At 64.9% G+C, this 43535-nt stretch carries 44 protein-coding genes and 1 tRNA gene; 12 read left to right on the forward strand and 33 right to left on the reverse strand.

All coding sequences use genetic code 11. From position 1 onward, the window contains the following. Positions 1–60: 60 nt before the first annotated feature. The 5 genes from AP428_RS37135 to AP428_RS08730 all read left to right on the forward strand — a co-directional run bounded on the left by AP428_RS37135 (position 61) and on the right by AP428_RS08730 (position 4240). Positions 61–267 carry a hypothetical protein gene (locus AP428_RS37135; protein ID WP_197285590.1) on the forward strand — a complete coding sequence of 69 codons (207 nt, stop codon included), beginning with the start codon at positions 61–63 and terminating at the stop codon, positions 265–267. Between the two features lie 161 nt (positions 268–428). Next, entirely contained in the window at positions 429–1646 is a 1218-nt protein-coding gene (locus AP428_RS08715) for a DUF2863 family protein (protein WP_012328889.1), read from the forward strand. 210 nt (positions 1647–1856) lie between these two features. Continuing rightward, positions 1857–2693 carry a response regulator transcription factor gene (locus AP428_RS08720; protein ID WP_054928003.1) on the forward strand — a complete coding sequence of 279 codons (837 nt, stop codon included), beginning with the start codon at positions 1857–1859 and terminating at the stop codon, positions 2691–2693. A gap of 76 nt (positions 2694–2769) precedes the next feature. Continuing rightward, entirely contained in the window at positions 2770–3444 is a 675-nt protein-coding gene (locus AP428_RS08725; RefSeq protein WP_011545801.1) for an energy-coupling factor ABC transporter permease, read from the forward strand. 139 nt (positions 3445–3583) lie between these two features. Then, a complete protein-coding gene (locus AP428_RS08730) occupies positions 3584–4240 on the forward strand; it encodes a BspC domain-containing protein (RefSeq protein ID WP_011545802.1) in 657 nt (218 codons plus the stop codon). Between the two features lie 83 nt (positions 4241–4323). Here the strand turns inward: AP428_RS08730 and AP428_RS08735 are convergent, their stop codons facing one another. Together AP428_RS08735 and yaaA are read right to left on the reverse strand one after the other, a co-directional pair. Then, positions 4324–5478, reverse strand: a complete 1155-nt coding sequence (locus AP428_RS08735) for a M14-type cytosolic carboxypeptidase (protein WP_011545803.1) — start codon at positions 5476–5478, stop codon at positions 4324–4326. 134 nt (positions 5479–5612) lie between these two features. Then, entirely contained in the window at positions 5613–6395 is a 783-nt protein-coding gene (yaaA, locus tag AP428_RS08740; protein WP_054928004.1) for a peroxide stress protein YaaA, read from the reverse strand. Between the two features lie 57 nt (positions 6396–6452). Here yaaA and AP428_RS08745 point away from each other — a divergent pair, with 57 nt between their 5' ends. Then, positions 6453–6950: a putative toxin-antitoxin system toxin component, PIN family gene (locus AP428_RS08745; RefSeq protein WP_054928005.1), complete on the forward strand. Its 498-nt coding sequence runs from the start codon at positions 6453–6455 to the stop codon at positions 6948–6950. A gap of 27 nt (positions 6951–6977) precedes the next feature. Continuing rightward, complete coding sequence (locus AP428_RS08750) at positions 6978–8150, forward strand: pyridoxal phosphate-dependent aminotransferase (protein WP_054928006.1); 1173 nt, start codon at positions 6978–6980, stop codon at positions 8148–8150. A 42-nt stretch (positions 8151–8192) separates the two neighbouring features. Here AP428_RS08750 and AP428_RS08755 read toward each other — a convergent pair whose 3' ends face one another. After that, the gene (locus AP428_RS08755; RefSeq protein WP_054928007.1) at positions 8193–8849 is read right to left on the reverse strand and encodes a glutathione S-transferase; all 657 of its coding nucleotides are present in this window, start codon (positions 8847–8849) and stop codon (positions 8193–8195) included. 202 nt (positions 8850–9051) lie between these two features. On the opposite strand from AP428_RS08755, the gene AP428_RS08760 reads away from it, so the two are divergent. Continuing rightward, the gene (locus tag AP428_RS08760; protein ID WP_012328896.1) at positions 9052–9843 is read left to right on the forward strand and encodes an oxepin-CoA hydrolase, alternative type; all 792 of its coding nucleotides are present in this window, start codon (positions 9052–9054) and stop codon (positions 9841–9843) included. Positions 9844–10062: 219 nt separating this feature from the next. Continuing rightward, positions 10063–10755: a glutathione binding-like protein gene (locus tag AP428_RS08765; RefSeq protein WP_054928012.1), complete on the forward strand. Its 693-nt coding sequence runs from the start codon at positions 10063–10065 to the stop codon at positions 10753–10755. A gap of 47 nt (positions 10756–10802) precedes the next feature. Here the strand turns inward: AP428_RS08765 and AP428_RS08770 are convergent, their stop codons facing one another. The 28 genes from AP428_RS08770 to AP428_RS08905 all read right to left on the reverse strand — a co-directional run bounded on the left by AP428_RS08770 (position 10803) and on the right by AP428_RS08905 (position 37500). Further along, positions 10803–11279 carry a MaoC family dehydratase gene (locus AP428_RS08770; RefSeq protein ID WP_006496999.1) on the reverse strand — a complete coding sequence of 159 codons (477 nt, stop codon included), beginning with the start codon at positions 11277–11279 and terminating at the stop codon, positions 10803–10805. Further along, a complete protein-coding gene (locus AP428_RS08775) occupies positions 11276–11737 on the reverse strand; it encodes a MaoC family dehydratase (protein ID WP_012328898.1) in 462 nt (153 codons plus the stop codon). Before AP428_RS08775 ends, AP428_RS08770 begins: the two co-directional genes overlap by 4 nt. 38 nt (positions 11738–11775) lie before the next feature. Beyond that, on the reverse strand, positions 11776–12909 hold the full coding sequence (locus tag AP428_RS08780; RefSeq protein ID WP_011545810.1) for an acyl-CoA dehydrogenase family protein: 1134 nt from the start codon (positions 12907–12909) through the stop codon (positions 11776–11778). Positions 12910–12928: 19 nt separating this feature from the next. Next, positions 12929–14125 carry an acyl-CoA dehydrogenase family protein gene (locus AP428_RS08785; RefSeq protein WP_011545811.1) on the reverse strand — a complete coding sequence of 399 codons (1197 nt, stop codon included), beginning with the start codon at positions 14123–14125 and terminating at the stop codon, positions 12929–12931. 54 nt (positions 14126–14179) lie between these two features. Then, entirely contained in the window at positions 14180–14602 is a 423-nt protein-coding gene (locus AP428_RS08790) for a DUF1178 family protein (protein ID WP_006478278.1), read from the reverse strand. 136 nt (positions 14603–14738) lie between these two features. Next, complete coding sequence (locus AP428_RS08795) at positions 14739–15329, reverse strand: NUDIX domain-containing protein (protein ID WP_006478277.1); 591 nt, start codon at positions 15327–15329, stop codon at positions 14739–14741. A 39-nt stretch (positions 15330–15368) separates the two neighbouring features. Continuing rightward, entirely contained in the window at positions 15369–15665 is a 297-nt protein-coding gene (locus tag AP428_RS08800) for a DUF2818 family protein (protein WP_006478276.1), read from the reverse strand. Then, complete coding sequence (gene nuoN / locus AP428_RS08805; RefSeq protein WP_023476907.1) at positions 15665–17119, reverse strand: NADH-quinone oxidoreductase subunit NuoN; 1455 nt, start codon at positions 17117–17119, stop codon at positions 15665–15667. The genes AP428_RS08800 and nuoN overlap by 1 nt, the downstream gene beginning before the upstream one ends. A 36-nt stretch (positions 17120–17155) precedes the next feature. Then, positions 17156–18646, reverse strand: coding sequence for an NADH-quinone oxidoreductase subunit M (locus tag AP428_RS08810; RefSeq protein ID WP_006484881.1), 1491 nt, complete (start codon positions 18644–18646; stop codon positions 17156–17158). 18 nt (positions 18647–18664) lie between these two features. Then, the gene (nuoL, locus tag AP428_RS08815; RefSeq protein WP_054928008.1) at positions 18665–20713 is read right to left on the reverse strand and encodes an NADH-quinone oxidoreductase subunit L; all 2049 of its coding nucleotides are present in this window, start codon (positions 20711–20713) and stop codon (positions 18665–18667) included. A 17-nt stretch (positions 20714–20730) separates the two neighbouring features. Next, the gene (nuoK, locus tag AP428_RS08820) at positions 20731–21036 is read right to left on the reverse strand and encodes an NADH-quinone oxidoreductase subunit NuoK (protein WP_006478272.1); all 306 of its coding nucleotides are present in this window, start codon (positions 21034–21036) and stop codon (positions 20731–20733) included. Between the two features lie 18 nt (positions 21037–21054). Further along, positions 21055–21705, reverse strand: coding sequence for an NADH-quinone oxidoreductase subunit J (locus tag AP428_RS08825; RefSeq protein ID WP_011545812.1), 651 nt, complete (start codon positions 21703–21705; stop codon positions 21055–21057). Positions 21706–21817: 112 nt separating this feature from the next. Then, positions 21818–22306 carry an NADH-quinone oxidoreductase subunit NuoI gene (gene nuoI, locus AP428_RS08830; RefSeq protein WP_006478270.1) on the reverse strand — a complete coding sequence of 163 codons (489 nt, stop codon included), beginning with the start codon at positions 22304–22306 and terminating at the stop codon, positions 21818–21820. A gap of 10 nt (positions 22307–22316) precedes the next feature. Next, on the reverse strand, positions 22317–23384 hold the full coding sequence (gene nuoH / locus AP428_RS08835; RefSeq protein WP_006478269.1) for an NADH-quinone oxidoreductase subunit NuoH: 1068 nt from the start codon (positions 23382–23384) through the stop codon (positions 22317–22319). Continuing rightward, on the reverse strand, positions 23385–25715 hold the full coding sequence (gene nuoG / locus AP428_RS08840) for an NADH-quinone oxidoreductase subunit NuoG (RefSeq protein WP_054928009.1): 2331 nt from the start codon (positions 25713–25715) through the stop codon (positions 23385–23387). An 82-nt stretch (positions 25716–25797) separates the two neighbouring features. Then, complete coding sequence (nuoF, locus tag AP428_RS08845) at positions 25798–27108, reverse strand: NADH-quinone oxidoreductase subunit NuoF (RefSeq protein ID WP_006478267.1); 1311 nt, start codon at positions 27106–27108, stop codon at positions 25798–25800. Beyond that, entirely contained in the window at positions 27105–27590 is a 486-nt protein-coding gene (nuoE, locus tag AP428_RS08850) for an NADH-quinone oxidoreductase subunit NuoE (protein ID WP_006478266.1), read from the reverse strand. The genes nuoF and nuoE overlap by 4 nt, the downstream gene beginning before the upstream one ends. 184 nt (positions 27591–27774) lie before the next feature. Further along, positions 27775–29028 carry an NADH-quinone oxidoreductase subunit D gene (locus AP428_RS08855; protein WP_006478265.1) on the reverse strand — a complete coding sequence of 418 codons (1254 nt, stop codon included), beginning with the start codon at positions 29026–29028 and terminating at the stop codon, positions 27775–27777. 9 nt (positions 29029–29037) lie between these two features. Beyond that, on the reverse strand, positions 29038–29640 hold the full coding sequence (locus AP428_RS08860) for an NADH-quinone oxidoreductase subunit C (RefSeq protein WP_006478264.1): 603 nt from the start codon (positions 29638–29640) through the stop codon (positions 29038–29040). Positions 29641–29661: 21 nt separating this feature from the next. After that, entirely contained in the window at positions 29662–30141 is a 480-nt protein-coding gene (locus AP428_RS08865) for an NADH-quinone oxidoreductase subunit B family protein (RefSeq protein WP_006398799.1), read from the reverse strand. 62 nt (positions 30142–30203) lie between these two features. Beyond that, complete coding sequence (locus AP428_RS08870) at positions 30204–30563, reverse strand: NADH-quinone oxidoreductase subunit A (RefSeq protein WP_006398798.1); 360 nt, start codon at positions 30561–30563, stop codon at positions 30204–30206. 153 nt (positions 30564–30716) lie between these two features. Next, positions 30717–30801: transfer RNA gene (locus AP428_RS08875), tRNA-Leu, on the reverse strand. A gap of 110 nt (positions 30802–30911) precedes the next feature. Then, positions 30912–31289, reverse strand: a complete 378-nt coding sequence (gene secG, locus AP428_RS08880) for a preprotein translocase subunit SecG (protein ID WP_034201508.1) — start codon at positions 31287–31289, stop codon at positions 30912–30914. A 72-nt stretch (positions 31290–31361) separates the two neighbouring features. Next, entirely contained in the window at positions 31362–32117 is a 756-nt protein-coding gene (gene tpiA, locus AP428_RS08885) for a triose-phosphate isomerase (RefSeq protein WP_006478261.1), read from the reverse strand. A gap of 140 nt (positions 32118–32257) precedes the next feature. Then, entirely contained in the window at positions 32258–33277 is a 1020-nt protein-coding gene (locus tag AP428_RS08890) for an NAD(P)H-quinone oxidoreductase (RefSeq protein WP_054928010.1), read from the reverse strand. Positions 33278–33425: 148 nt separating this feature from the next. Then, positions 33426–35573, reverse strand: a complete 2148-nt coding sequence (gene pnp / locus AP428_RS08895; RefSeq protein ID WP_011545817.1) for a polyribonucleotide nucleotidyltransferase — start codon at positions 35571–35573, stop codon at positions 33426–33428. Between the two features lie 290 nt (positions 35574–35863). Further along, complete coding sequence (gene rpsO, locus AP428_RS08900) at positions 35864–36133, reverse strand: 30S ribosomal protein S15 (RefSeq protein ID WP_006398792.1); 270 nt, start codon at positions 36131–36133, stop codon at positions 35864–35866. A 107-nt stretch (positions 36134–36240) separates the two neighbouring features. Continuing rightward, positions 36241–37500, reverse strand: a complete 1260-nt coding sequence (locus tag AP428_RS08905) for a branched-chain amino acid ABC transporter substrate-binding protein (RefSeq protein ID WP_011694333.1) — start codon at positions 37498–37500, stop codon at positions 36241–36243. A gap of 166 nt (positions 37501–37666) precedes the next feature. Between AP428_RS08905 and AP428_RS08910 the strand changes: the two genes are divergently transcribed. From AP428_RS08910 to AP428_RS08920, 3 genes are all read left to right on the forward strand, one after another. Then, positions 37667–38179, forward strand: coding sequence for a hypothetical protein (locus AP428_RS08910; RefSeq protein WP_006478258.1), 513 nt, complete (start codon positions 37667–37669; stop codon positions 38177–38179). Between the two features lie 383 nt (positions 38180–38562). Further along, on the forward strand, positions 38563–39207 hold the full coding sequence (locus AP428_RS08915; RefSeq protein WP_011545819.1) for a carbonic anhydrase: 645 nt from the start codon (positions 38563–38565) through the stop codon (positions 39205–39207). Between the two features lie 41 nt (positions 39208–39248). Continuing rightward, entirely contained in the window at positions 39249–40799 is a 1551-nt protein-coding gene (locus AP428_RS08920) for a SulP family inorganic anion transporter (protein ID WP_011545820.1), read from the forward strand. Between the two features lie 72 nt (positions 40800–40871). Here AP428_RS08920 and AP428_RS08925 read toward each other — a convergent pair whose 3' ends face one another. Further along, positions 40872–42416 (reverse strand): 2-isopropylmalate synthase, encoded by a 1545-nt coding sequence (locus tag AP428_RS08925; protein WP_011545821.1) that lies wholly within the window; start codon positions 42414–42416, stop codon positions 40872–40874. Positions 42417–42758: 342 nt separating this feature from the next. Then, positions 42759–43535 (reverse strand): CDP-diacylglycerol--serine O-phosphatidyltransferase (gene pssA, locus AP428_RS08930; RefSeq protein ID WP_054928011.1); only part of this gene is annotated, 777 nt, incomplete at its 5' end.

The raw sequence follows: 43535 nt of genomic DNA on the forward strand, positions 1-43535 counted from the left end.
GCCATCAAGCGCCCACACTTATCGGCTGTTAATTTTTAAAGAGCATTTCTGCGAGGAATCTTGAACCCCTCAGCAGCGCTGCGTTTTCAGCAGCAGAGAAACGAGATTATGAGCCGTGTTTCGCAGCTCGTCAACAACTTTCTGAACGACTTCGTTGCGACTGCGGGGCTCAACTTCCGTACCGCCGAGGCTCGCTACCGCCGAACCTCAACAGCACTGCTTCCCTTCCTTCCGCGCTGCGTTTCCGTTAGCGCGAAAGAGGCGTGATTCTACGCATCCCCCGGCAATCGCGCAAGGGGTTTGACGCAACTTTTTCACAAACGCCGCAATTCGGCCGTCCGGCCATGCCTGAGGCACGAGACCGCTTATGGTGCAAAGAACGGACTAGAATGTGAGGTTCTTCGCCTCTTTCTATATACGTCTTTAATATGCGCCAGCGAATCGCCAAACGCCTCCCCCCCGATGCCGACAAACTGGTCGGTCTGTCGCTTGCGCTCTTCGCGTCGGGCAGCCGCATCGAGGATCGCTTCTGGGAAGCGAAGCTCGATGCGCTGCTCGCCAAGATTGTCCGCAACGGCAATCAGACCACGCTCGACGCCGCGCTCGACCATCTCCAGCAGAATCATCCCGACGCCTACGGCGCGCTCGCCGACATGGCCGAGACGCACAGCGAGTCGATGGTGATCGAGCACGACGGCCAACCGTACGATGCGCTGCTGGTCGCCGTCCCGGTTCTCGCCTGGACGCGTTACATGATTCCGTCCGGTCCGCTCAAGGGCGACGTGGCCGACGCGCTGCGAACACATCTGCAGGCGCACGTCCTGGCGAACGGCACGCTCGTCGGGCTCGCCCCGTTCCTCTACAGCATCGACCAGTTGCCGCGGCACCACGTGGAAACCTACCGGCTGGCGCAGCAACTCGCCCATGCGGCAATCGGTCAGCACACCCCGAAGCTGAGCTTCGGCGATCTGCCGGAAACCTCGCCGATCCTGGCCGATCCGCGCTTCCTGCTGGCGGTCGTCGCCGCGCCGGCCGGCGCACCGCTGTTCCGCTGGCAGGAAGAAGAAAACGGCAGCCGCATCGAGCGCGGCCAGTGCCTTGAACAGTGGACGGCACAAGGCGGCCCGAACCTGTCGATCGCGCTGCCCGGATGCGAATTCGAATGCCTGCTTCCGGACGCGTACTACTCGGCCTGTCGCGATGCGGACGAACGTGTGCGTCCGCACACCGTCCGAACGGCCATTCGTTATCTATTCGACACACTTGGTGCGGCGCCGCAAGAGTTGCGGGCGGTGGTCGCCGGCTTCGGCGAGCGTCGTATCGATGAGTATCGCGTGGGCTTCACGCGGCGTGCCAGCAACGACGTGATCTACGGTGTCGTGTGGCCGCTCTACGGCCGTGAAAACGGCGACGTATCGACCGACAGCGCGACGCTCGAAGGCGAAGCGCCGATCGAAGGGCCGCTCGAAGAAATCGTGAGCCTGCTGAAGGAATGCGGCGTAACCGACGTCCGCAGGCACGCGGGCCGTTTCGAACCCGAATACTGCGACGACTGCGGCGTGCCGCTCTACGCAGATCCGCTCGGCGAAATCGTCCATGCGGAAATGCCGGAAGACGCGTCGCCCGCCCAGCCGCACTTCCACTGACAGTCCCCGCAGGCCCATCGGCCTGCCCCGCCAAAAGCCGCTTCCGGTGCCTGCCGAAGCGGCTTTTTTTCTTGTCCGATGCTCTGTCGCCGAAAATTTCGAACTTTTCCTAAGCCTTTCAGCCAAGCAGACATCGTGTAAGGTCTTTGTCATTATCGGGACCAGCTTATACCCGATAGCAGTCGATGACTCACCTTACGGAGATTGAATATGCGGTTCTTGGTGCTTAACTCAGACGCCGAACGGCGTGACGGACTGAAGGCCCTGCTGCGGCAGATCGACCGGCACGCCAGCATCAACGATGCGCCCGACAGTTTCCTGGCGCGCCGGCTACTGCGCACCCAGCGTTTCGACCTCGTCGCGATCGACTGGCTCGACGTGGGCCGGCTCAGCGAGCTCCAGGCACTCGGCAACGCGTGCTCGCCGACGCCGATCGCCGTCCTGGTCGACGAAGTCTCGCCCGAAGCCATCCAGCGCTTCTTCAACTACGGCGTCGCGGGCGTGATCCCGCATTCCACGCGGCCGCACCTGATCGTACGTGCGCTCGAGATCGTGCTGCTGGGCGGGCACTACATTCCGCCGATCGCCCTCAGCCTGCTGCCCACCCCGACGACGGCACGCCAGGATGCCCATTTCCAGACGCTCGCCGGCTCGCTGCCCCGCCGCCCGCCGAGCGGCCTCCTGTCGCCGCGGCAAGCGCAGATCATGCGGTTCGTCCACATGGGCAGCACGAACAAGATGATCGCGCGTACGCTCGGCATCAGCGAAGGCACCGTGAAGATCCACCTCGCGAGCATCTTCCAGCAGCTCGGCGCAGCAAACCGCGCCGCCGCCGTCGCGATCTACAACGGCTGGCTGTCGCCCCATCTCGAGGTGCTGCTGGCGAACCGCAACCGCACCCGCAAACCGGCCATCGGCGAACACGGCCCGGTTCCGCTGCGTACACAACGGCATGACCGTCCGTACCCGTTGCCTACCGCCCATGCCGGCACGCAGGACCTGCCGCTCGCCGCCGAACCGCGGCCACGGTTCCGGCGCGGACGCTAGGCAAACAGTCTCGATATTGCGACGATCGGGCATGTGCAGATTCCCACCTTTGATGCTCAACGAGTAATATGGACGCATGGGTTTTCTTTTCACACCGCTTCCGCTCTGGGTTGGCATCGGTGGCTGGATCGCCGCCGTGGCCCTGCTCGCGCTCGCGATCTGGAATCGCCCGTTCGTACGTCTGCAAGACGCCACGCTTCAGCACGTGTGGCTCGCGCTCGTCACCGCGATCACGGTCCTGTGGGCCTCGAACGCATGGCTCGAGGATGGCATCGTCATGCATCTGCTTGGCGCCACCCTGCTCGTCACGCTGTTCGACTGGACACTCGCGCTGGTCGCGATGGGCGCCGTCACGGCGATTGCCGCGGTCATCTTTGACGCGCCGTGGCAAGGCATCGGCCTGACCTATCTGATCTACGGTGCGCTGCCTGTCGGCGTGTCGGCGTTGCTGCAACGCGCCGCGCTCGCCTGGCTACCGCATAACCTCGCCTCGTTCATCACCGGGCAGGGCTTCCTGTCGCCGGCCATCGCGATCGTCGCGGTCGCCGCCGCGGCGGCAGGTGTCCAGCTCGCACTCGCCGACGGCGTGCCCGTCGTGATTCCGGCCGGCTATCTGCTGAACACCGCACTGCTGGCGCTCGGCGAAGCATGGTTCACCGGCATGGCAACGGCACTCATCGCCGTCTATCGCCCCGCGTGGGTCACGACCTTCGACGTCCGGCGCTACCGCCTCGGCGGCCCGCGCGCCTGAAAATCCCCCTGATCGGCTCGGCGCACACGCGTACCGGCGGTACTTCCGCGGCGCGCGCCGAATACGCCACCTACTGCTGCACAACTTTTTTACGCTAAGATTGAACTCCTGTTCTTCATCGGGCATCTATACGTGCCCGATGTCTCCTTCGCTCCTCACCAATAACCAGATGGACAGCTCTCCTGCCTCGCTCCGGATTTTCCGGGCGCTCGGCAAGCTGGCAGCCTGTATCGCGGGCCTGTCGCTTGCGCTTCCCGCACCGGTATTCGCCGATCTGCTCGACCAGCGCTCCGAACTGATCAACAAATTCGTCAACGAGATGCATGCCGATCCGCTCGCCGCCGATTGTGCGGCGCACGGCAGCTTCATCGCCAGCACGTCGACGGCGTTCGACCGCGTCGACTTCGCGCCGAACGCATTCGACAGCGGCAACGCGACGATCACGCCGTGGAACGACTCGTTCGACCAGGGCAAGCAGCGCGTGAAGGTCGACAACATCGTCACCGTCGACGGGCTCGGCATCCACAGCAACGGCAGCGATCCGACGCCGCTGAAATTCCGTTGCGGCTACGTCGGCCAGCAAATGCTCGCGTTCAGCTGGAACGACCCGGTTCCGCCGCTGAAGCCACGCGTCGAGCGCTCGTCGTCTTCGACGAAGAAGTTCAAGGGCAAGTCGCATCGCGGCAAGGCCAAGGCGAAGGCATCGGGTCGCACCGGCAGCAAGAAGGCCGTCGCGACGAAGAAATCAAGTGGCCAGAAGAAAGCCGTGAAGAAAAAAACCGCGAAGAAGTCCTGATACGACGGAGCGGCAACGACAGCAGCAAAAAAGCCGACGCATCGCAAGATGCGTCGGCTTTTTTCATGCGACGACGGCCGTGCTTAACCGAACGTGTCGATGTGCACCAGGATCGCGGCGAGCATCGCCGCGCCGAGCGCCGCGCTGCGCTCGCCGTTCCAGCCGACGCGCTCGTCGGGCAGGTTCGCGTTGTCCTTGAACGGCATTTCGAGCGTCAACGACAGACAGCCGAACTGGTGGCCGATGTACTTCGACGCGAGCTTCAGCGCATCTTCCTTGTACTTGCTCGCCGCGTAGCCATGCTCGGTCTGGAAGTCGGGGCTTGCGACCTTGAACGCGTCGATGAACGCAGCCTGCTCCTTGCCCTGCTGCTCGGTAAAGCTCGGCAGCATCTCCGAGCCGGCGACGAACACGTACGGCAGATCCTCGTCGCCGTGAATGTCGAAGAACATGTCGCAACCGATCGCGTGGATCGCATCGCGCACGGCCAGCACTTCGGGGCTGCGCTCGGCATCGGGTGCCATCCACTCGCGGTTCAGGTTCGCGCCGGCCGCATTGGTGCGCAGGTTACCGTGCACGCTGCCGTCCGGGTTCATGTTCGGGACGATGTAGAACGTCGCGCGATCGTAGAGCTTGCGCGCAACCGGATCGCCAGCCCAGTCGCCCCATCCGGCCAGCCGCTTGACCAGGCCTTCGACGAACCACTCGGCCATCGATTCGCCCGGATGCTGACGCGCGATGATCCACACCTTCTTCTTCGGCGCACCATCGGTTTCCGGCGTGCCGAGCGTCAGCAGCGACATCGGACGGCCTTCGACCGTACGGCCGAGCTCGACGACGCTCGCCTGCGGCAACTGCTGGACCGCACCGAGAAACGCCGCGTGACGCTCTTCCGAGTACGGTTCGAAATACGCGTAGTAGATGCTGTCGAACTCCGGCGTATGGTCGATGGTCATCGTCTTGCCGTCGAACGTCGTCGGCACGCGGAACCAGTCGACCCGGTCGTAGCTCGCCACCGCGTGGTAGTTGCGCCAGCCCGACGGATACGCGCATTCGGCTGCGTTCTCGAACGTCATCACGCATCGCTCGCCGCGCGCACCCGTCAAGCGGTAGTAAAACCATTGCGCGAACTCCGAACGATTGTCGCCGCGCACGCGCAGCCGGATCGCGTCGGGGCTGTCGCACGACACGACGTCGATTGCGCCTGCGTCGAAATTACTGGTGATCGAAAGGGCCATCTATCTCTCCTTTGTCGACCGGAGTTAGCGCTTTGGCGCTTACACCAGTCCCATGCAAAGCTCGCGACCGAAGCAGACGGTGTACCGCCTGTCCGGCCTCATAAGCGCCGGCCGTCTCGTGAACGCCGGCAGGGTTACTCGCCGACGCGCCGGCGATATACGTAAGTCGAATCGTTCGACGCAGCCGCATCGAACGCATAACCATCCGTCGCGAATTCCTTCAGCGCCTTCGGGTCGGTAATACGGTTCTCGACGACGAAACGCGCCATCAGGCCACGCGCGCGTTTCGCATGGAAGCTGATGATCTTGTAGCGTCCGCCCTTCCAGTCCTCGAATACCGGCGTGATGACCGGTGCGGCCAGCAGCTTCGGCTTGACCGACTTGAAGTATTCGGTCGACGCGCAGTTGACGAGCACGCGCGCCGCACCGCTGCGCGTCTCGAGCTGCTCGTTCAGTGCCCGCGTGATGCGGTCGCCCCAGAACGCATACAGATCCTTGCCGCGCGCGTTCGCGAACCGCGTGCCCATCTCGAGCCGATACGGCTGCAGCAGATCGAGCGGGCGCAGCAGCCCGTACAGGCCCGACAGCACGCGCACGTGCTGCTGCGCATAGTCGAGATCGGTGGACGACAGCGATTTCGCGTCGAACCCCTCGTAGACGTCGCCGTTGAACGCCAGCACGGCCTGCTTCGCGTTGGCCGGCGTGAAGGTCGGCGACCAGTCGGCGTAGCGCTGGAAGTTCAGGCGCGCGAGCGGATCGGAGATATCCATCAGCGTGGCGATGTCCTGCGGCGACAGCTTGCGCAGGCCGTCGATCAGCTCCGACGCGTCGTCGACGAATGCAGGCTTCGTGTAAGACTCGACATGCGCGGGCGTCTCGTAGTCGAGGGATTTGGCGGGAGAGAGAACGATTATCATAGAGGCTCGCTGGCACGCCGTGCCTTGCGGTCAGACGAAAACCACCGATTGTAACGAATGACCCGCTCTCTCGCCCCGCATGCCGCACACCGCGTCGTGCTCGACTCGAACGTCTGGATCGACATTCTCGTATTCGACGACCCCGCCACGCGCCCGATCCGTGCCGCGCTGGAGCACGGCACGCTGGCCGCCGTGATCGACGGCCGCTGCCTGACCGAACTCGAATACGTGCTCGACTATCCGCAGTTCCAGTCGCGCGCGATCGACAAGGCGGCCGCGCTCGCAACGGTCGCCCGGCTCGCGAGCCTCGTCGAACCGCCGCCCATCGACGCCGACGCGCCGCCGCTGCCGAAGTGCAAGGACCGCGACGATCAGAAATTTCTCGAACTCGCCCGCGCCGCGCAGGCCGATTGGCTCGTGTCGAAAGACCGCGCGCTGCTGAAGCTCGCGAAACGCACCGCACGCGACTTCGGTTTCCGAATCGCGCAACCCGCGCCGTTTGCCGAAGCCTGCGCACTCGATGCCGCGCCGCCCGCCACGGCGACGCCGGCCTGACGCCCCAATCCGAATTCGACCGTATCGATGAACGCTCCTTCAGATATGCCAACGACTCCCGTTTTCCCCTCGCGCCTGCCGAACGTCGGCACGACGATCTTCACGATCATGAGCGCGCTTGCCGCCGAAAAAGGTGCGGTGAACCTCGGCCAGGGCTTTCCGGATTTCGATTGCGATCCGCGCATCGTCGATGCAGTCGCCGCCGCGATGCGCAACGGGCACAACCAGTACCCGCCGATGGCCGGCGTCGCGCCGCTGCGCGACGCGATCGCCGACAAGATCGCGCAGGTGTACGGCCGGCGCTACGATCCGGCCACCGAAATCACCGTGACGGCCGGCGCGACCCAGGCGCTGCTGACGGCGATCCTGTGCGCGGTGCATCCGGGCGACGAAGTGATCGTGGTCGAGCCAACCTACGACAGCTATCTGCCGTCGATCGAACTCGCCGGCGGCAAGCCCGTGTTCGTCACGCTGGAGGCGCCCGACTACGCGATCCCGTTCGACCGTCTCGCGGCCGCGATCACGCCGAAAACGCGGATGATCCTGATCAACACGCCGCACAACCCGACGGGCACCGTGTGGCGCGAGGCGGACATGCGCAAGCTCGAGGACATCGTGCGCGGCACCAACGTGCTGATCCTGTCCGACGAGGTCTACGAGCACATGGTCTACGACGGCGCGCGCCACGAGAGCGTCGCGCGCTATCCGGAACTCGCCGCGCGCAGCTTCATCGTGTCGAGCTTCGGCAAGACCTATCACGTGACGGGCTGGAAGGTCGGTTACGTCGCGGCGCCTGCCGCGCTGACCGCGGAATTCCGCAAGGTCCACCAGTTCAACGTGTTCACGGTGAACACGCCGATGCAGATCGGGCTCGCCGACTACCTGCGGGACCCGGCGCCGTACCTGTCGCTCGCGGGCTTCTATCAGCGCAAGCGCGACTTCTTCCGGGCCGGCCTCGAGCGCACGCGCTTCAAGCTGCTGCCGTGCACGGGCACGTACTTCCAGTGCGTCGATTACTCGGCGATCAGCGACCTGCCCGAAGCGGAATTCTCGAAGTGGCTCACGTCGGAGATCGGCGTGGCCGCCATTCCGGTGTCGGCGTTCTATCACGAGCCGCACGAATCGGGCGTCATGCGCTTCTGCTTCGCGAAGCAGGAAAGCACGCTCGCGTCCGCGCTCGAACGGCTGGCCCGCCTGTAAGCCCCGCACGGGCGGCCGCACGCCGCCCTTCGAGAACCGCGGTTACGAACGCGCGACGTTCGCCGCTTCGACATACGCCTTGCGCTCGGCGGCCACGCGCTGCGCGGCAGGGCGTTCACTCACCATCTTGGCGTGCCCCTTCCAGTCGATGCCTGCATCGAGCAGGAAATCGCGCCCGTATATGGCCTTCGTCGCCATGCCGATGACCGGCAGATGGACCCACGCGGCGATGTCGGCGAGGCCGAACGAGTCGCCGAGCACATACGGCGAAAACCGTGTCATCTGCTTGAATGCATCGATCGCGCGGGGCAGGCGCTTCTCGACGTGCGCCTTCATCCCGTCGCTCACCTTGCCGCCGAAAAACGCTTCCGTGTACACCTCGCGCGCCATCCATTCGAGATACAGCTCGAGCGTCTCGACCAGTTCGCGCACCTTCGCCGCCGCGAACGGGCTCGTGGGGAAAATGCCTTTCTCGGGATAGCGCGCCGCCAGGTATTCGATGATCGCCTGCGACTCGAACAGCGCCCCCTCTTCGGTCTTCAGGAACGGAATCTTGCCGAGCGGCGAATCGGCAAGCTGCGCCGGATCGCTGATCGGCAAACCGCACACCGCTTCCTCGAACGGAATGTCGTGCTCGAGCAGGACGAACTTCACCTTGTTGTAGTAGTTGGACAACGGAATACCGCACAGCTGTAACATCGAAGTCTCCTTCCTTGCTCAGGGGCGGCCGCATCGACGCCAGCCGCATCGGGATTCATCACGCCGAAAAGCACGTTCGTGCTAGTCTAAAGCAAGTTTTGCGTTCGTCACGACAACATTACATCCACTGCGGCGTCGGCTCTGGCCGTCCGCACGACACACGCGGCGTCGTCGCCGCGCCACCCGATGGAGACACGCTCGCATGAGTGCTGAACTGCTGGCCTCGCGTCCGCCCGAGAGCGAATCGACGCTCGTCCTCACGCTGTCCAATCCTGGCGCGCGCAACGCGCTGCATCCCGACATGTACGCGGCGGGCATCGAAGCGCTCGCCACCGCCGAGCGCGATCCGGCGATTCGCGCCGTCGTGCTGACGGGCGCCGATCGCTTCTTCTGCGCCGGCGGCAACCTGAACCGGCTGCTCGAGAATCGCTCGAAGGATCCGTCCTTCCAGGCCGACAGCATCGATCAGCTCGCGGCATGGGTCACGGCGATCCGCGCATCGACGAAACCGGTGATCGCGGCCGTCGAAGGCGCCGCGGCCGGCGCGGGCTTCTCGCTCGCGCTCGCGTGCGACCTGATCGTCGCCGCACACGATGCGAAATTCGTGATGTCGTATGCGCGCGTCGGCCTGACGCCCGACGGCGGCGGCTCGTGGTTTCTCGCCCGCGCGCTGCCGCGTGCGATCGCGGCCGAAATCCTGTTCGAAGGCAAACCGGTCGCCGCCGAACGCCTGCATGCGCTCGGCGTCGTCAACCGGCTCGCCGCGCCAGGCACCGCATTGAGCGACGCACTGGCCTGGGCCGACGCACTCGCCGGCATCTCGCCGAATGCGCTCACGCGCATCAAGTCGCTGCTCGACGACGCGACCGCGCAACCGCTGGACGCGCACCTCGGCACCGAGCGCGATCATTTCGTCGCGTCGCTGCATCATGCGGACGGGCTCGAAGGCATCACCGCTTTTCTCGAGAAGCGTCAGCCGCGCTACAAGCGCTGATCCACCGCGTCGGACTTCGAACCGACGCCACGCCGCCGGGTCCATCCGATGCGGCCCGCCGACGCGTACGCCATGTCGGCGATGCTCTCCGGCCCCGCCGGGCCTGCCCGTCGGCACGCGCGTCTGCGTCGTCAGCAGCCCGTGTCGATCCATGCTCTAATGACCGCCTGTCGCGGCGCCGCCGGCGCCGTTTTCGCGCATGCCACACAGGAGTTGACGATGATCGACGTCTATAGCTGGGCGACCCCGAACGGCCACAAGGTACACATCATGCTCGAGGAAACCGGCCTCGCGTATCGTGCGCATCCGGTCGATATCGGTGCGGGCGACCAGTTCGAGCCCGAGTTCCTGAAGATCAGCCCGAACAACAAGATCCCGGCAATCGTGGATCCGGAGGGCCCCGGCGGCCAATCGATCTCGCTGTTCGAATCGGGCGCGATCCTGATTTACCTCGCGGAGAAGACCGGCAAGTTCCTGCCGACCGATCCGGCCGCGCGCTATGCGACGCTCGAGTGGCTGATGTTCCAGATGGGCGGTGTCGGCCCGATGCTCGGGCAGGCGCATCACTTCCGCCTCTATGCGCCGGAGAAGATCGAGTATGCGGTCAACCGCTATACGAACGAAGCGAAGCGCCTGTACAACGTGATGGAAAAGCGCCTCGGCGAATCCGAGTATCTGGCGGGCGACACGTACACGATCGCGGACATTGCGACGTTCCCGTGGACACGCTCATGGCAGAACCAGGGCATCGTGCTCGACGCGTTGCCGAACGTGAAGCGCTGGCACGAGACGATCGCCGCGCGACCGGCCGTGCAGCGCGGCGTCGAAGTGCTTGCGTCGATGCGCAAGGCGCTGCAGGACGACAAGGCACGCGAGGTGCTGTTCGGCGCAACGCAATACGCGAAGCGCTGACACGCACGTGGCGGTCGGAGCGGCATCCGTGCATGCCGCTCCGTGCGTCAGAAATAATGCAGCGTGATGAACTCCGCCGCGCACACCGGCAACGGCGCGTCGGGGCGCTCGACCTGCACCGATACCGACCACGTCACCTGAATGCCGCCGCGCGCGGCGTCGGCGGTTTCCTTCACCGCGAACAATGCACGCACGCGTGCCCCCACCGGCACCGGCTTCAAAAACCGCACGCGGTTCAAGCCGTAGTTCACGCCCATCTTCTGCTCGAAGCGCATTGCGTCGGTCATCAACGCAGGAATCAGCGACAGCGTCAGGAATCCGTGCGCGATCGGGCCGCCGAACGGCGACTCGCGCCGCGCGCGTTCGGGGTCGACGTGAATCCATTGATGATCGCCGGTCGCGTCGGCGAAACCGTCGACGCGCGGCTGGTCGATCTCGATCCAGCCGCTCGCGAGCGGCTCCGCGCCGACCCGCGCCTGCAGCGCCTGGGCCGAGGCGATCAGCGGCAAGGTCACGTCGGTCATGGGTTCGCGCCTCCCGGATGGCGCAGCCCGAAAATCACCTTGGTGTGCACGCTGATCACCGTCTCGCCGGCTTCGTTCACGCCGACCCATTCGGTCGACACGATGCCGCGATCGGGCTTGCTCTCCGACACGCGCTTGTCGTGCACCTTCTGGTACATCGTGATCGTGTCGCCGGCGCGCACCGGCTTCAGCCAGCGGATCGAATCGATGCCCGGCGAGCCCATGCTGGTCGAATCCGGCCCGAGCTTCTGAACCAGCAGGCTCATGAACACCGAGCACGTATGCCAGCCGCTCGCGACGAGCCCGCCGAAATGCGAGGCCTTCCCCGCTGCCTCGTCGACATGGAACGGCTGCGGATCGTAGCGCTTCGCGAACGTCTTGATGTCGTCCGGCTCGAACGTGTAGCGGCCCACTTCGGTGGTACTGCCGACCACCAGATCTTCGTAACTGATGCCCACTGATAAGTCTCCTTGTCTGACGCGCTCGCGCGTCACCGTCATGCTACGTCGGTCTGCGCGAAATCGGGCAGCGCCGTGATGCGGGCGAGGTGATGATCGGTATCGCCAAGCGTCGTCTCGATGATCGACAGCCGTTTGAACAGGTGCGCGGCGGCCACCTCGTTGGTCACGCCCATGCCGCCGTGCAATTGGACCGCCTGCTGGCCGACGAAGCGCGCGGCCGCCCCGACCCGGGCCTTCGCGGCCGACACGGCCTTGCGCCGTGCATCGGCATCGCCGTTCGCGTAGCGCACTGCCGCGAGATAGGTCAGTGAACGCGCCTGCTCGGCATGGATCAGCATGTCGACCATCCGGTGCTGCAGCGCCTGAAAACGCGCGATCGGCACGCCGAACTGCTCGCGCGTCTTCGTATATTCGACCGTCGCGCGATTCAGCTCGTCGAGCGCGCCAACCGCTTCCGCGCACAGCAGGAAGGTCGCGTAATCGGCGATCTGCTCGAGGGCCACCGCGTCGCGCGCACCGCCCGTCAGCAGTCGGGCCGGCGTGTCGTCGAACGTGATCGTCGCGGCACGCTGGCCGTCGATGGTCCGGTAGTCGACCACCTTCGTGTTCGCTGCATCGCGTTCGACGACGAAGAGGCCGATGCCGCCACCGTCGATTCGCGCAGGCACGATCCACACGTGCGCCTGCGCGCCGTGCTGAACCACCGACTTGGCGCCGGTCAGCCGGTACGTGCCGCCCTGCTCGCGTGCGTGCGTGTCGAGTTCGTATAGATCGTAGCGCGCCCGCGGTTCGTGGAATGCGACCGCCACGCGCTTTTGCCCTTGCGCGACCGCCTCCAGCAGCGCGGCATCGTCGCCTGCGCCGGAGCCGGCGATCCGCAACGCCTCGACGCCGACCGCCGTGGCCCAGTACGGCTCGATCACGAGCGCGCGGCCCAGCTCCTGCATCACGACCAGCATGTCGACCGGGCCGCCGCCGAAGCCGCCCTGTGCGTCCGGCACGGGCAACGCGGTCAAGCCGAGTTCGGTGAATGCGCGCCACTGCGCGTCCGACACACCGGCATCGCTACGCACGATCGCCTGGCGCGCTTCGAAGCCATATTGCTCGCCGAGATACCGGCGCAGCGCGTCGGCGAACTGCTGCTGCTCATCGGTAAAGCTGAAATCCATGGTTGTCTCCGTTCCCTGATCACAGCCCCAGAATCATCTGCGCGATGATGTTCTTCTGGATCTCGTTCGAACCGCCGTAGATCGACGTCTTCCGGTAATTGAAGTAGTACGCGGCGAGCGGCGCCGCATCGTCGTCGCCCGCGATGCTGTGCTCGCGCTCGCCGTCGAGGAACGGCACGTCGAATGGGGCGGCCAGCGGGCCGATCGCTTCGACCATCAGCTCGGTAAGCGCCTGCTGCACCTCGGTGCCCTTGATCTTCAGCATCGACGCCTCGGGGCCGGGCCCCTTGCCGCTCGTCTCGCGGCTGACGACGCGCAGCACCGTCACTTCCAGCGCCATCAACTCGACTTCGAGTGCTGCGACCTTCGCGGCGAACACGGGATCGGCGAGCAACGGCTTGCCGTTCTTGCGCTGATTCGATGCGACGCGCTTCAGGAACGCAAGCTCCCGCTTCGACGCGCCGACGCGCGCGATGCCGGTGCGCTCGTGGCCAAGCAGGTATTTCGCGTAGGTCCAGCCGCGGTTCTCGTCGCCGACGAGATTCTCGACCGGCACCTTCACGTCCTCGAAGAACACCTCGTTGACCTCGTGGTCCTCGTCGAGCATCACGATCGGGCGCACCGTGATGCCGGGCGTCTTCATGTCGATCAGCAGGAACGAGATGCCCTCCTGCTTCTTCGCGGCCGGATCGGTGCGCACGAGGCAGAACATCATGTCGGCGTACTGGCCGAGCGTGGTCCAGGTCTTCTGGCCGTTGACGACGTAGTGATCGCCGTGGCGCTCGGCGCGCGTGCGCAGCGACGCGAGGTCGGACCCGGAACCCGGCTCCGAATAACCCTGGCACCACCAGTCCGAGCCGTCGAGAATACGCGGCAGATAGTGGCGCTTCTGCGCATCGCTGCCGTATTTCATCAGGACCGGCGCGACCATCGACACCCCGAACGGCAGCACGGTCGGCGCACCGATCCGCGCGCACTCCTCGTCCCAGATGTGCCGCTGCGTCGCGTTCCAGCCCGGGCCGCCATATTCGACCGGCCACGCGGGTGCGGACCAGCCGCGCTGGCCCAGAATCCGGTGCCAGCTCGCGAAATCCTCGCGGTCGAGTCGCTTGTGATCGAGTACCTTGGCGCGCAGTGCGTGAGGCAGGTTGGCCTCGAGCCAGGCGCGGACGTCAACGCGGAACGCGTCGTCGGCGGGGGAATAATCCAGATCCATGCGCAGTGTCTCCTGTCCGCGACCGTCCGGGCCGGCCAGGACACACTGCGTACGTCATTGCAGCGGTTCTTTCAGCGCGGCTGGAATCGGCAGCGGCATCACGTCGATGCCTTCTTCGACCAAGGACTGCGCATCCTCTGGCGTCGTGACGCCGCGAATGCTGCGTGCGGGCGCCTCGTTGTAATGGATGCGCCGCGCTTCCTCGGCGAAGCGCTCGCCCACGTTCTCGGTCTTCTCCAGCACCTCGCGCAGCGCGCGCATCACCTGCGCCTGCAGCGCACGCGGATCGGCCGGCTGCGCCTGCGTCGCGCCCGACAGGTTCAGGCGCGGCGCCGACGGCAGACGGTTGACCTCGGTGGTCCCGCACACCGGACATTCGACCAGCTTGCGGGACAACTGCGCTTCGAATTCATCGGCGGAAGCGAACCAGCCTTCGAACCGATGACCGTGCGGGCACTGTAAATCGAGGACCTTCATGCTGAATCAGGGCGTGTGACGAGTGTAGCGCAAAAAGCGGTTTTGTGAACGATCGTGCTAAATCGCGATCACGCGGCGCGAATGCGCCACATCACGGGATTGTAACGCGGTGCCCCGGCCGCCGCTGACGCCGTGCTCAGGGCGTGACGACCGGCCCGAGCGGCCACGTGCCGGACAGCACCTTGTCGAGCCACATCGTGCCAATGATCGTCTTCACGTCGGAGATCTGGCCCGTGCGCACCCATTCCTGCAGATCTGCCAGCGTCGCGGTGAAGGTTTCGAGGAATTCGCCTTCGTCGAGCTTGCGCTCGCCGGCCGTGAGCCCGCGCGCGAGGTACAGGTCGATGAATTCGGTCGAATAGGAAATGATCGGGTGGATGCGGGCCAGGAACACGTACTCGCGCGCCGTGTAGCCGGTTTCCTCGCGCAGTTCGCGCACCGCGCACGCGAGCGCGCCTTCGTTCGGGTCGAGCTTGCCGGCCGGGAATTCGGCCATCACCTTGCCGATCGGATAGCGGAACTGGCTTTCCATCAGCACGCGGCCGTCGTCGAACAGCGGGATCACCATCACCGCACCCGGGTGCTGGACGTATTCGCGCGTGGCCTTCTTGCCGTCCGGCAGACGGACGGTGTCGCGCTTGAGCTTGAGGAACGCGCCTTCGAAGATCGCCTCGCTCTCGAGGCAGGTTTCGGTCAGTGCGGCGTCGTGATTGGGTAGTTCGGCCATCGGCGGCTCCTGAATGAGCACGACGGACGGCCGAAGCCGTCAGCGTCGTTTGACGAGATACTGGAACGTGAAGCCGGGAAACGCGAACACGACGAAGAGACTGAACGTGATCGCGTAAAACTGCCAGCCCTGTTCGAAGCGGTTGCCGGCGCGCGACTCGAGCCAGAAGCCGAGCGCGCCGACGACGAAGTACAGCACGATCAGCTCGCCGATCCGCACCCACGCGTTCTTCTTGGTCGCGCCGAACGGCACGACGGCGAAGAGGCGTTGGTTCAGGAACGGCAGGTTGGCGCAGACGAGCGCCAACAGCACGATGAACCAGCCGGCTGCCGACATTACAGCGGCAGCGTGTGACGGATTGCCTGCAGGCAGGCAGTCAGCAGCGGGCTCGGGATCAGGCCGAGCACGACGACCGCCAGGCCGTTCAGCACGAGAATCGTGCGCTTGCAGAAATCGCCCGAGATCGGCGTCGAATCCTGCGGGGCATCGAAGTACATCAGCTTCACGATGCGCAGGTAGTAGAACGCACCGAACAGCGACGTGATCACGGCCAGCACGGCCAGCCACGTGAGGCCCGCGTTGACGGTCGCCTCGAGCACGGCCAGCTTCGCGTAGAAGCCGACGGTCGGCGGGATGCCGGCCAGCGAGAACATCATGACCATCATCACGAACGCGAACACCGGGCTGCGCTTGTTGAGGCCCTTGAAGTCGTCGATCGTTTCCGCTTCGAAATCGCGGCGCGCGAGCAGCATCACCACGCCGAACGAGCCGAGCGTCGTGATCAGGTAGACGATCGCGTAGAACATCGCCGAGCTGTACGCGTTCGCCGGTGCCGCCGCGTCGCCCTTCACGATGCCCGCGAGCAGGCCGAGCAGCACGAAGCCCATGTTCGAGATCGCCGAGTACGCGAGCATCCGCTTGATGTTGCGCTGGACGATACCGGTGATGTTACCGACGATCAGCGACAGCGCGGCGAGGATCACGAGCGCGGTCTGCCAGTTCTGGGCGAGCGGCAGCAGGCCCATCACCAGGAAGCGCAGGCCCCATGCGAACGCGGCAACCTTCGGGCCGCCGCCGACGAACAGCGTCATCGCGGTCGGTGCGCCCTGGTAGACGTCCGGCACCCACATGTGGAACGGCACGGCGCCGAGCTTGAACGCGATACCGGCGACGATGAAGATCACGCCGAACATCAGCACGGCCGCGTCGGTGTTGCCGCCGACCGCCTTGTACACCTCACCCAGTTCGAGCGAGCCGGTCGCGCCGTAGAGCATCGAGATGCCGTACAGCACGAAGCCCGACGCGAGCGCGCCCAGCACGTAGTACTTCATCGCGGCTTCGCTCGACTGTGCGGCGTCGCGGCGCAGCGCGATGACCGCGTACAGCGACAGCGACATCAGTTCGAGGCCGAGGTACAGCGTCAGGAAGTTGTTGCCCGACACCATGACCAGCTGACCGAGCAGCGAGAACATGCCGAGCAGGAACACGTCGCCGCGGAACATGTCGCGGTCTTCGAGGTACTTGCGCGAATAGACGAGCGAGACCGCGAAACCGAACGACACGACCGCCTTCATCATGCTCGCGAACGAGTCGACGACGATCATCTTCGAGAAGAAGTAGTACGGCTGCGGGTCGAGCGCCTGGACCGCGAACCACACGCCGGCGACCACCGACGAGACGACTGCGATCAGATAGGTCAGGCGGCGACCGGAAGCACCGGCAAAGGTGTCGTTCAGCCATGCGACGACGATGGCGGCCATCACCAGCGCGTCGGGCAACAGGACATTCATAGGAGCGTTCATGATCTTGAGTTCCTCCGCTCGCGATTACTGGGCCAGCGGCAGCTTCGACTGCGCGACGTGGGAGAGGAGGTTTTCGACGGAAACGTGCATCACGTCGGTGAAAGGCTTCGGATACAGGCCCATCAGCAGCGTGAACGCGGCGAGCACGGCCAGCATCAGGAATTCGCGACGGCCGATGTCCTTCAGCTTGGCGACGTGATCGTTCGCCACCGCGCCGAAATACACGCGCTTGTACATCCACAGCGTGTAGGCCGCGCCGAGGATCAGCGTGAATGCCGCGCCGAATGCGATCCAGAAGTTGTACTGGACGGCCGCGAGAATCACCATGAACTCGCCGACGAAACCCGACGTACCCGGCAGGCCGCAGTTGGCCATCGAGAACAGCATCGCGAATGCCGCGAACTTCGGCATCACGTTCACGACGCCGCCGTAGTCGGCGATCTGGCGCGAGTGCACGCGGTCGTACAACACGCCGATGCAGAGGAACATCGCGCCCGACACGAAGCCGTGCGAGATCATCTGGATGATCGCGCCTTCGACGCCGAGCTGGTTGAAGATGAAGAAGCCGAGCGTGACGAAGCCCATGTGCGCGATCGACGAATACGCGACCAGCTTCTTCATGTCGGCCTGCACCATCGCGACGAGGCCGATGTAGATCACCGCGATCAGCGACAGCGTGATCACGACGGGTGCCAGGAAGTGGCTCGCGTCAGGCGTGATCGGCAGCGAGAAGCGCAGGAAACCGTATGCGCCGAGCTTCAGCATAATCGCAGCCAGCACGACCGAGCCGCCTGTCGGCGCTTCCACGTGCGCGTCCGGCAGCCACGTGTGCACCGGCCACATCGGCACCTTCACCGCGAACGCGAGGAAGAAGGCAATGAACAGCAAGATCTGTGGCGTCATCGCGATCTTCGCGTTCTGCCACGTCGCGAGGTCGAACGAATGCGTTTCCGTGTACAGGTAGATCAGCGCGACCAGCATCAGCAGCGAGCCGGCCAGCGTGTACAGGAAGAACTTGAATGCCGCATACACGCGGTTCGGGCCGCCCCACACGCCGATGATGATGTACATCGGGATCAGGGTCGCCTCGAAGAACACGTAGAACAGCAGGCCGTCGGCCGCCGAGAACACGCCGATCATGATCCCGGACAGGATCAGGAATGCCGCGAGGTACTGCGCGACGTTCTCGGTGATCACTTCCCATGCGGCGATCACGACGATCACCGTGATCAGCGCGGTCAGCACGACGAACCACATCGAGATGCCGTCGACGCCGAGGTGATACGCAATGTCGAAGCGTTCGATCCAGGTCGACTTCTCGACGAACTGCAGCGCGGCCGTGCTCGAGTCGAAGCCCGTGATCAACGGGATCGTGACCGCGAGGCCGAGCAGCGCGCCGATCAGCGCAACCCAGCGGGCCGTCCCCGGATTTTTGTCGTTACCTACCGCCAACACGAGGAGGCCGAAAACGATCGGCAGCCAGATCGCGGTACTGAGAATCGGAAAAGCGTGCATTAGTGTTGTCTCCCCGCCTTATTTGCCGCCGAGCGTTACAAACAGGGTCAGGAGCCCCAGCATGCCGATGATCATGGCGAACGCGTAGTGATAGATGTAACCGGATTGGAGGAAGCGGATCACGCCGGCGAACCAGCCGATGAACCGGGCGCTGCCGTTGACGAGGCCATCGATCACCACGACGTCACCCTCCTTCCACAGGCCGCGGCCGATCGCCACCGAACCGCGGGCGAACACCACTTCGTTGATCTTGTCCATGTAGTACTTGTTGTCCAGCAGCGTGTAGATCGGGCCGAACGCGCGGCGGATCGACGCCGGCAGCTCCGGACGCTTCAGGTACAGGAACCACGCGACGACCACACCGGCGAGCGCCAGCCACACCGGCAGGCCCGACACCGAGTGCAGGCCCATGCCCACCCAGCCGTGGAACTCTTCGGCCATCTCGGCGAGTGCCGGATGGTTTTCGCCGATGAAGATCACCTTGTCGAATGCGACGCCGTGCTGGAAGAAATCGCCGAACAGCATCGGGCTGATCGCGATCGCGCCGATGATCACCGACGGGATCGCCAGCAGGACCAGCGGCACCCACACGACCCACGGGGTCTCGTGCGGCTCGTGCGCGTGGTCGTCATGACCGTGGCCGTGATCGCCGTGACCGTGCGCGGCCGCCATGCCCATCGGCGATTCCGGATGCTTCGGCTTGCGGAAGCGCTCCTCGCCGTGGAACACCAGGAAGTACATGCGGAACGAGTACAGCGCCGTGACGAACACGCTCGCGACGACCGCGAAGTACGCGAAGCCCGAACCCGGCAGGTGCGACAGCTTCACCGCGTCGATGATCGAGTCCTTCGAGTAGAAGCCCGAGAAGAACGGCGTGCCAATCAGCGCGAGCGAACCGACGAGCGACGTGATCCACGTGATCGGCATGTACTTGCGCAGGCCGCCCATGTTGCGCATGTCCTGGTCGTGGTGCATGCCCATGATGACCGAGCCGGCGCCGAGGAACAGCAGCGCCTTGAAGAACGCGTGCGTCATCAGGTGGAACACGGCGACCGGGTAAGCGGACACGCCGAGCGCGACGGTCATGTAGCCGAGCTGCGACAGCGTCGAGTACGCGACCACGCGCTTGATGTCGTTCTGGACGATGCCGAGGAAGCCCATGAAGAGCGCCGTGATCGCGCCGATCACCGTGATGAACGACAGCGCGGTATCCGACAGTTCGAACAGCGGCGACATGCGCGACACCATGAAGATGCCGGCCGTCACCATCGTCGCCGCGTGAATCAGCGCCGAGATCGGGGTCGGGCCTTCCATCGAGTCCGGCAGCCACACGTGCAGCGGGAACTGGGCCGACTTACCCATCGCGCCGATGAACAGGCAGATACAGGCAACGGTCAGCAGGCCCCAGTCGGTGCCCGGGAAGTGCAGGCTCGCCAGTTCGGCGCGCTTCGCGAACACTTCGCCGTAGTTCATCGAGCCGGCGAACGCGAGCAGCAGGCCGATGCCGAGCAGGAAGCCGAAGTCGCCCACGCGGTTCACGAGGAACGCCTTCATGTTCGCGTAGATCGCGCTCTCACGCGTGAAGTAGAAGCCGATCAGCAGGTACGACACCAGACCCACCGCTTCCCAGCCGAAGAACAGCTGCAGGAAGTTGTTGCTCATCACGAGCATCAGCATCGAGAACGTGAACAGCGAGATGTACGAGAAGAAGCGCTGGTAGCCGTCTTCCTCCGCCATGTAGCCGATCGTGTACACGTGCACCATCAGCGAGACGAAGGTCACGACGACCATCATCATCGCGGTCAGCGAATCGACGAGGAAGCCGACTTCGAGCTTCAGCGAGCCGACGTTCATCCATTCGTAGACGGTCGCGTTGAAGCTCGCGCCGCCCATCACGTCGAAGAAGACTTTCGCCGACAGGAGGAACGCGATCAATACGCCGAGGATCGTGATCCGGTGTGCGCCCTTGCGCCCGACTGCGTTCCCGAACAGCCCCGCAATCAGCGAGCCGGCCAGCGGAGCGAGCGGAATCGCCAGCAGCAGGTTTTCATTGAGTGTCGTTGACATAACAGCGTAGCCTGAAATTAACCTTTGAGCTGATCGAGATCCTCGACATTGATCGTGTCGAGCTTACGGAACAGGGTCACCAGAATCGCGAGGCCGATCGCGGCTTCCGCGGCGGCGACGGTCAGCACGAAGAACACGAAGATCTGGCCGTGCACGTCGCCGAGGTAATGCGAGAACGCGACGAAGTTGGTGTTCACCGCCAGCAGCATCAGTTCGATCGACATCAGGATGATGATGACGTTGCGGCGGTTCAGGAAAATCCCGACGATCGCGATCGCGAACAGGATCGCGCCGAGCACAAGGTAGTGAGCAAGAGTCAGCATGGTTTTCTTTTCCTCCGCTTAGCCGTTGGTGCCCGAACCGGCTTCGCTCTGCGCCGTTTCCGGCTGCGGCTTGTCCGCTTCCATCTTCACGAGGCGCACGCGGTCGTTGCGGCGCACCTTGACCTGATCCGACACGCGCTGGCGCTTGCTGTCCTTGCCCTTGCGTTCGGTCAGCCCGATCGCGGCAATGATCGCGACCAGCAGCACGAGGCCGGCGATTTCGAACGCGAAGATGTAGTCGGTGTAGATCACCTTGCCGATCAGGCGCGTATTCGACCAGTTGGCCATCTCGCCCGTCGCCATCGCATGCACGGTGTGCGTGTCGCCGTAACCGCGCCACAGGATCAGCGCGGTTTCGATCACGATGATCGCGCCGACCACGGTCGCCATCGGCACGAAGCGCTTGAAGTCGCGGCGCAGGTAGTCGATGTTGATGTCCAGCATCATCACGACGAACAGGAACAGCACCATCACCGCGCCCACGTAGACCAGAACCAGCAGGATCGCGAGGAACTCCGCTTCCAGCAGCATCCAGATCGCGGCGGCGTTGAAGAACGCCAGCACAAGGAAAAGCGCAGACGCCACCGGGTTGCGCGAAGTGATCACCTTCAGCCCTGATACCACCAGGAGCAGCGCGAAGATGTAGAACAGTACGGTCGTGAATTCCATGATTACCGGTTCATCGTTAGGCCATAGTCAGGCGCGGCTTGCGGAACGCCCGCACCCGTCGCGGCGGCTCGGCCCGTGCATCGTTCATGCCGGGCCGGCACTGCAAACACAATCAACGATACGGCGCGTCGGCAGCCTTCGCCGCGGCGATGTCCTTCTCGTAGCGATCGCCCACCGCGAGCAGCATTTCCTTCGTGAAATACAGGTCGCCGCGCTTTTCGCCGTGGTACTCGAGAATCTGCGTCTCGACGATCGAATCGACCGGGCAGCTCTCTTCGCAGAAACCGCAGAAGATGCACTTCGTCAGGTCGATGTCGTAGCGCGTCGTGCGGCGCGTGTTGTCCGCGCGCGTTTCCGATTCGATCGTGATCGCCAGCGCGGGGCACACGGCCTCGCACAGCTTGCACGCGATGCAGCGCTCTTCGCCGTTTTCGTAGCGGCGCAGCGCGTGCAGCCCGCGGAAACGCGGCGAAATCGGGGTCTTCTCTTCCGGGAACTGCACGGTGAACTTGCGCTTGAACGTGTAGCGACCGGTCAGCGCGAGCCCCTTCAGCAGCTCGGTCAGGAAGAAAGTCTTAAAGAAGTGTTGGATAGCCGTCATGATTTCGTCCTTACTTCACCCAGATGTTCAGCGGCGACATCATCCAGAAGCCAACCACGATCACCCAGACCACCGTGACGGGCAGGAACACCTTCCAGCCCAGACGCATGATCTGGTCGTAACGGTAGCGCGGGAACGTCGCGCGCACCCAGATGAACACCGACAGCAGCGCGAAGACCTTCAGCACCAGCCAGAAGATGCCCGGGATGAACGACAGGAATTCGAACGGTGCGTCCCAGCCGCCGAGGAACAGCGTCGCGGCCAGTGCCGAGATCACGATCATGTTGATGTACTCGGCGAGGAAGAACAGCGCGAACGCCATGCCCGAGTAATCGATCATGTGACCCGCGACGATCTCCGACTCCCCTTCCACCACGTCAAACGGGTGACGGTTCGTTTCGGCGATGCCCGAGATGAAGTAGACGACGAACGCCGGCAGCAGCGGCAGCCAGTTCCACGACAGGAAATTCACGCCGTGGCCGGCGAAGAAGCCGTGCTGTTGCGAGCCGACGATTTCCGACAGGTTCAGGCTGCCGGCCGTCATCAGCACGAGCACCAGCGCGAAGCCCATCGAGATTTCGTACGACACCATCTGCGCCGCGGCGCGCATCGCGCCGAGGAACGCGTACTTCGAGTTCGACGCCCAGCCGGCGAGAATCACCGCGTACACGCCGATCGACGAGATCGCCATCGCGTACAGCAGGCCCGCGTTCACGTTCGCGAGCACGGCTTCCGCCTGGAACGGAATCACCGCCCACACCGCGAACGCCGGCACGACCGTCATCACCGGCGCGATCAGGTACAGCCAGCGGCTGGCGGCGCTCGGCTGAATGACTTCCTTCAGCAGCAGCTTCAGCACGTCGGCGATCGGCTGCAGCAGGCCGCCGGGGCCGACGCGGTTCGGGCCGAGACGCACGTGCATCCAGCCGATCAGCTTGCGTTCCCACAGAATCAGGTACGCGACGCACAGCAGGATGACGACGGAGACGACGAGGATGCGCACGACTGCCCACACCGTCGGCCACGCGAAGCCGAGAAGCTCGGCCCCGCCCGCGTTGATCGTATCGAACAAGCTCATTTACGCCTTCTCCACCACCAGTTCACCGGACAGGCTGCCGAGCGCTGCGCCGGCAGGCGTCGCCGCCGACACGCGAACGACCGTCTCCGCAAGATTCGCGTCGCGCACGGCCGGCAACTGCACCGCACGCTCGCCCTGGCGCACGCGCACGGCGTCGCCTTCCTTCAAGCCCAGCTTGTCGAACAGCGCGGCCGGCAGGGCTGCGGCATTCGCCGCCTTCGCGGCGGCCGTCAGGTGCAGCGCACCCGCGCGGCGCACAAGTGCGTCGGCGTGATAGATCGGCACATCGGCCAGGCGCTCGAAACCGCCATTCGCGGCATTCGCCGCGGCACGGGCCGGCGCGACCGACGTCTGGTTCGACAGGCGGCCCGCGACGCCGGCGTCGCCGAGCGCGGCGAGACGCACTTCTTCCGCGGTCTCGTATTCGAAGCTCGGCAGGCCGAGCAGGCTGCCCAGCACGCGCAGGACCTTCCAGGCCGGACGCGTGTCGCCGAGCGGGCGCACGACGCCGTTGAAGCTCTGCACGGTGCCTTCCGCGTTGACGAACGTACCGGCCGTTTCCGTGAACGGCGCGACCGGCAGCAGCACGTCGGCGTAGTCGAGGCCGTGCTTGAACGGCGACATCACGACGACCATTTCAGCCTGGTTCAGCGCGGCAAGCGCCTGTGCCGGATCGGCGGTGTCGAATTCCGGTTCGACGTTCAGCAGCACATAGCCCTTGCGCGGCTGCTCGAACGCTTCGCGTGCGTTCAGGCCGCCTTCGCCCGGCAGTGCGCCGACGACGTGCGCACCGACCGTGTTCGCCGCTTCCGTCAGGAAGCCGAACGTGGCGCCGGTGTTGTCGGCGATCCACTGCGCGACGGCGTGCAGCTTCGCGAATTGCGGATGACGGACCGCGACGTTGCCGAGCAGCACCGCGCGGCGTTCGCCGTTCGCGAGCGACTGCGCGACAGCCTGGGCGGCCGGCGATGCCGTGACGCCCGCGAGCGCGTCGGGCAGCGCGACGCTGCGCAGTTGCGCGACGGCGGCGGCGATGCCGGCCAGCTCGTCGAGCCATGCGGACGGCGCGGCGACGATGCGTTGCGCGGTCGGGATCAGCGAATCGTCACCGGTCGCGTGCAGGAAATGCAGCTTCGCGCCGTTCTTCGCAGCCTGACGCAGGCGCGATGCGAACAGCGGGTGGTCGCGGCGCAGGAACGACCCGACGACGAACGCGGCGTCCACGTTCGACAGATCGGCGATCGGCATGCCGAGCCACGGCGCGCCCTGGACCGGTGCCGAGAAATCCTGCTGACGCAGACGGAAGTCGACGTTCGGCGTCTTCAGTTCGTTGGCGAGCTGCTTCACGAGGAACAGCTCTTCCGCGGTGCTGTGCGCGCTCGCGAGCATCGCCAGCGCGTTCGCGCCGTGATCCGCGGCGATGCCCTTCAGGCCCTTCGCGACGTATTCGAGCGCGGTCTGCCAGTCGGTCTCGATCCACTGGCCGCCCTGCTTCAGCATCGGCTTCGTCAGGCGCTCTTCACTGTTGAGGCCTTCATACGAGAAGCGGTCCTTGTCCGAGATCCAGCATTCGTTGATCGCTTCGTTCTCGAACGGCAGCACGCGCATCACGCGGTTGTTCTTCACCTGCACGACGAGGTTCGCGCCGACGGAATCGTGCGGGCTCACCGACTTGCGGCGCGACAGTTCCCACGTACGGGCGCTGTAGCGGAACGGCTTGCTGGTCAGCGCGCCGACCGGGCACAGGTCGATCATGTTGCCCGACATTTCGGAGTCGACCGTCTTGCCGACGAACGTCGTGATTTCCGAATGCTCGCCGCGGCCCAGCATGCCGAACTCCATCACGCCGGCAATTTCCTGGCCGAAGCGGACGCAGCGCGTGCAGTGGATGCAGCGCGACATTTCTTCCATCGAGATCAGCGGGCCCACGTTCTTGTGGAACACCACGCGCTTTTCTTCCGAGTAGCGCGACGACGACTTGCCGTAGCCGACCGCCAGATCCTGCAACTGGCATTCGCCGCCCTGATCGCAGATCGGGCAATCGAGCGGGTGATTGATGAGGAGGAATTCCATCACCGACTGCTGCGCCTTCACAGCCTTGTCGGACTGCGTGCGGACGATCATGCCGGCCGACACGGGGGTCGCGCAGGCAGGTACGGCCTTCGGCATCTTCTCGACTTCGACGAGACACATCCGGCAGTTGGCCGCGACCGACAGTTTCTTGTGATAGCAGAAGTGAGGAATGTACGTATCCGCCTTGTGCGCAGCCTGGATCACCATGCTGCCTTCGGGCACCTCGACCTTCTTGCCGTCTATTTCAAGTTCAACCATGATGGTGAATGGTCCTTAACCTATTTCCGCCCGTTCGCGCCTTGGCCCGACCGTGCGCTCAAATTCCGCAACCGGGTTCGCTTCAGGCTGCCGCCGCGTGCGCGTGGCCGCCGACCATGCAGTGCTTGTGCTCGACGTGGTACGCGAATTCGTCCCAGTAGTGCTTGAGCATCCCGCGAACCGGCATCGCCGCCGCATCGCCGAGCGCGCAGATCGTGCGGCCCATGATGTTCTCGGCCACCGAGTTCAGCAGGTCCAGATCTTCCTGGCGCCCTTCGCCGTGCTCGATACGGTTCACGACGCGATACAGCCAGCCGGTGCCTTCACGGCACGGCGTGCACTGACCGCACGATTCCTCGTAGTAGAAGTACGACAGGCGCAGCAGCGAACGCACCATGCAGCGCGTCTCGTCCATCACGATCACCGCACCGGAACCGAGCATCGAGCCGGCCTTCGCGATCGAGTCGTAGTCGAGATCCGTCTGCATCATGATGTCGCCCGGGATCACCGGCGCCGACGACCCGCCCGGAATCACGGCCTTGATCTTCTTGCCGCCGCGCATCCCGCCGGCGAGCTCCATCAGCGTCGCGAACGGCGTGCCAAGCGGCACTTCGTAGTTGCCCGGGCGCTCGACGTCGCCCGACACCGAGAAAATCTTCGTGCCGCCGTTGTTCGGCTTGCCGATCTCGAGGTAATTCTGCGGCCCGATGGACAGCAGGAACGGCACCGCGGCAAACGTCTCGGTGTTGTTGATCGTGGTCGGCTTGCCGTACACGCCGAAGCTCGCCGGGAACGGCGGCTTGAAGCGCGGCTGGCCCTTCTTGCCTTCGAGCGACTCGAGCAGCGCCGTTTCCTCGCCGCAGATGTACGCGCCGTAACCGTGGTGCGCGTGCAGCTGGAACGAGAATTCCGAGCCCATGATGTTGTCGCCGAGGAACCCGGCCGCGCGTGCTTCATCGAGCGCGGCTTCGAAGCGTCGATACACTTCGAAGATCTCGCCGTGGATGTAGTTGTAGCCGACGGTGATGCCCATCGCGTATGCGCCGATGGCCATGCCTTCGATCAGCGCGTGCGGGTTCCAGCGCAGGATGTCGCGATCCTTGAACGTGCCCGGCTCGCCTTCGTCCGAGTTGCAGACGAGGTACTTCTGCCCCGGGAACTGACGCGGCATGAAGCTCCACTTCAGGCCGGTCGGGAAGCCCGCGCCGCCGCGGCCGCGCAGGCCCGACGCCTTCACGTCGGCGATCACCTGCTCGGGCGGAATCTTTTCTTCGAGAATGCGGCGCAGCTGCTTGTAGCCGCCGCGCGCAACGTAGTCTTCGAGGTGCCAGTTCTCGCCGTTCAGACCAGCGAGGATCAGCGGTTTGATGTGACGGTCGTGGAGGGACGTCATTTCGAGAGCTCCTCAAGCAGCTGGTCGATCTTCTCGCGGCTCATGAAGCTGCACATTCTGTGATTGTTCACCAGCAGCACCGGCGCATCGCCGCACGAGCCCATGCATTCGCCTTCCTTCAGCGTGAACTTGCCGTCGGGCGTGGTCTCGCCGAAGCCGATGCCCAGCTTCTGTTTCAGGTAGTCGGCAGTCGCTTCCGCGCCGCCGTGCGGGCCGAGCTGGCACGGCAGGTTCGTGCAGAGCGTGATCTTGTGCTTGCCGACCGGTTTGAGCTCGTACATCGTGTAGAACGTCGCGACTTCCTGCACGGCAACGGCCGGCATGCCGAGATAGTCCGCGACGAACTGCATCAGTTCGGGCGACAGCCAGCCGTGCTCTTCTTGAGCGACGGCCAACGCCGACATCACGGCGGACTGTTTCTGATCGGCGGGATACTTCGTCAACGCTCGATCGATTTCCTTCAGGCCTTCAGCTGAGATCATTTTCAGACACGACTCTTTCAATTCCTACCGAACGAACAACCTGCCGCACACTGGGGTGCATGGACGGCAGACCTGGCGCTCACTCTGTTGACAGCTTGCGAAGCCGCGCCGGTTCGGCGCATACCGCTTGTGACTTCGCGTGTGACTGACTGCTCGCCGCCCGCGCTCGCGGGCGGCGCAACCATTAGCGATCGATTTCGCCGAACACGATGTCCTGCGTACCGATGATCGTGACGGCGTCGGCGATCATGTGACCGCGCGCCATTTCGTCGAGCGACGCCAGGTGCGCGAAACCCGGCGCGCGAATCTTGAGGCGATACGGCTTGTTGGCGCCATCGGACACGAGGTAGATGCCGAACTCACCCTTCGGATGCTCGACCGCCGCGTACGCTTCGCCTTCCGGCACATGGAAACCTTCGGTGAAGAGCTTGAAGTGGTGAATCAAGTCTTCCATGTTGGTCTTCATGCCGACGCGCGACGGCGGGGCAACCTTGTGATTGTCCGTCATCACCGGGCCCGGATTCTTGCGGAGCCACTCAATACACTGTTTCGCGATGCGGATCGACTGGCGCATTTCTTCGACGCGCACAAGATAGCGGTCGTAGCAATCGCCGTTCACGCCGACCGGCACGTCGAAATCCATCCGATCGTACACTTCGTAGGGCTGCTTCTTGCGCAGGTCCCACGCGATGCCCGAGCCGCGCAGCATCGGGCCGGTCAGGCCCATCTGCAGCGCACGCTCCGGGCTCACCACGCCGATCCCGACCAGACGCTGTTTCCAGATCCGGTTGTCGGTCAGCAGCGTTTCGTATTCGTCGACGCACTTCGGGAAGCGCGTGAAGAAATCGTCGATGAAGTCGAGCACCGAGCCGCTGCGCGCTTCGTTCATCTTCGCAAGCGCCTTCTCGTTGCGAATCTTCGACGCCTTGTATTGCGGCATTGCGTCAGGCAGATCGCGATAGACGCCGCCCGGACGATAGTAGGCCGCGTGCATCCGGGCGCCGGACACCGCTTCGTACACGTCCATCAGGTCTTCGCGTTCGCGGAAAGCGTACAGGAACACGGCCATCGCGCCGACGTCGAGTGCGTGCGCGCCGATCCACATCAGGTGGTTCAGCACGCGCGTGATTTCGTCGAACAGCACGCGGATGTACTGCGCGCGCTCCGGCACTTCGATGCCGAGCAGCTTTTCGATCGCGAGCACGTAGCCGTGCTCGTTGACCATCATCGACACGTAGTCGAGACGGTCCATGTACGGCACGGACTGGATGAAGGTCTTGGATTCCGCGAGCTTTTCGGTCGCGCGGTGCAGCAGGCCGATGTGCGGATCGGCACGCTGGATGACTTCGCCATCGAGCTCGAGCACGAGGCGCAGCACGCCGTGCGCTGCCGGGTGCTGCGGGCCGAAGTTGAGCGTGTAGTTCTTGATTTCTGCCATGACGCCCCCTTAATGTTTCAGACCGCCATAGCGATCCTCGCGGATCACGCGCGGCGTGATTTCGCGCGGCTCGATCGTCACCGGCTGGTACACGACCCGCTTCTCTTCCGGGTCGTAACGCATTTCGACGTAGCCCGACACCGGGAAGTCCTTGCGGAACGGGTGACCGATGAAGCCGTAGTCGGTGAGGATGCGGCGCAGGTCGGGGTGGCCTTCGAACACGATGCCGTACAGGTCGAACGCTTCGCGCTCGTACCAGTTCGCCGAGGTCCAGATGTCGACCAGCGACGCCACGATCGGCAGATCGTCGTCCGGCGCGAATGCGCGCAGGCGCAGGCGCCAGTTGTTCGTGACCGACAGCAGGTGCGACACGGCCGCGAAGCGCGGGCCGTCGTAGGCGCCGTCACCGAAGGTCTGGTAGTCGACGCCGCAGAGGTCGATCAGTTGCTCGAAACGGAGCTTCGGATCGTCGCGCAGCGTCTTTGCGACTTCGAGGTAATCGCTCGCCTTCACGACGAGCGTCAGTTCACCGATCGCTTCGGTGAGGCTCACCACGCGCGCGCCGAGCGCGGCTTCGAGGTTTGCCTTGAGGGTCTCGATTTTGCTTGCCATATTGAGGGGACGCTCGGGGCTTTATTGACGGGCGATGGTATTGGTGCGGCGGATCTTCGCCTGAAGCTGGATCACGCCGTAGACCAGCGCCTCGGCCGTGGGCGGACAGCCCGGCACATAGACGTCGACCGGCACAATCCGGTCGCAGCCGCGGACCACCGAGTACGAGTAGTGGTAATAACCACCGCCGTTGGCGCACGACCCCATCGAGATCACCCAGCGCGGCTCGGCCATCTGGTCGTACACGCGGCGCAGCGCGGGCGCCATCTTGTTGCACAGCGTGCCGGCGACGATCATCACGTCCGACTGACGCGGGCTCGGGCGAAACACGACGCCGAACCGGTCCAGATCGTAACGGGCCGCGCCCGCATGCATCATCTCGACGGCGCAACACGCGAGCCCGAACGTCATCGGCCACAGCGAGCCGGTACGCGTCCAGTTGATCAGCTTGTCAGCCGTCGTGGTGACAAACCCTTCCTTCAAGACCCCTTCGATACTCATTTGCTTTCCACTCCAGACGAGCGACCGAGCGTGGCCGCTCATGCAAACCGGCGATTAACCCATCACTCCCAGTCGAGCCCGCCTTTCTTCCAGATATAGGCAAAGCCCAGCAGGAATTCGAGCAGAAAAATCATCATTGCGATGAAACCCGGCCAGCCGATGTCCCGGAGCGCGACGCCCCACGGGAACAGGAATGCGGTTTCGAGATCGAAGATGATGAACAGGATGGCGACGAGGTAATACCGGACGTCGAATTTCATCCGGGCGTCTTCAAAGGCTTCGAAGCCGCACTCGTACGGTGCGTTCTTCTCGACGTCCGGCTTGTTGGGACCAAGGAGCTTGCCGATGCTGACCAGCGCTATACCTAAACCAGTGCCCACGAGGAGGAACAACAAGACGGGGTAATAGGCTGCGAGGTTCAAGGCAATCCTCTATCGGTTGGTTCTGAGCGTCCGGAGAATACCACTTCCGGCGGAAGGAATCATTTCGGAGTGCAGGCGATCGCAAGACAACCGCAAGCCCACCCCACAAATGAAAAATGCCAGCCACTGGAAGCGGCTGGCATTGAGTAACTTTGGTGCCGACGGCGAGACTCGAACTCGCACAGCTTTCGCCACTACCCCCTCAAGATAGCGTGTCTACCAATTTCACCACGTCGGCACTGCATGCAACTCGGGTTGTGCTGCTCGTTCCCGCGAATCGCTTCAAGAATTAAATTCTAACCCGAGTTCCGGATTTGTTCAACGCACAACCGCAAAAAAATTAACTTTTTATTTCGGGACATCCTGGCCCGGCGCGCTTGCGGCCGAACCGGCGGCAGCCGACGCCGCGACAGCCGGCGCCGATGCCGCGGGGGCCGATGCCGGCGCGGTCACTGCCGTGCCGAGCACGCCTGCCGACGGCGTCGACTTGTACGAACCGAGGTACGTCAGCGCGAGCGTCGCGACGAAGAAGATCGTCGCGAGAATGCCCGTCGTGCGCGACAGGAAGTTCGCCGAGCCCGTCGCACCGAACAGACTGCCCGACGCGCCGCTGCCGAATGCGGCGCCCATGTCGGCACCCTTGCCGTGCTGCAGCAGCACGAGCCCAATCACACCGAGTGCAGACAGCACCTGCACCACAATAATCAGCGTCTTGAATAACAGCATCACACCCACCCGATTGGATCGGGCGACCGGACCGACCGGCCGCCGTCATGGTTCAATTCGATCTCGGACCGCTCAACGCGCGGCCCGGCAGATCGCCAGGAAATCTTCCGCCTTCAGCGACGCGCCGCCGATCAGGCCGCCGTCGATGTCCGGCTGCGCGAACAGCTCTTCCGCGTTGTCCGGCTTCACGCTGCCGCCGTACAGCACGGACACGTCCGCCGCACCCTTTGCCGCGAGACGCGTCCGCAGGAACGCATGCACGTCCTGCGCCTGCGCCGACGTCGCGCTCTTGCCCGTGCCGATCGCCCAGACCGGCTCGTACGCGACGACGATACGCGCGGCCTCGTCAGCCGTCAGCACGGCCAGCACCGCGTCGAGCTGCGCACCGACGACCTGCTCGGTCGCACCCGACTCGCGCTCGTCGAGCGTCTCGCCGACACACACGACCGGCACGAGGCCGGCCGCGAGCGCGCGCTGCGTCTTCGCCGCGACCGTCTCGTTGCTTTCGCCGTGATACGCGCGACGCTCCGAGTGGCCGACGATCGCATACCGCGCGCCGAACTCCGCCACCATCGCAGCCGCCACCTCACCGGTGAATGCGCCTTGCTCGTGCGCGGACACGTCCTGCGCACCGAACGCGACACGGCCACCGCCAAGCTGCGCCTGAACCTGCGCGAGATACGGGAACGGCACGCACACGCCGATCGACGTTTCAGCCGCCACCGTGCCCGCGCCCTGCACCACTTCGTTCAGCAGCGCCTGGTTGCCGGCCAGCCGGCCGTGCATCTTCCAGTTGCCGATCACTCGCTTTGTTCGTTGTTTCGACATCGTGTCTGTCTCGTCACTATCTTGTCATTAACGTGCCGGAACCCGGCCGTCAGGTTGGATCTGGCGAAGCAAACCCGCGATTTTACTGCGCGCGGCTTGAACCGGTCAAACCGCGCATGTCAAGCCCGCCGCACGGGCCGTCAGGCGTTCGTTCCCCAATCGAGCACGATCTTGCCGGTATGCTCGCTGCTTTCCATCAGCGCATGCGCCTGTGCGGCGTCCGCGGCGGGCAACACGCGATAGATCACCGGCTTGATGCGGCCGTCGGCGAGCAGCGGCCACACGCGCGCCTTCAGCTGCGCGGCGATACGGGCCTTGAATTCGACCGGGCGCGGACGCAGCGTCGAACCGGTCACGGTCAGCCGGCGGCGCAGGATCTCGCTCAGGTTGACCTCGGCCTTCGCGCCGCCGAGCAGCGCGATCAGCACGAGACGGCCGCCGTCCGCGAGCGCGGCCAGCTCGCGCGGCACGTACGAGCCCGCCACCATGTCGAGGATCACGTCGACACCGCGATCGTGCGTCAGCGACTTCACGACTTCGACGAAGTCTTCGGTCTTGTAGTTGATCGCGCGCTCGGCGCCAAGCGCCTCGCACGCACGGCATTTGTCGGCGGTGCCGGCCGTCGCGAACACGCGAAAGCCGAGCGCATGCGCGATCTGGATCGCCGTCACGCCAATGCCGCTCGAGCCGCCCTGCACGAGCAGGGTCTCCTGCTCACCGCCCTCGCCCGCGCCGAGCTGCGCACGGTCGAACACGTTGCTCCACACGGTGAAAAACGTTTCGGGCAGCGAGGCGGCCTCGATATCGGTGAGACCATCCGGCACCGGCAGGCACTGCGGCAGCGGCGCGACCGCATATTCGGCATAGCCGCCGCCCGCGAGCAGCGCGCACACGCGATCGCCCAGTTTCAGCCCGAACGGGTTCAGGGCCGCATCGGACAAATCGCCGCCGACGATCTCGCCCGCGACCTCGAGGCCCGGCAGATCCGACGCACCCGGCGGCGGCGCATAGGCACCCTTGCGCTGGAACACGTCGGGCCGGTTCACGCCGGAAGCCGCCACCTTGATCAGCACCTCGCCGCGCTTCGGTTCGGGGCGCGGACGCTCCGCGAGCTTCAGCACGTCGGGGGCGCCGAATTCGGTGATTTCGATGGCTTTCATGGTGAGAGTCGCTCCAGGATCGGAATCGGATGGCACGCCCGTGCGCACGGCGCGGGCGCCTCGCCGGCGCTGCTGCGCCGCACAACGATGCTACAGAAAAAACGGCCGGCACGCTTTCGCACTGCCGGCCGTTGATCCGCCTGTCCGCTTACTGCTGCGGCGGCGTATCCGACTGCGCTGCCGCCGCTGCTTCATTCAGCAGCGCCTTGGCCGACAGACGCACGCGACCCTTCTCGTCCGTCTGGATCACCTTGACCTTCACCTGCTGACCTTCCTTCAGGTAGTCGTTGATGTCCTTCACGCGCTCGTTGACGATTTCCGAGATGTGCAGCAGGCCATCCTTGCCCGGCAGCAGATTCACGATCGCGCCGAAATCGAGCAGCTTGAGCACCGTGCCTTCATACACCTGACCGACTTCGATCTCGGCCGTGATTTGCTCGATGCGCTTCTTCGCTTCGGCCATGCCTTCGCTGCTCGTGCTGGCGATCGTCACGACGCCGTCATCCGAGATGTCGATGGTCGTGCCCGTTTCTTCCGTCAGCGCGCGGATCACCGAACCGCCCTTGCCGATCACGTCGCGGATCTTTTCCGGGTTGATCTTGACCGTGATCATGCGCGGCGCGAATTCCGACAGTTGCGTGTTCGCACCCGACACCGCCGACGTCATCTTGCCGAGGATGTGCAGGCGGCCTTCCTTCGCCTGCGCGAGCGCGACCTGCATGATTTCCTTCGTGATGCCCTGGATCTTGATGTCCATCTGCAGCGCCGTCACGCCTTGCTCCGTGCCGGCCACCTTGAAGTCCATGTCGCCGAGGTGATCTTCGTCGCCGAGGATGTCGGTCAGCACCGCGAACTTGTTGCCTTCGAGGATCAGGCCCATCGCGATACCCGCGACGTGCGCCTTCATCGGCACGCCGGCGTCCATCAGCGCGAGGCAGCCGCCGCACACCGACGCCATCGACGACGAACCGTTCGACTCGGTGATTTCCGACACGACACGGATCGAGTAGCCGAATTCGTCGGCGCTCGGCAGGCACTTGACCAGCGCGCGCTTGGCCAGACGGCCGTGGCCGATTTCGCGGCGCTTCGGCGAGCCGACGCGGCCCGTTTCGCCGGTCGCGAACGGGGGCATGTTGTAGTGGAGCATGAAGCGCTCGCGGTATTCGCCTTCGAGCGCGTCGATGATCTGCTCGTCACCCTTCGTGCCGAGCGTCGCGACGACCAGCGCCTGCGTTTCGCCGCGCGTGAACAGCGCCGAGCCGTGGGTACGCGGCAGCACGCCGGTGCGGATTTCGATCGGACGCACGGTGCGCGTGTCACGGCCGTCGATGCGCGGCTCGCCGTTCAGGATCTGCGAACGGACGATCTTCGCTTCGATGTCGAACAGCACGTTGCCGACCGTGGCCTTGTCGGCCGCGACCGTACCGGCCGCCAGCGCGTCTTCCTCGAGCTTCGCCGAGGTTGCCGCATAGACTTCCTTCAGCTTCGCCGAACGCGCCTGCTTGTCGCGGAGCTGGTAAGCGGCGAGCAGATCGTTCTGCGCCAGCTCGGTCACGCGCGCGATCAGCGCCTCGTTCTTCGGCGCCGGCTGCCAGTCCCACTCGGGCTTGCCGCCGTCGCGCACCAGTTCGTGGATCGCGTCGATCGCGATCTGCATCTGCTCGTGGCCGAACACCACGGCGCCCAGCATCACTTCTTCCGACAGTTGGTCGGCTTCCGACTCGACCATCAGCACGGCGCGCTCCGTACCCGCGACGACGAGGTCGAGGCTCGATGCCTTGAGCTGGTCACGCGTCGGGTTCAGCACGTACGCGTTGTCGATGTATGCCACGCGTGCGGCACCGACCGGGCCGTTGAACGGCAGGCCCGACACGGCGAGCGCGGCCGATGCGCCGATCAGCGCGGGGATGTCGGCCGGGATTTCCGGGTTCACGGACAGCACGTGGATCACGACCTGGACTTCGTTGTAGAAGCCTTCCGGGAACAGCGGGCGCAGCGGACGGTCGATCAGGCGCGACGTCAGCGTCTCGTGCTCCGACGGACGGCCTTCGCGGCGAAAGAAGCCGCCCGGGATCTTGCCGGCCGAGTAGGTCTTCTCGAGGTAGTCGACGGTCAACGGGAAGAAATCCTGGCCCGGCTTCGCCGACTTCGCGCCGACGACGGTTGCCAGCACGACGGTGTCTTCGACGTCGACGATCACGGCACCGCTCGCCTGGCGGGCGACTTCACCGGTTTCGAGGCGCACCTTGTGCTGGCCCCACTGGAATTCCTTCACGACCTTGTTGAACATGGACATGGTTGCTCCTTTGTATTCATGCATTTCATTCGCCGCGCCGGCCATCCCGCGCGGCGGCGTCCCGACCGAATCACCCGGAGCAAGGTGTGTTTTTTATGCCATTCCAGCGCGGCGCTCAGGCAGCGGCGCGCTGGAATGACACAAATCCTGCCCCGGTATCGGTCGTGGCGGCGGCCCCGCACGAACGTGCCGGACAGCCTGCGATGCGTGTGACGCTACGCACCGCGCAAAAACAAAATGCCTGTATCAGCGGACTGACACAGGCATCTTGCTGGCGGCAATCGCCTCGATTACTTACGCAGACCCAGCTTCTCGATCAGTGCGCGGTAACGGTCGGCATCCTTGCCCTTGAGGTAGTCGAGCAGCTTGCGGCGGCGGCTCACCATGCGCAGCAGGCCGCGGCGGCTGTGGTGATCCTTCGCGTGGGTCTTGAAGTGACCCGTCAGTTCGACGATACGTGCGGTCAGCAGTGCGACCTGGACTTCGGGCGACCCCGTGTCGTTGGTACCGCGGGCGAACTGAGCAACGACTTCCGACTTCTTGATATCTGCAACAGACATGTGATTTCCTTTCTAACTGAACAGGCGGACACGGAAGAATGGCCGTGCCGTGACTTACAACCGGCGCGCATTGTAGCACAACTCGGTGCCGTTCTTACCGCCCTCCGTCACGGGCGCGTCATCGAGCACGTCGACGGCATCTCCGTACGCTGCGCCGGCACCGCGAGCACCGTCCGGAAGCCGTAGCCCGATCCCTCGTTGTCGAAGCGCACGCCCGGCGTGCCGACCTTGTCCATTTCCATCACGTAAAGGGGCTGGATCAACTGGTGATCCTGGGCGCGCATCCGCGACGCGTGGAAGCCGTCGTCGAACGGCAGGCCCTCGAGCGCACGCGCGACCGCGACCGGGTCGGCCGAACCCGCGCGGGTCATCGCCGCGGCCAGCATCTCGATCATCTGGCTCATCCGCCGCACCGGGTAGTCGTCCTGCGCGGCCGGGAAACGGGTCCGGAACGCGCGGTAGAACGCGTCGGACTTGGCGCCGCCCGCGTTCGGGTGCCAGTCGGCCACCGCCACGACGCGGCCGACACCCGCGTCGCCGAGGGCCGCCGGCGCGCCGAGGCTGTTGCCGTAGAACGTATAGAACTTCGCGTCGAGCCCCTGTTCGCGCGCCGCCTTCACGAGCAGCGTGAGGTCGTTGCCCCAGTTGCCGGTCACGACGGCGTCCGCGCCGCTGGCGCGGATCTTCGCGATATACGGCGAGAAATCCTTGATCCGGCCGATCGGGTGGAATTCGTCGCCCGCGATCGTCACGTCCGGGCGCCGCGCCGCGAGCGCCTGCCGCGCGAGGGTGCTGACGTCGTGGCCGAAGCTGTAGTCCTGGTTCAACAGATAGACCTTTCGCAGCGCGCGATCGCGCGCCATCACGTCCGCAAGCGCGGCCATCCGCATGCCGGCATGCGCATCGAAGCGGAAATGCCAGAAACTGCAACGCGCGCCGGTCAGCGCCGGATCGTCGGCCGAATAGTTCAGGAACAGCATCCGGTTGTCCGGATCGCGCGCGTTCAGCTTGTCGAGCGCGGCGACGAGCGCGGCCGCGACGGCCGAGCTGTTGCCCTGCGCGACGAAGCCGACATGCCGGTCGGCGGCCGCGCGCAACTGCACGAGCGCCTCCTCCGGGCTGCCCTTGCTGTCGAGCACGACGAGTTCGAGCGGATGCGCGCCGTCACGCAGCTTCACGCCGCCCGCCGCATTGACCCGCTCGACACCGAAGCGCAGGTTGCGCTCCACCGCCGCGCCCGCGTTCGCGAACGGGCCCGACATCCCCTCGATCAGCGCGATCCGCACCGGCTCGCCGCCGGCAAACGCGGACGACACCAGCATCCACCCCGCGCTCCACGCGAGCGCGCACCGTTTCCACCCCTGCATCGGCCACCTGCCCTTCAATCTGCCCGAGAAGCGCGGATCATAGGCCGCCGCGCCCGCCACCCGCAAGCGCGACAGCCTGCGATCCGCACCGATTTTTTCCGCGCGATGCGCCGTCGCGCGCCGTCCGTGATAAAACGGGACTTGTTTCCGTGTTCTGGAGAATCCGATGCGCATTCGCATTCCCGCGCGCCTGCCCGTGCTGATCGCCGGTGCCGCCGCGCTGCTGGCCGGTTGCGCGCAACCGTGGCAGCAATACCAGGCCGGCCAGGACGAGTCGGCGATCGTCGCGCGCATGGGCCCGCCGCGCGAGATCTACGACCTGCCCGGCGGCGGCAAGCGCCTGATGTGGCCGACTCAGCCGATGGGCGAAATCACGGTCGCGGCCGACGTCGACGCAGCCCACCGGATCGTCAACGTGCGCCAGGTACTGCAGCCGAGCGAGTTCTATCGCGCGGAGATCGGCAAGTGGACGAAGACAGACGTCCTCGTCAATTTCGGACGCCCGGTCGAGACTTCCTACTTCCCGCTGATGAAACGCGAGGTTTGGACGTACCGGTATCTCGAGGACAACGTCTGGTACATGATGTACAGCTTCTACTTCGATCCGCAGGGCATCCTGCGCACCACGCAGAAAACACCGGACCCGCTGCACGATCCCGATCGCCGCACCCTGTTCTGACCGATTGCGTATTTATACGCAATTGTCGCAATGGCCATTCACGAATTATTGCGTGAATGGCCATTTCATTTTTTCCGCTGCCTTATTTAATTCAACGAATAAGACGGAAAACTTTTCCGATCGATGACATTGCGATGGCAATACACTGAACGCCCCGTCATGCGGGCCGTAGCGGGAAACAGGCACGCCCGGGGCATGTCATGCGTCGCACTGGTGCATGCAATGCACTACGCCCAATCAATTTGAAACAATTTGTATCAACCCACCCGCAGTGCTAGGGCATACCCCTAATATCAGTCGAAAATCCAACCTTTCAATTTAGAAAGCATGCGATTGCGCCATTTCGTTCGATATTTATTTGCCTTTATCAAAAAGGAGTCCTCATGAATCGCCCCAAGAGCATGCTGGTTGCCAACATTGCCTGGGCCCGCGAGACGCGCGAACACACGCCCGGCTTTTTCGACGCGCTCGCGCGCGGCCAGAATCCGCGCGTACTGTGGATCGGTTGCGCGGACAGCCGCGTGCCAGCCGAAACCATCACGCACTGCGCGCCCGGCGAGCTGTTCGTCCATCGCAACATCGCGAACCTGTTCCACCCCGACGACGACAATTCCGCCAGCGTGCTCGAGTACGCGGTGCGGGTGCTGAAGGTCGACCACGTGATCGTGTGCGGTCACTACGGGTGCGGCGGCGTGCGTGCATCGCTGCTGCCGCCGCCCGCCGACCTGCCACACGTCGCGCGCCGCATCGCGCCGCTCTGCGCACTCGCGCGGCGCCATCGCGACACGCTCGACGGGCTCGACGACATGGCCGCCGCCGACCGCCTCGCCGAGCTGAACGTGCTCGAACAGGTGCGGCTGCTGCGCGCGTCGCCGATCGTGCGCGGCCGCGAGCGGCCACCGCTCGTGCATGGCTGGATCTTTTCGCTCGCCGACGGCCGCCTGAAGGAGCTCGATTCCGGCTATGCGGCGTCGCCGACCGAAGCCGAGCCCGAGCCCGAGCGCGCTGCCGCCGTCGCGCTCGGTTGACCCGCGCCCTGCCCCTCCACGCCAACGAAACCACCCCAACCATGAAACTGAACGAGCGCCTATCCACCCTGCCGCGCGACATCGTCGCCGGCATCGTCGTTTTCCTCGTCGCGCTACCGCTCTGTCTCGGCATCGCCAATGCGTCCGGCGTCGAGCCGTTCGCCGGGCTCGTGTCGGGCATCGTCGGCGGCATCGTCGTCGCACTGCTGAGCGGCTCGTCGCTGTCCGTCAGCGGGCCGGCCGCCGGCCTCGTCGTGATCGTCGTCGAAGGGATCGCGCAACTCGGCAGCTTCTCCGCGTTCCTGCTCGCGGTGCTGCTGTCCGGCGTGCTGCAGTTCGGCTTCGGCATGCTGCGCGCCGGCCGCTTCGCCGCTTACGTGCCATCGCCGGTCATCAAGGGCATGCTCGCCGCGATCGGCCTGCTGCTGATCGTGAAGCAGATTCCGTTCGCATTCGGCCTCGGCGGCCAGGCCGCGCAATCGTTTGCGAACTGGCCGAGCCTGCCGACCGCATGGGCCGCCACGGTGATCGCGCTTGCGTCGCTCGGGCTGCTGATCGCGTGGGACACGCCGGCTCTCAAGCGCTTCGCGTGGGTGCGCTCGGTACCCGCGCCGCTCGCGGTCGTCGTGCTCGGCATCGGCGCGACGCTCGTGCTCGGCGTGGTCGCACCGGCAGCCGCACCGGGCGCCGCCCATCGCGTCACGCTGCCCGAATTCGACTCGTTCGCGGCGCTCGCGGCATCGCTCAAGCATGCAGAGCTCGGCCCGAACTTCGCGCAACTGCTCAATCCGGACGTATGGCGCGTGGCGATCACGCTTGCGGTCGTCGCAAGCCTCGAGACGCTGCTGTGCCTCGAAGCGGTCGAACAGATCGATCCGAAGCGGCGGCCGACGCAACCCGATCGCGAGCTGAAGGCGCAGGGCGTCGGTAACCTCGTCGCGGGCGCCGTCGGCGGCCTGCCGATCACGTCGGTGATCGTGCGCAGTTCGGCCAACGTCAACGCCGGCGCGCAAAGCCGGATGTCCGCGATCGTGCACGGGGTCCTGCTGCTCGCGAGCGTGTTTGCGCTCACCGGCCTGATCAACCTGATCCCGCTCGCGAGCCTGGCCGCGATCCTGATCCACACCGGTCTGAAGCTCGCGAAGCCCGCGCTGTTCCGCTCGGTCATGAAGCAAGGCCCGGCCGCGTTCGCGCCGTTCGCGGCGACGATCGCGGGTGTGCTGGCGGTCGACCTGCTGTTCGGCATCGCGCTCGGCCTCGCATGCAGCGTGCTGGCCGTCGCCGTCGCGAACCTGAAGAGCCCCGTCACGCTCGCGCAGCATGACGATCACTTCCTGCTGTCGTTCCGCAAGGACGTGTCGTTTCTCGGCAAGGTGCAGGTCAAGCACCACCTGCGGCACATTCCGGACCGGGCGGCGGTGATCATCGACGCGACGCGCGCCGACTACATCGATCACGACGTGCTCGAACTGCTCGATGCGTTCGTCGCCGATGCGCCGCGGCGCGGGATCGCGGTCGAGTTCCGCCGGCGCAATCCGGCGCCACGCCCGGCGGCGCGCCGCTGGCTGTTCCGCGCGCCGGCCGCGGAATGAGCGGCCAATGAAAAAACGCCCCGGCGGCGCAGGGCCGCACGGGGCGTCTCGGTGCCGCGCAACGCGCGGCGCTTACGCGCGCTGCGGGTTGAGCTTGTCGTCCTTCGAGTGCAGCTTGTTCAGCGCGGAAATGTACGCCTTCGCGGATGCGGCGACGATATCCGGATCGGTGCCCACGCCGTTGACGATCCGCCCGCTCTTCGACAGCCGGACGGTCACTTCGCCCTGCGCCTGCGTGCCGGTCGTGATCGCGTTGACCGAGTACAGCAGCAGCTCGGACCCGCTGCCGACTTCACCCTCGATCGCATTGAACGTCGCGTCGACCGGGCCGTTGCCGCGCGCCTCGCCGGTCACTTCCTTGCCTTCGACCGCGAACACGACCTTCGCCTGCGGCTGCTCGCCCGTTTCCGAACGCTGCGACAGCGACACGAACTTGAAGTGCTCCTGTTCCTGCGCGAGCGCCGATTCCTCGGACACGATCGCGATGATGTCCTCGTCGAAGATCTCGGCCTTGCGGTCGGCCAGATCCTTGAAGCGCATGAACGCGGCATTCAGTTCGGCTTCGCTGTCGAGCGACACGCCCAGCTCCTGCAGACGCTGCTTGAACGCGTTGCGGCCCGACAGCTTGCCGAGCACGATCTTGTTCGCGGTCCAGCCCACGTCTTCCGCACGCATGATCTCGTAGGTGTCGCGCGCCTTCAGCACGCCGTCCTGGTGAATGCCCGATGCGTGCGCGAATGCGTTGGCGCCGACCACCGCCTTGTTCGGCTGCACGACGAAGCCGGTAATCTGCGACACGAGCTTCGACGTCGGCACGATCTGCGTCGTGTCGATGCCGACGTCGAGACCGAAGTAGTCCTTGCGGGTCTTCACGGCCATCACGATTTCCTCGAGCGACGTGTTGCCCGCGCGCTCGCCGAGACCGTTGATCGTGCATTCGATCTGCCGCGCACCGCCGATCTTCACGCCGGCGAGCGAGTTCGCCACCGCCATCCCGAGGTCGTTGTGGCAATGCACGGAGAAGATCGCCTTGTCCGAGTTCGGAATGCGTTCGCGCAGCGTCTTCACGAGGTTGCCGTAGAGTTCCGGCACGCCGTAGCCGACCGTATCGGCAATGTTGATCGTCGTCGCGCCCTCGGCGATCACGGCTTCCAGCACACGGCACAGGAAATCGAGATCCGAACGGCTGCCGTCTTCCGGCGAGAATTCGACGTTGTCGGTGAACTTGCGCGCGAAACGCACCGCGAGACGCGCCTGCTCGAACACCTGGTCCGGCGTCATCCGCAGCTTCTTCTCCATGTGCAGCGGCGACGTCGCGATGAACGTGTGGATCCGCGCGCTGTTGGCCGGCTTGAGTGCGTCCGCCGCGCGCTGGATGTCCTTGTCGTTGGCCCGCGCCAGCGAACAGATCGTGCTGTCCTTCACGAGACCGGCGATCGTGTGGATCGCGTCGAAATCGCCGTTCGAGCTGGCGGCGAAACCCGCCTCGATCACGTCGACCTTCATCCGCTCGAGGTGCTTCGCGATGCGGATTTTCTCTTCCTTCGTCATCGACGCGCCGGGCGATTGCTCGCCGTCACGCAACGTCGTATCGAAAATGATCAGCTTGTCTGTCATGGGGGCTCCAGGGCTCTTTTATACGGAAGTCAAACGTAACGAGATCGCGCCACCGCTGGCGACGCTCAACAACAGACGAGGCTTGAGACGGAGGGCGAGAACGGGTCAGCGCGGCAGGCGCGCCGAAGCTGGCGCGCGTAGCGGCGCACCGGCTAGAAGGAGGGAGAAGCGGGGAAATGCAGTCATGCCGCAGACTATAGCGACATTCCGTGGGCCGCGCAATTGGACGACACCCGGGGACGGCACCCGGGAACCGTGAACCGGCGCGGCGCGGCTCGAAAAAGGGGCAAATGAAAACGGCGGCCCCGAGGCCGCCGTTTCCGGGCAGATCGTGCGTCGGCGTCAGTGATCGCGCTGCGACGAGCGCGCCGGATTCGCGCGCCCGCGGATGGCCATGTAGGCCCAGAACACGTAGCCGGACAGCCCGTACAGCACGAACAGGCAGAACAGCATCAGCGGCGGATCGGACGACACGAGCACGAACGCGACGACGACGAGCAGGATCGCCGCGAACGGCACGCGGTGCCGCACGTCGAGCGCCTTGCCGCTGTAGAACGGCGCGTTCGACACCATCGTCACGCCCGCGTAGATCGTCAGCACGAACGCGACCCACGGCAGCCAGCCGAGCTTCATCGGCACGCGGTTGTCGGTCGCGAGCCACACGAAGCCGGCGATCAGCGCGGCGGCGGCCGGGCTCGGCAACCCCTGGAAGAAGCGCTTGTCGACCACGCCGATGTTCGTGTTGAAGCGCGCGAGGCGCAGCGCGGCGCCCGAGCAATAGACGAACGCGGCGAGCCAGCCCCAGCGGCCGAGATCCTTCAGCACCCACTCGTACATCACGAGCGCGGGCGCGACGCCGAACGACACCATGTCGGAAAGGCTATCGAACTGCTCGCCGAACGCGCTCTGCGTATGGGTCATGCGCGCGACGCGCCCGTCCATCCCGTCGAGCACCATCGCCACGAAAATCGCGATCGCGGCGATCTCGAAGCGTACGTTCATCGCCTGCACGACCGCGAAGAAGCCGCAGAACAGCGCGGCGGTCGTGAATGCGTTCGGCAGCAGATAGATGCCGCGCGTCTTCAGGAACCGCTGGCGCGCGGCGCGGCGGCTCTCGAG

Source organism: Burkholderia sp. E168m22, from assembly GCF_001319805.1.
Taxonomy (GTDB): domain Bacteria; phylum Pseudomonadota; class Gammaproteobacteria; order Burkholderiales; family Burkholderiaceae; genus Burkholderia; species Burkholderia orbicola.

Coding starts and splice junctions, on each gene's coding strand:
- AP428_RS08715 (WP_012328889.1), top strand. CDS start 429: ATGCGCCAGCGAATCGCCAAACGCCTCCCCCCCGATGCCGACAAACTG.
- AP428_RS08720 (WP_054928003.1), top strand. CDS start 1,857: ATGCGGTTCTTGGTGCTTAACTCAGACGCCGAACGGCGTGACGGACTG.
- AP428_RS08725 (WP_011545801.1), top strand. CDS start 2,770: ATGGGTTTTCTTTTCACACCGCTTCCGCTCTGGGTTGGCATCGGTGGC.
- AP428_RS08730 (WP_011545802.1), top strand. CDS start 3,584: ATGTCTCCTTCGCTCCTCACCAATAACCAGATGGACAGCTCTCCTGCC.
- AP428_RS08735 (WP_011545803.1), bottom strand. CDS start 5,478: ATGGCCCTTTCGATCACCAGTAATTTCGACGCAGGCGCAATCGACGTC.
- yaaA (WP_054928004.1), bottom strand. CDS start 6,395: ATGATAATCGTTCTCTCTCCCGCCAAATCCCTCGACTACGAGACGCCC.
- AP428_RS08745 (WP_054928005.1), top strand. CDS start 6,453: ATGACCCGCTCTCTCGCCCCGCATGCCGCACACCGCGTCGTGCTCGAC.
- AP428_RS08750 (WP_054928006.1), top strand. CDS start 6,978: ATGAACGCTCCTTCAGATATGCCAACGACTCCCGTTTTCCCCTCGCGC.
- AP428_RS08755 (WP_054928007.1), bottom strand. CDS start 8,849: ATGTTACAGCTGTGCGGTATTCCGTTGTCCAACTACTACAACAAGGTG.
- AP428_RS08760 (WP_012328896.1), top strand. CDS start 9,052: ATGAGTGCTGAACTGCTGGCCTCGCGTCCGCCCGAGAGCGAATCGACG.
- AP428_RS08765 (WP_054928012.1), top strand. CDS start 10,063: ATGATCGACGTCTATAGCTGGGCGACCCCGAACGGCCACAAGGTACAC.
- AP428_RS08770 (WP_006496999.1), bottom strand. CDS start 11,279: ATGACCGACGTGACCTTGCCGCTGATCGCCTCGGCCCAGGCGCTGCAG.
- AP428_RS08780 (WP_011545810.1), bottom strand. CDS start 12,909: ATGGATTTCAGCTTTACCGATGAGCAGCAGCAGTTCGCCGACGCGCTG.
- AP428_RS08785 (WP_011545811.1), bottom strand. CDS start 14,125: ATGGATCTGGATTATTCCCCCGCCGACGACGCGTTCCGCGTTGACGTC.
- AP428_RS08790 (WP_006478278.1), bottom strand. CDS start 14,602: ATGAAGGTCCTCGATTTACAGTGCCCGCACGGTCATCGGTTCGAAGGC.
- AP428_RS08795 (WP_006478277.1), bottom strand. CDS start 15,329: ATGGCCGAACTACCCAATCACGACGCCGCACTGACCGAAACCTGCCTC.
- AP428_RS08800 (WP_006478276.1), bottom strand. CDS start 15,665: ATGTCGGCAGCCGGCTGGTTCATCGTGCTGTTGGCGCTCGTCTGCGCC.
- nuoN (WP_023476907.1), bottom strand. CDS start 17,119: ATGAATGTCCTGTTGCCCGACGCGCTGGTGATGGCCGCCATCGTCGTC.
- AP428_RS08810 (WP_006484881.1), bottom strand. CDS start 18,646: ATGCACGCTTTTCCGATTCTCAGTACCGCGATCTGGCTGCCGATCGTT.
- nuoL (WP_054928008.1), bottom strand. CDS start 20,713: ATGTCAACGACACTCAATGAAAACCTGCTGCTGGCGATTCCGCTCGCT.
- nuoK (WP_006478272.1), bottom strand. CDS start 21,036: ATGCTGACTCTTGCTCACTACCTTGTGCTCGGCGCGATCCTGTTCGCG.
- AP428_RS08825 (WP_011545812.1), bottom strand. CDS start 21,705: ATGGAATTCACGACCGTACTGTTCTACATCTTCGCGCTGCTCCTGGTG.
- nuoI (WP_006478270.1), bottom strand. CDS start 22,306: ATGACGGCTATCCAACACTTCTTTAAGACTTTCTTCCTGACCGAGCTG.
- nuoH (WP_006478269.1), bottom strand. CDS start 23,384: ATGAGCTTGTTCGATACGATCAACGCGGGCGGGGCCGAGCTTCTCGGC.
- nuoG (WP_054928009.1), bottom strand. CDS start 25,715: ATGGTTGAACTTGAAATAGACGGCAAGAAGGTCGAGGTGCCCGAAGGC.
- nuoF (WP_006478267.1), bottom strand. CDS start 27,108: ATGACGTCCCTCCACGACCGTCACATCAAACCGCTGATCCTCGCTGGT.
- nuoE (WP_006478266.1), bottom strand. CDS start 27,590: ATGATCTCAGCTGAAGGCCTGAAGGAAATCGATCGAGCGTTGACGAAG.
- AP428_RS08855 (WP_006478265.1), bottom strand. CDS start 29,028: ATGGCAGAAATCAAGAACTACACGCTCAACTTCGGCCCGCAGCACCCG.
- AP428_RS08860 (WP_006478264.1), bottom strand. CDS start 29,640: ATGGCAAGCAAAATCGAGACCCTCAAGGCAAACCTCGAAGCCGCGCTC.
- AP428_RS08865 (WP_006398799.1), bottom strand. CDS start 30,141: ATGAGTATCGAAGGGGTCTTGAAGGAAGGGTTTGTCACCACGACGGCT.
- secG (WP_034201508.1), bottom strand. CDS start 31,289: ATGCTGTTATTCAAGACGCTGATTATTGTGGTGCAGGTGCTGTCTGCA.
- tpiA (WP_006478261.1), bottom strand. CDS start 32,117: ATGTCGAAACAACGAACAAAGCGAGTGATCGGCAACTGGAAGATGCAC.
- AP428_RS08890 (WP_054928010.1), bottom strand. CDS start 33,277: ATGAAAGCCATCGAAATCACCGAATTCGGCGCCCCCGACGTGCTGAAG.
- pnp (WP_011545817.1), bottom strand. CDS start 35,573: ATGTCCATGTTCAACAAGGTCGTGAAGGAATTCCAGTGGGGCCAGCAC.
- rpsO (WP_006398792.1), bottom strand. CDS start 36,133: ATGTCTGTTGCAGATATCAAGAAGTCGGAAGTCGTTGCTCAGTTCGCC.
- AP428_RS08905 (WP_011694333.1), bottom strand. CDS start 37,500: ATGCAGGGGTGGAAACGGTGCGCGCTCGCGTGGAGCGCGGGGTGGATG.
- AP428_RS08910 (WP_006478258.1), top strand. CDS start 37,667: ATGCGCATTCGCATTCCCGCGCGCCTGCCCGTGCTGATCGCCGGTGCC.
- AP428_RS08915 (WP_011545819.1), top strand. CDS start 38,563: ATGAATCGCCCCAAGAGCATGCTGGTTGCCAACATTGCCTGGGCCCGC.
- AP428_RS08920 (WP_011545820.1), top strand. CDS start 39,249: ATGAAACTGAACGAGCGCCTATCCACCCTGCCGCGCGACATCGTCGCC.
- AP428_RS08925 (WP_011545821.1), bottom strand. CDS start 42,416: ATGACAGACAAGCTGATCATTTTCGATACGACGTTGCGTGACGGCGAG.